The following is a 57,671-nucleotide window of genomic DNA, read 5'->3' on the forward strand; positions in this document are numbered from 1 at the left end:
GTTTTCTTTTTTACAGGCGTGAATAATTATCAACAGCAGGGCGAGCCTAGAAGACGCTGCTCTCCCTGCTGTTGATGAAAGATTCTACTCTATGTATGAAGATGGTTAGAGGTGTTCTCTAAATCTTTGATTTTTATTAGTGGAAAATTATATTTAGATAATACGTTGTTTATCAATATCTGATAATGATGAATCGAATAGGATTGACGATAAAGATTGCCCATTATACCGATGTAGTTCAACATATAGTGGCAATGAATATTGTTGGTACCATTAAAATGAATAGAAGCAAATATCTGTCGTTGATCATTACCACGTAATATGAATCCGACTTCTGTGCAGACTGCTCTTATATATGGATTATCTTTAGTGATGAAATTATCGAATGATAGGATTATCTGTTGATATGTTTTATGGTAATAGTCCCAAGATGGATAGTGATGGTAATTTTGTACCAACTCCATTTCAGGAATAGGATTGGCTGGATTGACATTAAAACCGATAAAAGAATCAATGGTTGTTTTGAGTGGGTCAGCTAAATAAGTATACATTTCATATAGATGATGTCGCTTGTTATTTTGTACGAATTTCAATATAGACATATTAATCATCCTTGTTGGCTAAAGTGTTAAGTTTGGATATTGCATTTGATAATGAATTTTGTAGCTCTTGGATGGGAAGAGATTTATAAAGAGTTAATTTTTGCAACTGTTCGTTGAGATTATAAATTTCGGCAATAAGAATATCACCATCATGAATGACATTTGTTCGGTTTGAGTTAATGCAGTTGATTACATATTTACTTAAATCCATACCGACATCTTTGGCCTTTTGTTTTAAGTTGTTTTTGTAATCATCAGATACCCTAATAGTAATAACACCTTGTTTTTTTTCTCTTGCCATAATATAATCAGTCCTTTCACAAATGTATATACAGATTAAATAGATGTAATATGTGATGTAAAAATAAATAAAAACCATACGCTGATAATGTATGGTTTTTAAGGCAAGATAGACGTTTGTATATACGTTTTATAGATAAGGATGACAAGTTGTTTGAGAGAATGAAATGAATTTGATATGTATTTGATAAATCAATATAAAAGCCTATTGTATATCATAAAATTAACTATACAAACAGCATTTCACCACTTTCACCAGATTTACAAGTACAGTAGTAGCTATAGTAGAAGGCAGGTGGGGCTTTTAAAAAGTGGTGAAAGTGGTGAAAACGGAGAAATGATGCAGGATTTGCTGCTGCTTTGTGGAAATAACAAACAGGAGGTGGTTAACGTGGCTATAAGGGCAGAGTATACGAGAATTTATGATGAGGTAAGTATGGAGTTAGGGGCAAGGAGTTTCACTGGTGAGGAATTATTTTACCACTGCATGGAAACCTGTCGCAAACTATTTGATATAGCTGAATTTAAGCCAGGAAAGCCGGCTGTTAACATACCAGATGAAATAATAGATGATATCGGTGCATTATACGATGAGAAATATGGAGAAATCGATGATAGCTCCTTTCCTTGCGGTAAATATGATTACGCTACTTCGTGGGATAACTTTTCAGATGAAGATAGTATAAGTATGTATGATTTATCAATGATTATTGCAGGGAAACCTAAAGATAAGCGTGTAAGGAAAAAATCATCAGATGGAGATAATAGTGCGATTGATGATTGCTACAATGAGATAAAAAAGATATATAGAAACTTTTTACCTAAATACTTTGGTTACGTTTATAATGACAAGATGAATGATGATGAAAAGTACGAATTAATTCGTCTTACTAAAATACTATATGATTGTAAAATGGAATGTGGGGTTGATTTGGGAGTTTTAAAACGAATATCGTTGTTGCAATTTAGAATGGATATACCGAGCAGCTATCAAAAAGCTATAAACTTTATTAAGGCAAGAATAGTTTTACGCAGGCATGATGCTGATTGTCACTTGTCGTTTCAAAATCTTATTGCTATCGAACGTTATTGTAGTGCGGTAAAAAACTTTATATACTCTATACCGATAATTTCAGTAAATCAAATTATATCTAGAATTGCAACCCCGACATATCAAGTTTATAGATACATTGATAAATGTGTATACTCTGAGCTTATGAATAATATGAATGAATTACCAAGTATCGATTATGATGTGATAATGCCAGCTGAGGGAGTTCAAGTAATTTCGTATTTTGATTTTTTAACTAAAGATATTGAATCTGTTTATGCTAATGATGATGTGGATAAGAATATAGTTGTCTTAACCGATTCAATATATTATGCTGAAGATGGTTGGCGTAATTATTGGATAAAAAATGTAACTTATGTAAATAATATTGAGGAATTTGTAATAGGGCATGTAGAAGCAATAGTTATGATAATTTATTCTAAGGTGGTTGATTATAAAGATAAAAAGCTTATGAGAAAGTATGTTACAAGAATAAAAAAACATATTCCTTACTATATGACAATGATGCGTATTTATAATATCGGTATGAGTGGTAATGAAAATGATTTTTTAACGGTTAGAGAAGTGGCGCTGTTGATTTCTGCTTTTGAAACTATAAATGATGCCAAATTTGGAATTCCTTTGTATAGTGGATATAGTGGGGGACGAAGGAAAAGACAAAAAATAAAAAAACTATTAGATAAAATAGAGCGGACGCTGAATAAAGAAGATTATGATCATCAACTTGAAGCAGAAGAGTTTTTTGTTGCATCATATTGGCTGTTTAATTACATGCATATGGTTATGATGTGTCAAACGGAAGAAACGATTAATTTAATGAACGAAATTCGGAGAAAATTATATGAGTATTTTAAGAAAAATATTCCGCTACTAACGAATGAGGGTTTTCTTCTTCCATTAGATAAAATAGCCAATAAACTACTGCCAGAAAAAACGATGATGAATATTTTAAAAGAGGCTAATGATATAGCTAATATTAGCGGATTGGTTAGCATGGGGAATATTATCTATGAATAATATTTTTATTCCTTAAGATTGAAATGGATTTCGAATCGTAATCTGCCAAATTTCCTTTTTTTCTCCAGAAAATAATTTTCAATCTCATCTGACGTTTTCTTTACTAATGTGAACCGGAAGTTTCTACATTGAAACTTCCGGTTTTTAGTGTGTGCCTAGTATGGGGGGCTCTAATCAGGGAAAGCCCCTAGAAGAGGGGAGGACATAGAGGGAAACATCAAGGGAACATCGTGAGATGAAATTTGACGTTGTCAGCAGGCAAACCTATGGCATGACGAATAGAAACCACATCAGGCTAAGGCAGATCGGGGTCTTACCGGGAATACCTCACGAACATATTCAAAGCCATAGAATATTGGCGGTCATGGTTGAAACAAGATTCATCGTGAAAAGTCAGCCGAGTTCGTAGTTTAAAGCGGGGCTATAGACTGCTTCTGAAGGACTGAACTTTAGGAGAAGTCAACAATTGAATGAAACTAAGCAGGAACTGTCTTTGCGGGCGTCAAGGTCAATGTCGATTGCAATATAGTATTCCGTCTATATGAAAAGAAATTGAAAAGCTTCCTTAATATAATATTTATCTAGCTGGAAGACAGGCATGAATATGCGAAAAATCATGTCATTATTAGCCCCTATATTCATAAACGGATAAGAGTTAGACTAATAACCGTGAAAGGTCGGCCGCCCTTCCAATAACTTAAGAGGGAGCGTGATGAACATGAGTTCATTACCAACGAGCGGTGGAAATCCGTTCTTGAAGGCAGATGTGGTGCCAATAAGCGTCTTAAATGAGACTCCTTACCAAGTGGGAAAGTCATTAAAGACGGTTGTCGAGCACATGCCGATGAGCCAAGGCTTTCGGAAAGCAGCGATGGAGGTGCATGTGGGGGATAATCCTTATGTGACACCGGCGGAATATGCTGCGGCTACAGGGCTGTGGCTAACAGGAGTTCGTCAAGATGGATCTCCGTGGAATGATGGAACGATTAGAGCGACTTCCGCGAAGCACGGAAAAATTCTAGACAAATTCTTGGTGGAGGTGGATGGGATTTATCTGCGTCCCACGAACACCAAGCAAGACGAATATGTCCAGCTCTCCAATTTCGATTTTCGAATTGTTGAGCTTTTGGCTCGACATCGGCGAGGTGGTGCCGTTGTCAAAGAGGTCAGTTATGTGGTGCTGGGCCATGAGGATGAGCCTCAACGCATTACATATTCTGACTATAGCGCCAAGTTGATTGACCGGATTATAGGCACATTCCCGGATTGCTGTATAACCCACTCAAACAATGGCTGGGCTAAGAACCTCCTGCGGGAATATGCTTCAGCTTGTTATGGTGAGGCTCTGCAGAGACTTAAAGAGCGTGAGTTATATGGATATCATGGTTGGGAAGAAGTGGGAGGTAAGATGGTTTACCTTTCGGCCGCAAGAGAAGATTGCGAATGTGACTGCTTCGTTCCCGACACGCCGCAGTCGCAGGAAGCAGAAATTTGGCGGAATGGTCTGAGTATCTTAGACATAGGTCGGCAGGTTATCCGGAAGGATGGAAGTCTGGATGCCTACCAAACCTATAAGGTTTCGTTGCCTTTCTGGCTCTACTTGCATATGGGATATGCTAGTCGTTTGTTTCAGGATGCAGGTTTGAACCTCCAATTTATACTGCTCATCGTAGGGCGGTCTGGAAGCCTTAAGACCAGTACGTGCAAGGCGTTTGCGGAACCATTTCATCCAGGTGGGATGCTTCGGTTAGAATCCACGCCGAGAGCCTTGGAACTCTACCGAGAATCCTGCATTGACCAGACCATGATTGCGGACGATATCTTCGCCCAAAAGGGGGCTGTTCTGGCTAACTTTGAGGATATTATTCGGGCCTTCGGCGACGAGGTAGGTCGTGCGCGGTCATGTGGAGCAAATTATAGCGACATAATGCGTACACAAGTACGTGGGGCTTGTATCGTGACAGCCGAAGAACCGCTGGATTCGCAGCAGTCTAGTGCCTTGCGGTATATTACCTTGCGCTTTGAGGCTGATTCCATAGACCCTAATAAACTTAGGCCGTTCCAGGAAAATCAGCGAATTTCTCAAAGAACGGGAGAAACATCGTTGGTTCAGGCATATTTTGCGGGGTGGATTCACTTCCTTGAACGCAATTATGATAAGCTTGTAGCTTTCATAGAAACCCATCAGCCTCCGAAATTGGAGTTGCGCTTCAAGCGCCATCAGCAAATCTATAGGGCTTTTTCGGCAATAGCATCGATGGTTTTGCAATGGGGGAAAGAAGTAGGTGCCGTTGAGGTTGAGGAAGAGCAGCTCGCTGCTTTATGGCTGGGGATAATTACTTCACTTATGAAGCAGAACGAAGAGATGGCCATAGTCGCTGAGCCATGGCAGCAGTTCTTACTTGTCTTGCAGAATAGCATTGGTACGGGCAGAGTTTTCCTGGCTAATACCAAGGAAGAGTACGAAGGCAATAGTGGAAAATTTCTGGGCTATAAACGTCTTGGAAAAGACGGCGATTGCGAGTATGTTTTTTCGCCAGAGGAAACATATGCACATGTTAAGGCGCAATTGCAAAGTGCAGAAAAGAAGCTTATTGCCAAGCCTTTGAGCATATACCATGAGCTTTGTGAACATGGAATAGCCAAGGGCTATGTAGAACAGGCAAATGGCAGAAAAACGAGAAGTCGGTATCTGAAGCGAATCAAGCTTCACGGGCATCAAGTTGAGATGCTGGTTATATCTGCTGATGGTATGGAAGAGTGTATAACGTCAATTAGGGAGGGTGCAAAATGAAGTATCTGGTTCTAGGTGAATATAATATTGCTTTTTGCGAAGGGATAAGTGAGCTGGCAACAGCTCTGCATTATCGTCAATCGCTAGACTGTAGAGTAGTGGTCAGTGAGGACTGGGATTCTTTGTTAGGGATGGCTCAGGTTGGACAGCAACGTCAGATTGATTGCTGTATAGATAAGTCCCTTGTTCATATGGGGTTACCACCTGTAGTAACAGGACCGGTAGCGTTGGTGAACCCAGCAGGCACGGCACTTCCAACCGTTGCTGCAGAAGGTACTGAAGTCGGCGCGTGGGGGATCAGCGCGTTGAATGGCTTCTGCGTAGCCAAGTCAATAGCTGAACTTTGCCAGCTTATGGCCGGGGAAATGATGGTTTATCCGATTGCACAATGGTTTGGATCTATTGAAGTAGCTGTGGCAGCGGCGCGCAACCATTACACAGGGAGCTTCTATTCAAGATATATGACGCCAGCTGAGATTACTGGGCTGCCTCAGATGTATTTGGAGTATTTTGTTGATCCGTACTTCGATGAAAGAGAAAAACGTCGTGAAGCGCAGATTAAGCAACTTCAGAAGAGACAATTAGAGGCTTGGGAACGAGGTTGGCGATAAATGGCTGGCTGGGGATAAGGCAGTTAGTTTGAAAATTTGTCGTCAAATGGGGATATACCATTAAGATGACAGGCAGAAGCAGTATGTAGCGTGGCCTTATAGTCAGGATGCCGTCCATGCTATGCTAGTTGATGGCGGCGCCGCAACGGCAGCGGCGCAAGATTGGAGGATGTTATGAAAGATACAAAGTCTCAGCAGTTGAGGTTTATTTCGGTGAAGGCTTTGGCGGCAATGGTGCCAGTAAGCCGCTCGCTGATATACGACCGAATAGCAAAGAATAAAATCCCCTGTTTGAGAATTGGCCGCAGAATACTAATCCCTGTTAGTTATGTGCAAAAAATGCTTAACGTAATGTAATTTTTAGTTTAGTGCGGTGTAGATGAATGCTGACCTTGTCTGCACCGCTTTATCTATGAAGTAAGTAGGTGAAAATGGTGGGACGACGAAGTGCTGGCGAAGGCGGGATCTATCAGGATGTTCGCCGAGGCTTATGGATCTATCAAGTGTCCTATAAGGAGGCTCAAGAGGGTAGAAAAAGAAAGAAATTTGCAGCAAAAACAAAGCAGGCTGCGATGGAGAAGGGCAATGCCTTCTTGCTATCTACAGGTGTAAAGATGGACACCAACAGGGCTGAGGAGACTGTTAGCGACTGGGTGGATGAATGGCTGGAAAAATATGCAAAATTACGTTTACGGCCACGCACGGTGGAAAAATATAAAAGCACGTTCAAATGCTATATTTTGCCGCAGTTGGGGCTTACGCGGCTTTGTGATTTGAATATGCAACAAGTTCAGAAACATTTTAATTCGTTGTTGATGGATGGTCGAATGGATGGCAAAGGATTAGCCCCGTCCACTGTAAATGCGGCCAGACGTTATTTTGCGCAAGTAATCGATGATGCGATTAGGGAGGGGATACTTATGAAAAATCCTGTGAGAATGAGCAAGGCCCCACGTATCCAGAGAAAGGAGATTGTTGTGCTGGATAAATTCGAGATAGATAATCTGGTAAAAGCTGCTGGGGAGATTGACCACAGCTTCATGAGCGTTATGATGCCAGAGCTGGTATCCTTTACGGTTCGGACAGGCTTGAGACAAGGGGAGGTGTTTGGGCTGAAGTGGGAAGACGTTGACTTCATTAATGGATGTATCTTCGTGAAGCGGTCGCTGGCGCATGTAGTGGGCAAAGGGGCGGTGTTTCAGGAAACCAAGACTAAAGCAAGTCGTCGGCGCGTTTTGCTTATGCCTGAGGATGTGGAAGCGCTGAAACGGTATCGGGAGTGGCAGAGAAACTATGCTGATGATCTTGGGGATATGTTTGAATGGCATAATCTGGTGTTCACCAGTCCGTTTGGAGCACCTATCAGCCCCACGAACTTTAGCAGGCGATATTTTAAGCCTCTGATTAAGAAGTGCAGAATTGCAGATGGTTTTACCTTCCACTGCCTGCGGCATACCCATGCAACCTTGCTTTTGCAGCAAGGGGTTAATCCCAAAATAGTACAGGAACGACTGGGGCATAGCTCTATAAAGGTGACTATGGACACCTACAGCCACGTACTTCCGGACATGCAGAAGCAGGCTGTGGAGGCATTGGGAAGGGTGTTTGGCTAAGCTCATCGGGTTGAAGGAAAAGAAAAAAATACATGAATAATATATCAATATGCATGTATAAATATACTCTTTACTTAGAGGTTGATTTCCATGTTTTCCGAAGAGGATTTTTGTTAATGCCCCACCTAATGCCCCACTAAACGCGAAAAAGGGTTCCAGCAAAACGCTGAAACCCTTGAATTTACTGGTGCGTCAGGAGGGATTCGAACCCCCGACCCACGGCTTAGAAGGCCGTTGCTCTATCCAACTGAGCTACTGACGCGAAGTTTAAGTGAATGGTCGGGATGACAGGATTCGAACCTGCGACATCCTGCTCCCAAAGCAGGCGCGCTACCAAACTGCGCTACATCCCGCAAATCACTTGTCTATTATAGCGAAAAAGACTATACCTGTCAAATCTTTTTTGGCTGGCATAGTCTTTTTTATGGATAAGGTTTTTTATTTTTCTCCGCGCAATATTTTGAGGATATTCAAGCTGCTTTCTTTCTTTTGGAGATATTTTCTCTTGATACGTTCCTGTTCATCCTTTACACGGCGCTCGGCTTCCAGTTTTTTGGCAGTGATGGTGGCTTCGTGAACCTTGGCCATGCAGGAGCCGCAGTAGAGGCCGGTGGTAATGGCTTTGCCACAACGGCTGCAGGGGTAGCTGATTTTGCCGCCGGCTACGAACTGCCCCTTATTAATCATATTGGTAGCAAATCGCAGTGGTATCTTTGTTTGTCTGACGATATCTTTTACGGTACAGTGTGGATGTGTCTTAACAAATTCATTTATCTGGGTCTCGTAATTCCTCATTTTGTCATAGCATTTCTGGCAGACGCCAATGCCGGTATCGCTGAATAACTTTTCACAGATAGGGCAGTTGCGAAGCACGCCTTTGCGATTGGATGTCAGCATATTCATCATCCCTTCCTCTCCATCAGGGGTATCTTGCTTCCCTGCAAATAGATTACTGCTTATATTATACCATAGATGAAAGAAATAATATATAATTCAGAAAAATATTTTATTAAAGAGAAGCTGCAGGCCGTTAATGAAAAGTCATCAAGCGTGTTAGCAGAAAGGCGCAGACGAAGAAGGACGAATACTTGCAGGATTATTTCTGTAGGTATTCGTCCTTAGAGGTAGATGATTTAATTTTAGCGCATGGGTTGCAATTTGCCACCGCCGGGGAGGTGGATGGTTTTGCCGTTAAGACCGGGATTGCTGTTTTTGTCGTAGTAGATATTGTGCTTGTTGCTGTTGATGTTGCTGAAATCACTGGCTTCATTGGTGATGGAGGTGACATAGGCATCGGCGGTGAGCTGCCAGCTGGCGCCTTTGCTTAAGCTGACCTTGGCACTTTCTGCCTGATTGTCGCTATTGATGGTTCCCTGAAAGCTGCTGTTTTCGCCAAGATTCAAGGCAACTTTGCTGATATTGTTGGCCAGGATTTGTCCTTTGAGCTGCTGATTCTGGGCGTTAAGGGTAAAGTCACCGCCATTTTTCCCCTCGGCTCCCCAGCGGTCACTGGTTACCTTGACGAGAATATCACCGGCTTGCTTGAGCTGGGTGTTTTCGAGCGTGGCTTCGGCGGTGGTGTTGGTGATGTAGAACATGGGACCATCCGAGTTGTTGTTCAGGGTGGAATCCTTGGCTGTGAATTTGGCTATGCCCACATTGGCGTCACCGGAAAAACTCTGATAGAGCATAACGCCGTGTTTTACATGACCGGTCAATGTGGAATGGTTAAGGGTAATGGAGTTCTTGCCTTCCACGACGGCGATTTCGCTGCCGGTTGCAGTGCCTTCGCCATTGGTGAGCTGGATGTTGCCGGTGGAGTAAATGCAGGGGCTGCCTTCACCGGACGTGTGGATTTTGGCCCCGTTTACCAGCACATTTCCTTCGCCTCTGTCTGTAGCCAATGCGCCACAGTGAGCGCCTTCGGTGGTGATGTCCACATCCTCGGCTTTGATGGTGCCGCCGTAAGTGGCGTCAAGGCCGCGGGAGGAGTTGTTCTTGGTATGAATTTTGATATGCTTGGCCGAAATCTGGGCTTTTTCGCCAGTGGCGAAGATGGCGTTGGCCCCGTCTGCGTCAGAGGTCAGCTCCAGATTTTCCAGTGTGGCGGTGGTGTTGTTGGCCAGCAGAATGGCGTTCTGTCCGCTGAAATTGCTGGCATCGGCGCTGGAGCTGTCACCGGTTTTTGTAAGGGATGAGCCGGTGAGGGTGAGGCTGCCGCCGTTGCGCACGAGCAGGACATTTTCGTCGGTCTTGTCATTGGTAAGGTTGTGACCGGTCAGTTGGCTCGTGTGTTCTATAATCTGACTAGCTTTGAGGCTGCTGGCATCACTGCGTTCTTGCTGCATGCCGCCAAATTTGCCATCAGGAGGAGGGCCAGGGGGATTTTGTCCGTCAGGTGGTGCAGGCAGCATGCTGATATCTGCCATAGGAAGGGGCTGGGAGGTACTAGCGGCATAGGTCTGGGCACCGAAGCTGCCGAGGCAGGCCAGGGATAGTCCGGCAATCAACAGATGTTTTTTCTGCAGGTTGTTTATCTTTAACATAGCAATCGCTCCTTATAGTTGATATCCATAACTATAAGGAGCGAAGATTAAAATCCCTTGTGAGGAGGATTAATTTCCAATTAAAATTTTACCAGGGCTGGGGCGTCATGGGGGTAATTACGCCGAAGCTGTAGCCTTTTTCCCGCAGGACGCGGATGATTTCCGGCAGGGCCTTGACGGTTTCTTCATGGCCTGCCGAGCTATGCATCAGGATGATGGCGCTGTTCATCACAGCCTGGCCGGAGATGTTGTCGATGAAATCCTGTGCGACCGGATGGTTGGGGGCAGCGTCGGCAGAGCTTACGTTCCAGTCATGTTCCACATAACCGTTAGCATCCATAATGGCTTCGTAAGCGGCGGTGAAGTTGCCCATGCGGCCGCTGGGGGCACGCGTAATCAGAGGGCGCACGCCCAGCAGTTCATAGATGGCATCATCGGCCTGTTCCATTTCCGCCAGATAGCTGTCGGCAGAGGCATAGAGGCGCTTGTAGTCATGGTCATAGCTGTGGTTGCCCAGGGCATGACCCTCGTTGAAGATACGTTTGGTTATATCCGGATAGGCTTTGACATTTTTGCCCAGCACATAGAAGGTGGCTTTTACACCTTCCTGCTTTAAGATGTCCAGCACCGCAGCGGTGTTCTTTTCATCCGGCCCATCATCAAAGGTGAGGTAGGCCACCTTCTTATCCCGGTAAGGTGTAATCTTGGGCAGGACTGTGGTCAAGCCTTTGGCCCGGCGCTGGGCCAGCGTATAGTGGTCATAAACAGGCGTTTCGGCATTGTCCAGCGTAAGGTTGCTGAAATCATCCGCGGCGGTGATATAAGCCGGAGCTTTTTCTTCCACAGGTGCGGGTTCCTCGGCAGGGGCGGCAGGCTGGCTGGCCTTTTCAGATTGGCCGCAGCCGCTAAGCAGTAAACAGGCAAGGCAGAGGACTGCCCCGCAGGACTTTATGGATGGAACAAACATCAGTGAATCAATCTCCCTTCGATGGTATTGTACATTCTTCTATCAGACGGCAAAAAAATCGGCAGCAGAGAAATGGTTTCGCTGCTGCCGATTGCCTTTATGAAACTTATGCTTCAGCACCTACAACTTCGTTGAGGTTGCTGATGAGTGCATCTATATCGATGCCGTGAGCCATTGCGCCCTGTTCGATGTTTTCGAAGTGAGCGGCAGCGCAGCCCAGGCAGCCCATGCCAGCGTTCACGAATACGTCAACGGTGTCCGGGTACTTCTGTACAACTTCGATGATGCTCATGTCCTTAGTGATAGCCATTATAAAATCCTCCTATGCGAAAACGCGATAAAACTAATTTAACCAACAACCGAATTATAACATAGTTAGCCCATAGGGTACAAGAAACAAATGGTACGGAAAAATAAATTTGTGTGGTTTTTTTGCGGGTTTTGCTGTACAATGACAAGGTATGATTAGAGATGGAGGCGGAGCATGAAGCGGCAAATTTTTAGCTGGCGTTATATTATAATGATAGTTTGCATATTGGCAGCGGTGGGCGCCGTGATTTTTTCTCAGCAGCCCAAGCCATTGCAGGCTACGATGGTGGCGGACAGCGAGAGTGGCACGAAGGTGCTGGTGCTGAATTACCATAAGATTGACCATACCTTTATCTCCTTGGCGGTGCGTCCGGAAGATTTTGACAGTCAGATGAAGTACCTGCGGAATAATGGGTACCATACCATCACGCCGGATGAATTATACGATGCCTTGGCTGGCAGTAGCACGCTGCCGGAAAATCCCGTGTTGATTACCTTTGATGATGGGTATGAGGATAATTACACCAACGCTTATCCCATCCTCAAAAAGTATGGCTTCAAGGCAACCATCTTCGTGGTGACGGGGTTCCTCGACAAGCACAAGAAGGGATATCTTAGCTGGGACCAGGCCCGCGAGATGGATAAGAACGGCATCAATATCGAATCCCATACGGTGAATCACAGGTCCATGACGGATTTGACGGATGATGAACTGCGCTCCGAGCTGGTGGATTCCAAGAAAAAAGCCGAGGCCGAGCTGGGGCATGCGGTTAATTATATAGCTTATCCCACCGGTACTTATAATCTCCATATCGCCCAGATGGTGAAGGAGGCAGGATATAAGGCTGCCTTTACCATCAAGTACGGCAATGTGGATAAGGCCAGCAATATCTATGCTTTGGAGCGTGTGCCTATTTTCCATACGGAGGAAACCAATAAGGACTTTATTGAACGCATACGGTTCCAGCCGATTTTTGAGAGCTTCGGTTGGATGAAAAACTGAGTTCGGTTAACATCGATGAACTAAGACGCCCGGTGGCTGATAATACTTTTCCTTTGCTTATGCAGGCTTGCCTAACGCGACGGAAAAGCATCATCAGCCACCGGGCTGTTTTCGTATAGAGCTTAATTCATGTTCTAAGCCGCCCCTCTCCTCCGCCTTTTAAGTCTAGATGTTAGGATTTTTTTACTTATCCACAGGGAACTATGGATAACCTCTTGATATTGGCCGTGTTTTGCTATAAAATAAAAAGTACCGAAAGTGGGGAATTGTGGTAGAAAGTGGTAGAAAATGTGGTAAAGGTGGTGAGGCAGGATGTTTATGGGGGAATACACCCATTCGATTGACGCCAAAGGGCGTATCATTCTGCCTGCAGATTTCCGTCAGGAATTAGGCGTCACCTTTATCATTACCAAGGGCTTCGACAAGTGCCTTTTCCTTTACGGCCAGCAGGCTTGGGAGGAATTGGCGGCCAAGCTGCGGTCTTTGCCCATTTCCAAGCCCGAAGCGCGGGCGGTAAACCGCTTTTTCTTCTCCGGGGCCCGTACCCTGGAGTGCGACAAGCAGGGACGGTTTCTCATCCCTGCCAATCTGCGCAATCATGCGGAGATTGCCTTGAAGCAGGATGTCATCCTCACCGGTGTGGACAACCGCATTGAGGTGTGGAGCAAAGATAATTGGAATGTTTATAACGGCGAAGTGGAGCCGGATGTTACGACCATTGCCGCGTCACTGGCGGAATTGGGAATTTAAGTTGGGAAGGATTCAGGAAACATGGAGTTTCATCATATCAGCGTAATGCTGGAGGAGACGGTTAAAGGTCTCGTGACAACTAAAGAGGGAACCTATGTGGACTGTACCCTGGGGGGCGGCGGCCATTCCAGCCTGATTGCCTCCATGCTCACGGAAAAGGGCCGGCTTATCGGCATCGACCAGGATGCGGCGGCCATTAGCGCAGCTTCGGAGCGGCTTAGAGGTGCCAAGTGCCGGGTGGATATCGTTCACAACAACTTCCGCAATCTGGAGCAGATTCTTGCGGATGAGAATGCTCCGCTTGTGGATGGCGTGGTCTTTGATTTGGGGGTATCCTCCCATCAGATTGATACGGCAGAGAGAGGGTTTTCCTACATACAGGATGCGCCGCTCGATATGCGCATGAACCCGGAAGCGGATTTTAGCGCCTATGATGTGGTGAACAGCTACGAGGAAAAAGAGCTCAATCGCATCTTCAAGGAATATGGCGAGGAGCGCTGGAGCAAGCGCATTGCCCAGTTTATCGTACAGGAACGGGCTAAGAAGCCCATTGAAACCACCGGGGAGTTGGTGGATATCATCTGCAAGGCCGTACCCAAAGCTGTACGGCAGGCGGCAGGAGGTCATCCTGCCAAGCGGATTTTTCAGGCTGTCCGCATTGAGGTCAATGACGAGCTGGGGATTTTGGAAACGGCTTTCCGCACGGCGGTAGCACATTTGAAGCCCGGCGGCCGCATTGCCATCATCACCTTCCATTCTTTGGAAGACCGTATTGCCAAGAATGTACTCAAGGAACTTTCCCGTGGCTGCATCTGCCCGCCGGAACTGCCGGTGTGCATGTGCAATCACCAGCCGGAAATCAAGATAATCGGCAAGCCCATTCAGGCTACAGCCGATGAACTGGAACATAATTCCCGCTCCAAGAGCGCAAAATTGAGAATAGCCGAGAAGTTACCGATAGCTGAGAAGGGGGGCAGATGACCATGCTGGCCAGACAGGAAGAATATTATGAAGAGGAAGAGCGCGTTCTGACTCCTGCGGAGGAAGAAAAGGAACTGCGCAAGTCTCCGAAGGAACCACTCTTTAAGACGGTTCTGGACACCCGCCTGCGTTCCCATGGACAACTGCTGTTCCTGACGATGACGGTGCTGGCCCTTCTGGTTACGGTGGGCAGCGGCATCAGTGCCAGCCGCGGCTATGAACTCGTGGCCATCCAGCAGCAGGCTGACCAGATGGAGCAGGAGAACGAGCGGCTCAAGATTGAAATTGCCAAGCTCAAGTCTCCGGACCGCATCAAATCCATCGCACAGGATCAGCTGGGAATGAGCGTACCTAAGCAGACTTATTTTAGCAGTGAGAAATAATGACCAGATATCAAAAATTACAGGATTTTCTGCAGAAAAATCCTGTAATTTTTTTGCAATCCGTTATATAATAGGTAACGGTTCGCATTATGAGGCGAGGGAGGATATTATATGAAGACATTAGCGCAACTGGCAGAACTGGTAAATGGTTCTGTAGTTACCGGCGATAAGAATATAGAGATCAAGGGAATTGAGCATGACTCCCGCAAGGCAGCAGAGGGTACACTCTTTGTGTGCATAGAGGGCTTCCATGTGGATGGTCATAAGTTTATTCCGCAGGCTGTGGAGAAAGGGGCAAAGGCCATCCTGACCACCCGCTCTGCTGAGGCGGTGGACGTGCCGGAAGGTGTTGCTGTCCTTCAGGTGCCGGAGCTGAAAGCGGCTTTGGACGTTATCGTGCCGTTCTTCCATGACTATCCTGCGCAGAAGATGCGGGTAATCGGCATTACGGGCACCAATGGCAAGACCACGACCAGCTATCTTATCCGCGCCATCCTGCGCGAAGCTGGTTATAAGGTGGGGCTTATCGGTACCATTCAGATTATGATGGAGGAAGAAGTATTCCCCATTCACAATACGACGCCGGATGTGGTGGAACTGCAGCACACGCTGGCCATCATGCGGGACAAGGGCATGGACTATGTGGTCATGGAGGTTTCCTCCCATGCGCTCGACCAGAACCGCGTGGCTGGTATTGAGTTTGATACGGCGGTGTTCTCCAACCTCACGCAGGACCATCTGGACTATCATAAGACGCTGGAAAATTACAAGCTGGCCAAGGCTAAGCTCTTTGATTTGCTTGGTAAAGAAGGCGTTAAGGAAAACAAGACGGCCGTGGTCAATGCCGACGATGAAGCCGGCAAGACCATGCTCGAGCATGCCAAGTGCCGTCAGCTGACCTATGGTATCGAAAACAAGGCCTCCCTGCAGGCAACTAATGTGGAAGTTTTGGCAAGTGGAGCCAACTTCACTTTGACCGAAGAATTCCTGGGCAAGCTGGATTTACAGCTCCATATCACGGGTATCTTCAATGTCTATAATGTCATGGCCGCTGTGGGCGCTGCCATTGCGGAGAAGATTGACCCCGCAGTGATTAAGAAAGCACTGCTGAATTTCACCAGTGTGCCGGGCCGCTTTGAACTCGTGAAGGCCGGACAGGATTTCTCCATTATCGTGGACTATGCGCATACGCCGGACGGAGTGGAAAACGTGCTCAACACGGCCCGCCGCATTGCGAAGAAGAAGATTATTGCGGTATTTGGCTGCGGCGGTGACCGCGACCGCACGAAGCGTCCGATTATGGGCAGACTGGCCGCAGAGCTTGCCGATGTGGTTATCGCCACTTCCGATAATCCGCGCAGCGAAGACCCTGCTTTTATCCTGAGTGAAGTGGAAGCCGGTGTGAAGGAAACCATCGGCGATAAGCAACATGAGTGCATTATCGACAGACGTGAAGCCATCTTCCGTGCCGTGGAACTTGCCGAAACGGATGATATCGTGATTATTTTGGGCAAGGGCCATGAGGATTATCAGATTCTGAAGGATAAGACGATTCACTTCGACGATAAGGAAGTTGCCCGCGAGGCTGTGGCAGCGAAAAAAGGAGCCTGACGGATGTTTACGCTTAATGAGATTGTAAAGGCCACCAGCGCCAACATATATAAAGAAGAGAAAAAAGAATTCAGCGCCATCGTTACCGATACCCGCAAAATCAGCAAAGGTGTGCTCTTTGTGGCCCTCAAGGGTGAGCGCTTCAATGGTGAGGATTTTGCGGCAGAGGCTTTGGAAAAGGGCGCAGCCGGTGTAGTGGTCAGTGAAGCCTGTGACGAAAAGCAGCTGGCAAAATGTCAGGGCACGGTTCTGCAGGTAAAGGACACCCTGTTGGCTTATCAGCTGATGGCCAAGGCCTGGCGCGAAAAGTTCCCGCAAATCCCCGTGGTGGCCATCACGGGCTCCAACGGCAAGACCACGACCAAAGACCTGACGGCGGCTGTGCTGTCGGCTAAAGGTGCCGTGCTCAAGACGCAGGCCAATTTCAACAACGAAATCGGCCTGCCATTGACCTTGCTGGGACTTAAAGAGGAACATACGGCAGCCGTGGTGGAAATCGGTATGCGCGGCTTTCACCAGATTGAGGCGCTGGCGCCGATTGCTTCCCCGCAGATTGGCATTGTGACCAATGTGGGCGAAACTCATATGGAACTTCTAGGCTCGCTTGAAAATATCGCCAAGGCCAAACAGGAACTGGTGGAAGCTATTCCTGCCGGTGGCACGGTTATCTTGAATGCCGATAACAAATATGTGGCCGGTATGCGTTCTGCCGCAAAAGAGGGTGTAAAGGTCATGACCTTCGGTCTGGAACAGGAGGCCGATGTCAAGGGAGAGGCCATTCATACGGAAGGCAATGTGACGAAGTTCATGGTGACTTATGCCAATGAGCGCCATGAATATGAAGTCAATATGGTAGGCCGTCATAATGTCTACAATACGTTGGCCGCCATTGCCGCAGGTTTTGCCATGGGCTTGACGCCAGTTGAAGTGCGCGAAGGTCTTTCGCATCTCGAAGCCACGAAGATGCGCTTTGAACTGCAGCAGGTCAAGGAATGGAACGTGGTTAATGACGCTTATAACGCCAGCCCCATGTCCATGACGGCGGCCATCAATACGCTGTCGGAACTTACAAAGGGCCGCAAGATTGCGGTGCTCGGTGATATGCTCGAATTGGGCAGCGTATCCGAAGAAGCGCATCTGCATGTCGGCGAGGAAGTGGCCGAACATGGTTTTACGGCACTTGTCACCCGCGGCGAAATGGGCGAATTTATCGCTAAAGGTGCGGAAAACAAAGGCATGACGGCGGTTTACCGCTGTGCAAGCCATGAAGACGCGGCAGAAAAACTCCATGAACTGCTGCAGCCCGGTGATACCCTGCTCTTTAAGGGCTCCCGTGGCATGGCTATGGAAAAGATTATTGATTTACTCTGATTGAAATATAGATAGTGAGGCATAACATTGGATAGCTTTATATTGGCGGCCGTCATCGCCGCAGGTTTCGTTTTGCTGACCGGGCCGTTTTTCATCCCGGAACTGCATAAGTTGAAGTTTGGCCAGAGCATTCGCGAGGAAGGGCCGGCAAGTCATCAGGCTAAGAGCGGTACCCCCACCATGGGCGGCATTATGATTATCCTCGGGATTACCATTGCCACGCTCGTTGCGGCACCGTTTTCCACGGAAATTCTGTTGGCACTCTTTATCATGCTGGGGCATTTTGTGCTGGGCTTCCTCGATGACTATATCAAGGTGGTCAAGAAACGGAACCTGGGTCTTAAAGCGAAGCAGAAGATGCTTGGGCAGATTATCATTGCGGTGGTTACCATGGTTATCGGCACGCGGATGCTGGGCATTGACACGACCATCTGGCTTCCGGTGCTCGACAGCCACATCAATATCGGCGTTGGCTATTATGCTCTGGTGCTGTTCGTGATGGTGGGCACCAGCAATGCGGTAAATCTCACGGACGGTCTGGACGGTTTGGCCTCCGGTACGGTAGCCATTGCCGCCAGCTCCTATGCTGTGGTCTGCACGCTGCTCGGGCACAGCGATTTGGCTATTTTTGCTACGGCTATGGCTGCTGCCTGCGTGGGCTTCCTGCGCTTCAATGCACATCCGGCCAAGGTGTTTATGGGCGATACAGGTTCTTTGGCGTTGGGCGGTGCCATGGCGGCGTTGGGCATCCTCACCCATACGGAAGTGCTGCTGGCGCTTATCGGCCTCGTGTTTGTCTGTGAGGCGCTGTCGGTCATCATTCAGGTGGCTTCCTTCAAGTCTACGGGCAAGCGGGTGTTCCGCATGAGCCCCATTCATCATCATTTTGAACTGGGCGGCTGGTCGGAATGGAAAGTGGTCTTCGTCTTCTGGACGGTGGGCCTGCTGGCAAGTATTACGGCACTGAAACTGTTATAATTTAGGGGGATTTACCATGGACTTAACGGGCAAAAAGGTACTGATTATCGGCGCTGGCATCAGCGGTTTTGCAGCGGCAAAAATCACCCGCCGTTTAGGCGCGCAGGTTACACTGAGTGATGCCAAGAACGAAGCGGATTTGGACGATGATTTTGAAGAACTGCGGGACATGGGCGTAAGCTGCGTGTTCGGCCCACAGGCGGAAGAACTCTTGGACGGGGTGAGCCTCGTGATTGTTTCCCCCGCGGTACCGGCCCGTATTCCCTTGATTCAGGAGGCCTACAAACGGAAAATCCGGGTGGCCAGCGAAGTGGAACTGGCGTATCGGCTCAAGAAAGCGCCTATCTGCGCTGTAACCGGTACCAATGGCAAGACTACCACGGTTACATTGCTCGGTCTGCTGCTCGAAAGCCACTATGATAAAGTCGGCGTAGGCGGCAATATCGGTGTGCCCCTGTCGGAGGTGGCTTTGGAAATTCCTGCGGACGGTTATATTGCCGCTGAGATTTCCAGCTACCAGATGGAAGTCACCGAAGAATTCCATCCCCATGTGGCCACGGTCCTCAATGTGACCCCCGACCATATCGTGCGCCATGGTTCCATCGAAGAATACCAGCGCATGAAGGAGCGTATGTTTGCCCAGCAGAAGGGCAAGGATTTCCTCGTGCTCAACTATGATGACGAGCGCGTAAAGGATATGGCAAATCGCGCCAGTGCCCATGTGGTATTCTTCAGCCGTCAGGTGCATCTCCATGAAGGTGCGTACCTCGAAGGCGATATGCTGACCATTGCCTGGAATGGGGAAGATTATCCACTCTGCACCATCAGCGAATTGGGCATCAAGGGTGCCCATAATGTGGAAAATGCCTTGGCTGCAGCCATGACGGCCTTCCTGGCTGGCTGCACGGCAGAAGAAATGGTGCCGGTGCTCAAATCCTTCCGCGGCGTAGAGCATCGCATTGAATACGTTCGCACGCTGGATGGGGTCGAGTATTACAATGACTCCAAAGCCACCAATACGGATTCGGCCATCAAGGCGTTGGAAACTTTTGACAACGGCATTGTGCTGCTGGCAGGTGGCGATGACAAGATGACGGATTTGACGGATTTCCTGACCCGCGTCAAAGAGCGTGTTACGGATATGGTACTCATTGGCGCTGCCGCTGACCGTTTTGAGCAGGAAGCCTTAAAGAGCGGCTATCCTGCTGAGCATATTCATCGCGCAGGCTTTTCCATGGAAGAAGCGGTCAAAATCGCGCATTCCTTAGCCAAAGCACCGCAGGTGGTACTGCTGTCGCCTGCCTGTGCCAGCTTCGATATGTACAACGGCATGGCAGAACGCGGCCGTAACTTCAAGGATTTAGTAAATAAGTTGTAAGAGGGATGAAGATGAAGATAATTATTTCCGGTGGCGGTACCGGCGGGCATATTTATCCCGCGCTGACCATTATGCGCACCATTGAGGAAAAATATCCGGATACCAGCTTCCTGTACGTCGGTACGCATAAAGGACTGGAAGCCGATATTATCCCGAAGGAAAATATTCCTTTTGCTACAGTGGATATTCAGGGATTTAAGCGCAGCCTGTCACCGGCTAATTTTGTGCGGGCAGGACTGGCGGCTGTGGGCGTGGCTAAAGCTATGAACGTAGTGCGGAAGTTCAAGCCCGATGCGGTTATCGGTACGGGCGGCTATGTTTGCGGCCCAGTGCTTATGGCGGCCAGCATGCTCGGGATTCCGACATTGATTCAGGAACAGAACGTGGTGCCGGGGATTACCAATAAAATCCTCGCCAAGTTCGTCACGCGCATTGCGGCGGGCACGCCGGAAGCGGAGAAACATTTTCCGGCAGGCAAGGTTGTCTGCACCGGCAATCCTATCCGCAAGGCGGTGCTTACGGCAACGCGGGAGGAAGGGGCTAAGGCCTTTGGATTTGACCCGGCGAAAAAGACGGTGCTGATTTCCGGCGGCAGCCGTGGGGCCCGCAGTATCAATAATGCCATGGTGGATGTTCTCGTTGAAGCGGCCAAACAGCGTGAGGTGCAGTACCTGCATGTGACGGGCAAGCTGGACTATGAGGATATTATCGGGAATTTGGCTGAAAAAGGTGTAAATTTAGCCGAAACACCGAACATCAAGGTGGAGCCTTACCTTTACAATATGCCGCAGGCCATGGCTATGGCAGACTTGGTGGTTTACCGGGCAGGAGCGACAGGCCTTGCAGAACTCACCGCACGGGGGATTCCGGCGATTTTGATTCCCTATCCCTATGCGGCCGAGAATCATCAGGAACACAATGCCCGAGCCTTGGAAGCGGCCGGGGCGGCAAAAGTAATCCTGAACCGCGAGCTTAAGAGCGACATCCTGCAAAGTACCCTGCAGGAACTGCTGGCTGATGATGCGAAACTTGCCTCCATGGCAGCGGCCAGCAAATCCTTGGGCAAGCCGCAGGCGGCAGAAGATATTGCGCAAATGGTTATCGATATGACACAGGGGAGAAAGACTAAATGAAACGGCTGAAAGAGCTAAAGGATATTGAAAAAATTCATTTTGTAGGCATTGGCGGTGCCGGCATGAGCCCGCTGGCCAAGATTATGGTGGAGCTGGGCTATGAAGTCACCGGTTCCGACCGGGCAGATTCGGAAGTGATTCAGAACCTCCAGAAATTGGGGGCAAAAATCACGTTGGACGGCCAGAAGGGCGAAAATGTCAAGGGTGCTGATGCCATTGTGGTATCCACGGCCATTCCCTTTGACAACCCGGAAGTGCTCGCGGCCCGTGACCTCGGCATCCGCAAGCTGCACCGCTCCGATATCAATGCGGCGCTCGTCAATGAGTACAAGGGTATTGCGGTAGCCGGTGCCCATGGCAAGACCACGACGACTTCTATGCTTGGCGTGGCGCTGACCAAGGCAGGCGTATCGCCGACAGTTGTTGTGGGCGGCGAAATGCCGGACCTCGGCACCAATGCCATTCTGGGCGAGAGTGAATACCTGACCTCCGAAGCCGATGAAAGCGATGGCTCCTTCCTGAAACTCCATCCGCATATCGCCGTGGTCACCAATGTGGAAGATGACCATATGGACCACTATGGCACGATGGAGAACATCATCAAGGCCTTCACGCAGTTCATTCAGAATGTGGACAAGGAAACGGGCTGGGCGGTACTGTGTTTCGACAACGAGAACCTGCGCAATATTGCCAAGGTCGTTGACCGCAAGTTCTATACCTATGCCATTGACCATGAGGCCGATTACATGGCGAAAAACATCAAGACCAATGGCAAAGGCATTGCCTTTGACGTGGTGCATGGTGAGGAACTGCTGGGCCATGTTTCCCTGAACATCCCGGGGCGTCATAACGTGCTCAACGCTTTGGCCTGCATCGTGACGGGACTTACCATAGGCGTGGAGTTTGAGAAACTGGTGGCAGGTCTTTCTGCATTCCATGGTGCCAAGCGCCGTTTCCAGACCAAGGGCAGAGCGAAAGGCGTCTGGGTGGTTGACGATTATGCGCATCATCCGACGGAAATTGCTGCGACGCTCAAGGCAGCCAAGGAACTGAATCCGCAGCGTCTTGTATGCGTGTTCCAGCCGCACCGTTATTCCCGCACACAGCTCTTGCATGAGGAATTTGGCAAGGCGTTTGTCTCTGCAGACCGGCTGATTCTCACGGATATCTACAGTGCCGGTGAAGCGCCGATTGAGGGCATTAACGGCGAGACGATTCTCAATGAAGTGCGCAAGCAGTCCGGTCAGGATGTCATTTACATTCCGCAGCGGGAAAAACTGGCCGGGTATTTGGAAAGCGAGTCCCAGGACGGCGACTTAATCATCACCATGGGCGCCGGTGACATCTACAAAACTGGCGAAGAATTAGTGGAACTCTTGAATAAGTAAGATTGGAAAGCAGGATTAAGATACAATGAAGCAGGATAAAATCGTAGTAGTTATGGGTGGTACGTCCACCGAAGCCGAAGTTTCCCGCCGTACCGGCAAGGCCATTTTGGATGCTCTCAAGGAAAAAGGCTATAATGCTGAGGGCATGGAACTCAATCCCAAGACCTTTGCTATGGACATTCAGAAAGCCGGCGCTAAGATGGTATTCAATGCTCTGCATGGCAAGTTCGGTGAAGACGGCCTCTTGCAGGGAACGCTCGATATGCTCGGCATTCCCTACACGGGGTCCGGCGTGCTGGCGGCGGCTATCACCATGGACAAGGCTGCTTCTAAGCGAGTCTTTATCAGTGAAGGGATTTCCACACCGAAATGCCATACCTATAACAGCTTTGAGCAGAAGCGTGACCTGGCTGGCGAAATCCTGGCTGAGTTCGGCCTGCCCGTAGTGGTTAAGGCTGCTTCGCAGGGCTCCAGTATCGGTGTGTACATCGTGGAAAAAGAGGAAGAACTGGCACCGGCCATCAAGGAAGCCTTCTCCTTCAATGACGAAATCCTGGTGGAAGAATTCATCAAGGGCCGCGAAATGACCGTTGCTGTCTGGGGTGATGAAGATAAGAAGGAAGCCTTCCCGATTATCGAAATCACGACGACTTCCGGCCGTTATGACTACAACAGCAAGTACACGAAAGGTGCTTCTGCACATATCATTCCGGCGCCGGTCAGCGAAGAAAAGACCCGTGAAATGCAGGAATTGGCAATTAAGACCTACACGGCCTGTGGCTGCAAGGGCGTAGCCCGCGTGGATATGATGTACAGCGAGGATGAAACGCCCTATGTCATCGAAGTGAATTCCGTACCGGGCATGACGGAAACCTCTCTGGTACCGGATGCCGGCCGGGCGATGGGCATTGAATTCCCGGAACTGTGTGAGCGTATTTTGGAAATGGCAGGTTTCTAAAAAAGCCTTCGCGCAATGCGGCGGCTGAAGTTTGCTGGCAGATATGAAAGGAGGCAAAACAATGGACGAAAAAGAAATAGCCGAGGCAGAAGAGCAGGAATTGGGCAACCAGTTTCCGCCGCCGAAAAAGCTTCGCCGCAGTCCCCGGCGCCTGCTAAAGGGGCTGGCCTTTCTCATCATCTGCGGCGGCATTATGTCCATTATCGTCTATTCGCCTCTTTTCACCCTGCAGCGGGTGGTGCTTACGGGGAATACTTATCTGAATGAGGAGGATATCCTGACCAGCGGGCGGCTGCATAAGGGCGAACCGCTGTTTCAGCTGCAGACCAGTGAAGTTACCCAAAATCTCATGAAGGATTTGCGTATTGAAAGTGCCGTAGTGCGGCGGCGCGTGCCAGATACTTTGGAGATTGAGGTCAAGGAGCGGATGCCAGTGGCAACCGTGGCCTGCGAGTATGGCTATCTGGATTTGGACAGGCAGGGAAAGGTCATCGGCAGTTATAAAAAACTGCGGAAGATGCCCATCCCGCTGATTACCGGTACCAAGATGCATGATATGTACATTGGGGATGATAACAAGGACAAGCGGGTGGCCAAAGTGTTGGAATTCCTGTCCCAGTTGGATGAGGAAGCCCTGAATCATCTGTCCGAAGTCAATGTGACCAATCCTGACGCCATTATGGCTTATACCAATCAAGCCGTGCAGATACGATTGGGGAATTTCGAACGCTGGGATGAGAAAGCAAAACTCACCCGGGATTTCCTGCTGAATTTGCCCCATGCCCGCCATCAGATTGAGTATGTGGATTTCAGTTATACCGCGCCTTTTATCCGGCTGAAAGATAAGCTGGTTGACCCGGATGTGAAGGTCAATGAAAAAGCGCAGTGAATTCGCCATCATAGTGATATAAAATGGAGCCGTTTGGCTCCTTTTTTCGTGCATAAATGGGGATTTATGATTTTTGTTAATTTTTTTCGGGAAAGTTATAGCATTATAAGCCAATAAATGGTAGAATTAAGGGGTATATTTGTGTGGACTAGAAATCCCGGTGGACAGTTTACTGTTTGCACGGGATATAGAATACGAACGTCATGGGGGTTAACGCTGTGTTTGAATTGGATGATAATGGCCTCGACCAGTTGGCCAAGATTAAAGTAATTGGTGTAGGCGGCGGCGGCAGCAATGCTGTTAACCGCATGATAAACTTCGGACTGCAGGGGGTCGAGTTTATCGCAGTAAATACCGACGCTCAGGCGCTGTTGAAGTCTTTGGCTCCGAAGCGTATGCAGATTGGCGAGAAGCTCACCCGGGGATTAGGTGCAGGTGCTCGTCCGGAAATCGGGCAGAAAGCGGCCGAGGAAAGCCGCGACGATATTTTGGAAGCTCTGCGCGGGGCTGATATGGTTTTCGTTACCGCTGGTATGGGCGGCGGTACTGGTACTGGTGCTGCACCGGTAGTCGCAGAATGCGCACGGGAAATCGGCGCACTGACGGTTGGCGTTGTGACCAAGCCCTTCGGCTTCGAAGGCAAGAAGCGTGAACGCAATGCAGAATCTGGTATTGCGAACCTCAAGCAGCATGTGGATACCATCATCACGATTCCGAACGACCGCCTGATGCAGGTCGTGGATAAAAAGACGCCGATTACGCAGGCTTTCCAGATTGCGGATGATGTTCTGCGTCAGGGTGTTAAAGGTATCTCCGATTTGATTGCCCTGCCGGGTCTGGTAAACCTGGACTTTGCTGACGTGCAGAGCGTAATGAGCAACGCTGGTTCTGCCCTCATGGGTATCGGCGAGGCTTCCGGTGAAGGTGCTGCCATTGAGGCTGCTAAGGCAGCTATTGCTTCTCCGCTGCTGGAGACGAGCATCGATGGTGCGCGTGGTATCCTCCTCAACGTCACCGGTGCCGAAGAAAACCTCAGCATGTACGAAATTCAGGAGGCTTCCGAAGCCATCCATGATGCTGCTGACAGTCAGGCTAACATCATCTGGGGTGCGTCCATTGACAATACCATGGGCGACAAAGTTCGCGTGACCGTTATCGCTACGGGCTTTGATGCACCGGAAACCATCGGTGTACAGCCGCAGGCAGCTCCTTCCGCTGCTCAGCCGGTAATGCCGAACCTTAATCTGAGTCAGGGTGCACCTGCCGCTGATGGCGATGCACAGCAGACGGTATCTCCGGCTGCAGACTTCATTGATATTCCGGTTTGGATGCAGAAAAAATAATTATATGGAAAAATAATTATTGACAAGCGTTGAGAATATAGATATAATATATCTTGTTCTTAACGCTTGTTGCGTTAATGGGTAGGTGGCCGAGTGGTTAAAGGCAACAGACTGTAAATCTGTCATCTTCGGATTACGATGGTTCGAATCCATCCCTGCCCACCACTTTGGCGGCATAGCTCAGTTGGCTAGAGCATGCGGTTCATACCCGCAGTGTCAGGAGTTCAAATCTCTTTGCCGCCACCAATATGAAGTCTTGAGCACATCGGCGATGATGTGCTTTTTCTTTGCGCGAGTGCAGGGACTAAATTCCCTAATGTATTCTTAATATTTATCATAAATTTTTCAGAAACAGATATTATAATATAATCCGTCGTTTGGTAAGATTGGAATGGTTGGCATGAAACGCAGAGACTTCTTGAAAAACTTGATACTGCTGAGTACTGGTGCAGTACTGCTGCCTCAACTGTGGAAAGCAAAGGCAGCGGAAGCAGCCTGGAACGCTGATGGGGGTGCAGTGAACGCTGAGGGACGTGATTCGCTGCTGGGAATTCCCATTCAAGAAACGAATTTTGAATTCTCTTCTTTGCAGAACCGGGAAACCACGGATGCTATCGTCATTCATCATGTGGGTAATACCAATCGGGATGTATCCGCAGCGGAGATTGACCGCTGGCACAAGAATAACGGCTGGGCCGGCATTGGCTATCACTTCGTCATCCGCAAGGATGGCACCATCGAGCGGGGGCGTCCTATGGATATGCTCGGGGCTCACTGCTATGGAGAAAACTGGCATACGATTGGCGTAAACATTGTGGGCGAATTCGACAATAACGAACCGGAGCCAGCACAGATGCAGTCAGCAGCAAAACTTTTGGCAGCCCTCTGTCGTTACTATGGCATTGCTCCAGACCGCCAGCATATCGTGGGGCATCGGGATTATAATTCCACTGCCTGCCCTGGACAGCTGCTTTATGACAGACTGCCCCGGCTGGTGACCATGACCCGCAAATACTATTAAGGAGCGAGGAAGATGCGTTACCGCTGGTTTGTTGATGAGGAAAAACAGACAGATGAATATGGCGTGCCAGTGAGCCGGGCGGAGTATGATGAAGCATTGCATCCGCAAAAGACTCCTGTATACCAGCCGAAGGAAATGCTGGCCATAGCTGTGGTGGCGTTTATCCTGGTTTATGAATGGTTTGTTGGAGACAGCGCTCATGTCATGTTTATGTGTGTGTCTTTCCTGACATTTGAACTGCGTCCTTTAGCCAGACTTTGTTTGGGGAAAAACGGTCGGGCCGTAAGCAATGCACTGACAGGTTTCAGTATTGCTATGTTCGTGGGGACACTGTTTTGGACATTTTTGTGAATTTGCGTTTATTAATGCAAATTTTCGCACATTTGCCAAAAATAATTATAAAAAATTATTTACATTTTTTTGCAATGGCAGCAGGAGATTGGTGCCGCAGGGCGAATATTAAATAATATGAGATTGATTGTTAGTGGAAAACAATCACCTGTAGTTGCGTTCTGTCTCTACCATGATATGCGTCATAATAGCATGACAAATGTAACAATTTCAATTCTGCTGTAAAAAATAGATAAAAAGCAGGAAAAACTGTATACTAACAGATGAATATCTGTTAAAATATATATAAAAGGTAAACTTTAGTCGAATAAGGGGAGATTATTGTTTACTATGATATCCAAGGGGGATTTTTTATGAGAAAGACAGAATGCTTGGCCATGATCTTGGCCGGTGGTCAGGGCAGCCGCCTCGGCGCGCTAACCAAAAAAATTGCAAAACCGGCTGTACCGTTTGGGGGAAAGTACCGCATTATTGACTTCCCGCTCAGTAACTGCGCGAATTCCGGTATTGACAAGGTTGGTGTTCTTACCCAGTATCGTCCGCTGGAACTGCACAATTACTTAGCTTCCGGCAGTGCCTGGGATTTGGACCAGAAGGATGGCGGTATCTTTATTTTGCCGCCGTATGCTCGTGAAAAAGGTGCTGACTGGTATCAGGGAACGGCAGATGCCATTTACCAGAATCTCAATTTCATCGATTTAGCAGATCCTGAGTATGTTCTCATTCTGTCTGGCGACCACATCTACACGATGGATTATTCCTGGATGCTGGAAGCTCATAAGATGAACAAGGCTGAGGCTACCATCGGCGTTATTGAAGTGCCTTGGGAAGAAGCTCCGCGCTTTGGTATCATGAACACGGACAAGACGGGCCGCATCGAAGAATTCGAAGAAAAGCCGGCTAAACCCAAGAGCAATCTGGCTTCCATGGGTATTTATGTATTCAATAAGAACTTCCTCAAGAAGTATCTGGAAGAAGATGCCAAGGACGAAACCAGCAGCCATGACTTCGGCAAGAACATCATTCCGAAGATGCTGAAGGACAATGCCCGCCTGTACTCCTACGCCTTCGAAGGCTACTGGAAGGATGTGGGCACCATCGAAAGCCTCTGGCAGGCCAACATGGATTTGCTGCAGGATGAACCTCCCTTCGACCTCAAGGGAGAGAAGAAAATCTACTCCTCCAATGCATCCATGCCGCCGCATTACATCGGCCCGGATGCCAAGGTAAAGAACTCTATGATCAGTGAAGGCTCCATGGTTCTCGGTGAAGTGGAAAATTCCGTTATCTTCCCGGGCGTGCGCATCGGCAAGGGCGTAAAGGTAACCAATTCCGTCATCATGCCTTCTACGGTTATCCGTGATGGCGCTGTGGTGGATTACGCTATCCTGGCCCAGAACTGCGAAGTGGCAGCTGGTGCCAAGGTAACCGGTGAGCTGGGTGCTATTACGGTAGTCGCTGAAGGCGAAACCGTCATGGCAGAAGCTAGCGGCAAGCAGGCCGGCTGAGCATTTCCCTATCGATACAGCCTAGATACAGCAAGGAGTGGAAGAAATTGAAAGATGTAATGGGGATTATCAATCTTCAAGAAGATAATAAATTAATTCGTGAACTTACGGATAGGCGAGCAGTGGAATCCATGCCGTTTGCCGGGCGTTACCGGCTGATTGACTTTACGTTGTCCAGCATGGTGAATTCCGGAATTCTGAATGTGGGCGTTATGCTTCCCGATAAGCCGCGTTCTGTGCTTGACCATCTTCGTTCCGGTAAGGATTGGGATTTGGCCCGCCGTCATGACGGCCTGTTCTACTTGCCGTCCCCAAGTGAAGAAGACAGTATCCGCAAGGGCGATTTGAAGAATTTTTATCACAATCTGGATTTCTTCGAACACAGCAGTCAGAAATATGTGCTCTTAACCAGCGGCAGCTTCGTCTACAATGTAGACTTTTCCCAGATGCTGCGCTTCCATCAGAACACCTCGGCGGATATCACGATGGTGTACTACACGGCAAAGGAAGAGCAGCCGGGCCGCAATGTGGTTCTGGAAACAGCAGAAAACGGACTGGTAACGGATTTGGCTGAGAAACCAGCCATTTATGATGACTCCAAGGTAGCGATGAATGTTTATCTCATCGAGAAACGCATTTTTGTTGAATTGGTGCGTTATACCTACGAGCATGGTGGTCAGGATCTCCTGATGGATGGCATCATCCGCCGGGCAAACGAGTATAACATCTATGCCTGCGAGCACGATGGCTACGTAGCCCATGTGGATTCGACTGCTGCGTATTACAAAGCGAATATGGATCTTTTACAGCCGGAGGTTTGGGAAGAGCTCTTTATGGGCAACAATTCCATCTACACCAAGGGCAAGGATGAGGTCCCAGTTCAATATAAGGAGACAGCAAAGGTAAAAAATTCGCTGATTGCCAATGGCTGCGTTATTCGCGGCGAAGTGGAAAACAGCATTTTGTTCCGAGGTGTCACCGTAGGCAAGGGCGTAAAAATCAAGAATTCCATTATCATGCAAAAATGTGATATACAGGATGATTCCTTGGTGGAAAATGTCATCTGCGACAAAAACGTGGTTATCTCGAAGGAGAAATGGCTCAAAGGTGCTAATAATTACCCGCTGATTATCACGAAGAACGTCGTAATCTGATATTAGAGAGGCCGTTGTAACGAGGCAATCTGCCTATAACGGGCATAAGCCAAGTTATGACGGTCTCTTCTTGTGTTGTGTTGAAGCTGAAAAAAGGGAGTGTTTTTTTTGGCAAAGAAAAAAGTTAACGATGCGGAGTTTAAGAAGCTCAAAGAAAAACTAAAGACCCGCTTTATCGCTACCGCCCATATCATGTGGGGCCGTGAGTTGGATGAACTGACGGAAAATGAAATCTATCAGACGGTAGCCGCTACGGCTAAACAGTATATTTCGGAAAACTGGATTAAGACGAACAAGGCTTATATGGAACGTGAAGAGAAACAGATTTACTATTTCTCCATTGAGTTCCTCATGGGCCGTCTGCTGAAGTCCAACCTGATTAATTTGGGGCTGGAAGAAGCTATTCGTGATGTATTAGGCGATTTCAAGCTGGATTTGGATAAGGTCTATGAAGAAGAACCGGATGCAGGTCTGGGCAACGGCGGTTTGGGCAGACTTGCTGCCTGCTTTATCGATTCCATGGCTGCTCATCATCTGCCGGGCCACGGCTGCAGCATCCGCTATCAGTATGGTCTTTTCGAGCAGAAAATCATCAATGGCAACCAGGTTGAGATTCCCGATAACTGGCTCAAGAATGGTTTTGCCTGGGAGTACCGCAAGCCGGATAAGGCCATCGATGTCAAGTTCTACGGCAATGCCTATATGAAGGAAATGCCGGATGGCAGCCTGAAACTCGTGCATGAAGACCCCATGGTGGTTATGGCTGTACCATATGATGTTCCGGTTGTCGGCTATCATAACAGTACGGTAAACAACCTGCGCCTTTGGAATGCGGAAGTTAACCGCGACTTCTCCGACTACGGTTATCTCACGCAGGAACAGATTCGCCAGAAAAACGATTACCGTAATTTCGTTGAGAGTATTACGCGTTATCTCTACCCGGATGACAGTACCTGGGAAGGCCGCAAGATGCGCCTGATTCAGGAATACTTCATGACCTCTGCCGGCGTGCAGAGCATTGTACGCCATTATGTCAAGACGGGCATGAAGATTCATGACCTCAGCCAGAAAATTGCTATTCATATCAACGATACCCATCCGGCAGTGGCTGTGGCAGAACTCATGCGCATCCTGATTGATGAATACGGTTTGGAGTGGAGTGAGGCCTGGGCTATTACCAAGAACACCATCGCTTACACCAACCATACTATCATGCCGGAAGCCCTCGAAACTTGGCCGGTGGATATGTTCAAGGAACTGCTGCCGCGTGTCTACATGATTATCGAGGAAATCAACCGCCGTCATCTCGAAGATGTACGGGAACGCTATCCGGGTAACGATGCCAAGGTTCAGGCCCTGTCCATTCTGGAAAACGGCATGGTGCACATGGCCAGACTGGCTATCGTGGGCGGTCACAGTGTAAACGGCGTAGCCAAGATTCACTCCGACATCCTGAAGGCTTCGACGCTGCATGACTTCTATGAATACAACCCCAAGATGTTCAACAACAAGACCAACGGCATCACGCATCGCCGCTGGCTGATGGGAGCTAATCCGGAACTGGCCGGCCTTATTGATGATACCTTGGGCAGCCGTCGCTGGCACCGCTATCCGGAACAGCTGGATTTGCTCAACGATTATGTAAACGATAAGCCCTTCCTGGCAGAACTGGGGAAAATCAAGCACCTGCGCAAGGAACATCTGGCCAAATATATTCTGGAGCATAACCTCATCAAGGTTAATCCGGACAGTATCTTTGATATCCAGGTGAAGCGAATTCATTCCTACAAGCGTCAGCTGATGAATATCCTCCATATCATGTATCAGTACGACCTGCTGAAAAATGATAAGGGCTATGATATGATTCCGACCACCTATATCTTCGGTGGTAAGGCTGCGCCGGGCTATTATATCGCTAAGGAAACCATCCGCCTGATCAATGCAGTGGCGGAAAAGGTCAACAACGACAGAACCATCAAGGATAAGATGAAGATTGTCTTTATCGAAAACTTCGGTGTATCCATTGGTGAAATCGTCTATCCTGCTGCTGATGTCAGCGAACAGATTTCCACGGCTTCCAAGGAAGCTTCCGGTACTGGCAACATGAAGTTTATGATGAATGGTGCCATTACCCTGGGAACCATGGACGGCGCCAACGTCGAAATCCGCGAGGCAGTCGGTGGCGACCATGGCGGCGATGACCACTGCGTCATCTTCGGTTTGCGGGCAGAGGAGGTACTGTCCTATTACATGACGGGTTCCTATTCTGCCTGGGACGAATACAACAGCAATGAAATGGTGCGCTTCGTGATGAACCAGCTCATTGATGGCACCTATGGCGATTTCCGTTCCCTCTATGACTACCTGATTCACGGCAATGATGAATTCTTCATTTTGAAGGACCTGAGCTCTTACGCCTGGGGTCATGAAGAAATCATGCGCCGCTATAAGAACAAGCTGGGCTGGCTGACTTCTTCGGCAATGAATATCGCCAACTCCGGTCAGTTCTCCTCGGATAGAACCATTGACGAATATGCCAACGAAATCTGGCACGTTAAACCCGTGAGAATTTCGTAAGTTTCAGGGGCTAAGGGGGATTAATATTTGAAGACTTCGGATTTAAGCGAGTTTGACCTGTACTTGTTCCATCAGGGCACAAACTATCATGCGTATGAAATGCTGGGGGCGCATTTTGCAAAGCAGGGCAGCAAGAAAGGCATCCGCTTTGCAGTTTGGGCACCCCATGCCAAGTCCGTCAGTGTAGTGGGGGACTTCAACAACTGGGATACCCGGGTAACACCCATGCACAAGATCGGTGATGGGGAAATCTGGGTGGCCTTTGTGGAAAAATTGAAGGAAGGCGAACTTTATAAGTACGCCATTGAGCCCCAGTGGGGAGGCCCGCATATCATGAAGGCCGACCCGTACGGGTTCTATGCGGAAAAGAAGCCGGATACGGCTTCCCGCACCTTTGACATGAACCACTACAAGTGGGGCGATGATGCCTGGAAGGTTCAGAAGAACCGGGAAGCGTCTTACGACCGTCCCATGCTGACTTATGAGGTGCATTTAGGCTCCTGGCGCAGGGGGGAAGATGGGGAATATCTCTCCTACCGGGAGGCTGCTGACCAGCTCATTGATTACGTCAAAGACATGAACTACACCCATATTGAGTTCATGCCCCTTTGTGAGCATCCCTTTGATGGTTCCTGGGGATATCAGGCTACCGGCTATTATGCAGTGACCAGCCGTTATGGCACCCCGGATGACTTCCGTTATCTCGTGGACCGCGCCCATCAGAATGGCATCGGCATCATCATGGATTGGGTGCCGGGACACTTCTGCAAGGACGAGCAGGGGCTGCGCCACTTTGATGGCCAGAACCTCTACGAGTCTGACAATGAGCAGCGGGCGGAGAACTGGGAGTGGGGAACCACCAACTTCGACTACGGCCGCACAGAAGTGCAGAGCTTCCTCATATCCAACGCGATGTTCTGGTTTGAGGAATTCCATATTGACGGCCTGCGCATTGACGCAGTAGCCAATATGCTCTATCTGGACTATGGCCGCAAGGACGGGGAATGGGTGCCCAACAAGTACGGCGATACAGGGAATCTGGAAGCCATGGATTTCCTGCGCAAGCTCAATGAAGCCATCTTCAAATTCCATCCGCAGGCCCTGATGATTGCCGAGGAATCCACATCCTGGCCGCTTATCTCCAGACCCGTCTATATGGGCGGTATGGGCTTTAACTACAAGTGGAACATGGGCTGGATGAATGACATGCTGAAGTATGTGAGCCTGGATTCCATTTATCGTAAATGGAACCATGACAAGGTGACCTTCTCCTTCATGTATGCCTTCTCCGAGAACTTTGTCCTGCCCCTGTCCCATGATGAGGTCGTACATGGCAAATGTTCCCTCATCAGTAAGATGCCCGGTGATTACTGGCAGAAATTTGCAGGCTTGCGAGGATTCTTCGGGTACTGGATGGCCCATCCCGGCAAGAAGCTCCTCTTTATGGGCGGTGAGTTCGCTCAGTTTGCCGAGTGGAACTTCGATGACAGTCTGGACTGGCATCTGGTACAGGAATTTGATATGCATAGAAAGATGCAGGCCTATTCCAGGACGCTCAATAAATTCTATGTAGATACCCGTGCATTTTGGCAGGTTGATTTTGACTGGAATGGCTTCCAGTGGATTGACCCCAACGACAATAACAACAGCATTGTCTCCTTTATCCGCAAGGCGGAGGATAGCAATGACTTTGTTATCTGCATCAGCAACTTTACGCCGGAAGTCCATCAGGATTACCGCATTGGCGTACCGGCCAAGGGCAGCTATATCGAGGTCTTTAACTCCGATGGGGAAGACTTCGGTGGCAGCGGCGTGAAGAATGCAGGGGAAATCCAGAGCCAGGATGTACCCTGGCACAATCGGGAACAGTCCATTAAGCTGACCATCCCGCCACTTTCCACCATTTATCTGCGTCTCAAGCGGCAGGATGGCTCGAATGCCTCCTTTCCCGAGGTGAATGAACAGGTGGAGGCCAGAGGTTTTGCAGTTGATGGGGAAAAAGATTCCACAGAAGTTGCAGCCAAGGTGAAAAGAGGGACTGCCAAAAAGACGGCAGCGAAAACAACGACGAAAAAGGCAAGTAAGAAAACCACAGCAGTCAAGGCGCCAAAAGCCAAGGCAAACACCAAGGCCAAGGCAGCATCTAAAACTGCGACTCGCAAGAGGGCGGTCAAAACTCCGCTGGAGGAAGCCGCGGTTAATGCTTAGAAACATACGCTTAAAGGTTAGGGAGGAAATCCGAAATGAAAGTTCTTTATGTAGCATCGGAAGCTGTACCTTTTGTCAAGACGGGGGGCTTGGCTGACGTGGCCGGGTCTTTGCCCAAAGCACTTTTGAAAGAAGACGTGGATATTCGGGTAATCATGCCGAAGTATGGTGCGATTGCCAAGGAATTTGTAGACCAGATGGAACATGTTTATGACGGCGAACTCGAAGTTGCCTGGCGCAGCAAGTATGTCGGTCTGGACAAGCTGGTTTACAACAACGTAACCTATTATTTCGTAGATAATCAGGAGTACTATAATCGTGAAGGCTTCTATGGTTATGACGATGATGCCGAGCGTTTCTCCTTCTTCAGCCGTGCGGTACTCAACCTCCTGCCGGCTATGGACTTCTGGCCCGATGTCATTCACAGCAATGACTGGCATGCAGGTCTCGTGAATGTGTTCCTGAAGCTGGAGCACATGGATGATGAACGCTATCAGAAAATCAAGACGCTGTATACGATTCACAATCTCAAATATCAGGGTGTGTTCCCCAAGAATGTCATGGAGGATGTACTCGGACTTGACTGGAAGTATTTCAACAACGGCGATTTGGAATTCTACGATGCGGTGAACTTCATGAAGGGCGGTATCATTTATGCCGACTATGTATCCACCGTCAGCAAGACCTACGCACAGGAAATTCAGTATGAATACTTCGGTGAGCATCTGGACGGCCTGCTGCGCAGCCGCCGGGATGACCTCTTTGGCATCGTCAACGGCATCGACTATGATGTGTACAATCCGATGACGGATAAGAACCTCTTTGAAACCTATGATGTGGACAGCCAGGACCGCAAGATGGACAACAAGGTTGCCCTGCAGAAGATGCTGGGTCTGCCGGAAGGCCGCCGTACGCCGGTTGTCGCTCTGGTTTCCCGTCTGGTAGCCGCCAAGGGCCTTGACCTCATCGTGCGTATGATGGATGAAATCCTCATGCATGAGGATATCCAGTTCATCGTGCTGGGTACCGGCGACAAGGAATATGAAGACTGGTTCAAGGGGCTGGCATGGCGCTTCCCGCACAAGGTGTCCGGCAACATCAAGTTCTCCAATGAACTGGCACAGCGCATCTATGCCGGTGCGGATATCTTCCTGATGCCTTCCAATTACGAACCCTGCGGTATCGGCCAGATTGTAGCAATGCGCTACGGTACGATTCCTGTAGTACGTGAGACGGGCGGCCTCAAGGATACGGTGCAGCAGTATGACAAGTACACCCAGACAGGTAATGGCTTCGTCTTCAGCGACTACAACGCGCATGAGATGATGTATGCGCTGAAGCGTGCCCTGAGTTCCTATGAAAACTACGAAGAATGGAACCATATCGTTCACAACGCTATGGCAACGGACTTCAGCTGGGATAATTCGGCTAAGGAATATAAGAAGCTCTATGAGCAGCTGGCAAATAAATAAGGATTAGGTTGTACGGGGCGGCAAGCATTTGCCGCCCTTAACCGCAAAAAAAGGAGGGGTTAGGTTGCTTGTACGCAATGAAGTTGAACATAACTCCCATAACGTGTACTATCGCAGTCCGATAGGGGCTGCTGAGGCAGGGAGCAAGGTGAGACTGGGGCTGCAGATTAAGTCAAAGCAGCAGATTAATCAGGTATTGCTGCGACTTTGGCAGGACCAACAAGGGGAAAAACTTTTGCCATTGACCACCAAAGACCCTCAGGAAGCAGAGGTCCGTTACTATTCTCTGGAAGTGGAGATGCCGGCAAAGGGCTGTCTGCTCTGGTATTATTTCATTATTTCCTGCAGTGATGGTACCTGTTATTATGGCAACAATATGGAGCATTTGGGGGGCAGCGGTGGTGTTTATCCCAATGTGCCGCCATCCTATCAGATTACCGTCTACAACAAGGGCGCAAAGACTCCGGACTGGTTCAAGCATGCGGTGATGTACCAGATTTTCCCCGACCGGTTTTATCGTCAGGGAGATAAGCTCATCGAAAAAGAAGGTGCTGTTTACCATGCCAGCTGGACAGATGACCCTTGCTACTACAAGGACCCGGACACCAAGGAAATCGTATCTTATGACTTCTATGGCGGCAATATTGCCGGCATCATGGCCAAGCTTGACTATTTGAAGGAACTGGGCATCAGCGTTATTTACCTCAATCCGGTGTTTGAATCCGAGAGCAATCATCATTATGATACCGGGGATTACCATAAGATTGACCCCATCTTGGGCACGAATGAGGAGTTCCGGGATTTTGTGGAAGTGGCGAAAAAGAAGGGCATCCGCATCATTCTCGATGGTGTGTTCAGCCATACAGGCAGCAACAGCCGGTACTTCAACCGCAAGGGGAAGTATGAAGGTGTAGGTGCTTTTCAGTCAGAAAAATCGCCCTATTATGAATGGTATAATTTCCGCAATTTCCCCTATGAGTACGATTGCTGGTGGAACTTTGACACTTTGCCCAATGTAACGGAAACCAACCCGTCCTATATGGATTTCATTTACCGTGCCCCGGACAGTGTGCTTCATCACTGGCTGAGCGAAGGGATTGCGGGCTGGCGTCTGGATGTTATCGATGAATTGCCGGAACCATTCTCGCAGGGATTCTATGCAGAGCTCAAAAAGACAGATAAGGATGCCGTGATGATAGGCGAGGTTTGGGAGGATGCTTCCAACAAAATCGCCTATGGCACGCCTAGAAAATATCTTTGCGGTCAGGAAATGGATTCGGCCATGAATTATCCCTTCCGCAAGATTTTGCTGGATTATCTGCTCGGATATGTGACAGCTCATAATACCATGCTGCAGCTGAACAGTCTGCGGGAAAATTATCCGCGGGAAAATTTCTACGCCATGATGAATCTGATTGGCAGTCATGATGTGCAGCGAGCTATTACCCTCTTAGGGGAAACGCCCTATTACGACGGCATGCCGGCCGTTGAACAATGCCGGGCAAAACTCACGCCGGAAATGTACAAGATAGGCAAGGCACGTCTCAAGATGGCGGCGCTATTCCAGATGGCTTATCCCGGTGTCCCCTGCATCTATTATGGGGATGAAATCGGCATGGAAGGGTTCAAGGACCCCACGAACCGCCGGCCTTACAAATGGCAGGGCGGCGATGAGGAACTGCGGGAATATTACCGCACCATCATCAAGGCCCGCAATGAACACGATGCCCTCCAGACCGGTGAATTGTTGTCCCTGACGGCAGAAGGAGATGTTCTGGCCTTTGCCCGGGTGGTGCGCAGTGGTCATGATGTATTCGGTGCTGATGCGGACAGCGGCGCCTTTATCGCTGTCTTTAATCGCAGCCGCAGTGAGTCCCATACCGTCACGCTGGATATCAGCGACTTTGCCGATGGGCAGTTTGCGGATATGGTGGCGGTGGAAGGTGTGAAGGTCGAAAAACTTGTTTCCGTACGGGGCAAGCTGACGGTGAAAATGCCGCCGCTGACGGCAAGACTGCTCGAATATGAGCCACTGCCCCGGAAATACGAGCGGGGGGCTGGCATCCTGCTGCATCCCACCTGCCTGCCATCTAAGTACGGTATTGGGGATATGGGCAAAGAAGCCTATAAGTTTGTAGACTTTTTGGCAGAAGCCGGACAGAAAGTTTGGCAGATTCTACCCTTGGGGCCGGTGGGCTTTGGGTACTCACCCTATCAGTCACCCTCGGCCTTTGCGGGAAATCCGCTGCTCATTGATGTGGATGAATTGTTAGAGCAGGGCTGGCTGACACCGGCCGAAGTAAAGATGCCTTATGCCAGCAAATCCTCCTTTATCGACTTTGAGCGGGTTATCTCCTTCAAGCAAAAATGCTTCAAGAAGGCATGGCTGGCTTTCCAGAAGAGCAAAGATGTGGAGATAAAAGGTCAGTTCCAGGCCTTTACCGAGGAAGCTGCCAGCTGGCTGGATGATTATGCTCTCTTTGATGCGGCCAAGAAGGACTTTAAGTATAAGGCTTGGTATGAATGGCCGGAACCCATCAAGAGCCGCGATAAAAAAGCCTTGGCGAAACTGGCTGAGCGGCTGGAGGAGAATGTGGGCTATGCCAAGTTCGTGCAGTTTATCTTCCATAAACAATGGAGCAAGCTTCACGAATATGCAGCCAGCAAGGGCATTAAAATCATGGGAGATATGCCTATCTTCATTTCCCATGACAGTGCGGATGTCTGGGCCAACCAGAAACTCTTTGACTTGAACGAAGATGGCACGGCCAAGACCGTGGCGGGCGTTCCCCCCGATTACTTCAGTGCGAACGGTCAGCTTTGGGGGAATCCCCAGTATGACTGGAAGGCCATGGAGAAGGAAAATTATGCCTGGTGGAAGAAGCGCTTTGAAAATCTGCATCGGCTGGTGGACATCGTGCGTATCGACCATTTCCGGGGCTTCGAGTCCTATTGGGAAGTGGATGGCAAAGCGGAAACGGCCATTAACGGCCATTGGCGTAAGGGCCCGGGCAAGGCATTCTTTGACATCATCCGCAAGGAAGTTCCGGGACTCGAAATCGTGGCGGAGGATTTGGGCATTATCACCGACGAAGTGGAAGCCCTGCGGGAGGACTGCGGCTTCCCGGGCATGAAAGTTCTGCACTTTACCCTGCACTTCAACGAACAGGGGCGGTTAGGCTTTGTGGCTCCGGAAAACAGCATTGTCTATACCGGCACCCACGACAACAATACCACCGTGGGCTGGTACAAGCAGGACATCGATGAAGCCACCCGGGCTGCGGTGGCCGCCCTGCTGAACAAGCCGATGGACAGACCCAAGGAGATTGCCAAAGGGCTGCTGAAATTTGCCTATGCGAGCGAGGCCAGATTGGCCATTGCGCCCATGCAGGATTTGCTCGGACTTGACGAGCGCGGCCGCATGAATACGCCAGGCACTGTAGGACTCAACTGGAAGTGGTGTCTGAAGCCGGATTATTTGCTGGAACTCGAACCGGCAGAACTGAAAGCCATGTGTAAAAAGTATGAACGTTGCTAAGCACGTTTCGCTATTTTGATTGGGACTACCACCAAAGTAGTAGAATGACTCATATTATATACTTTGGTGGTATTGTCCTTGGTAATATTCAATCGTATAATAGCAATTGTCACTTGGGGAAGTGATGACACACATGCCTTTCTTTGTGAAATAAAGTGGGGAAGCTTTACAGGTAAAGGAATTATTATGATAAAAGCCGCAGGTTATCGTGCCTGCGGCTTTTCCTTTTTGAGTTTTATATAAAAAAATCCTGCCATGGGGAATGGCAGGTAAAAGTTGGGAATGCTTCACCCGGTTAGGATAAAAGCTCTATATAAAATCAGTACGCTCGCTGTGAGAATAAAAATATTACCGATTAAGGAAACATCCCTATGTCACAACGGTGCTATTATAGCAAGTTCCCAACGTCCAGGCAAGCGAAGAAAATGGGAGGATTAAGGAGAAAGATGGTCATATAGGCAGATATTCAGCTGTATACAGGAATAAAACAATTTTTTTAGTTCTTTGTTGAAAATATGCTGACCGCTTTTAATTCGTGTGTCCTTATGATATAATCGTTAAAAAGCTTTATGGACATATAGAAAACAGGAGGAAGATATTTTGAGCAAGCCGGCAAATGAAATGATTTTGGTGTTGGATTTCGGCGGGCAGTACAATCAGCTGATTGCCCGGCGGGTGCGGGAAAACCATGTGTATTGCGAAGTACATCCGCATACATTGTCTTTGGATGCGATTCGGGAAATGGCACCCAAGGGCATTATCCTCACTGGCGGCCCCAACAGCGTGTATAAGGAAGATTCGGCTACTTGCAGCGAAGAACTCTTTAAGCTGGGCATTCCGGTGCTGGGCATCTGCTATGGTTCCCAGCTGATGGCCCATAAGCTGGGCGGCAAGGTGGATACGGCACCTACCAGCGAATACGGCAAGACGGAAGTCACCATCAAAGAGCAGGCTTCGAAGCTCTTTGCGGGTGTGGAGGCCAAGACCATCTGCTGGATGAGCCATACGGATTATATCGCCAGTGCCCCGGCTTCTTTCAAGGTTACGGCAGATACTCCTGTTTGTCCGGTGGCCGCCATGGAAAATGCGGCGGAAAACCTCTATGCCGTGCAGTTCCATCCGGAAGTTATGCATACGGTGCAGGGGCAGACCATGCTCAAGAACTTCGTCTACAATGTTTGCGGCTGTGCCGGTGACTGGAAGATGGATTCCTTCGTGGAAAAGACCATTGCGGAACTCAAGGCAAAAATCGGTGGTGGCAAGGCGCTCTGCGCTCTGTCCGGCGGCGTGGATTCGTCTGTGGCAGCTGTCCTCATGTCCAAGGCCATCGGCAAGCAGCTGACCTGTGTGTTCGTTGACCATGGCCTCTTGCGCAAAGATGAAGGTGACCAGGTAGAGGCAGTGTTTGGTGAAAACGGTCCCTATGATGTGAACTTTATCCGCGTAAATGCTAAGGACCGTTTCTATGCTAAGCTCAAAGGCGTAACGGAGCCGGAAGCCAAGCGCAAGATTATCGGCGAGGAATTTATCCGTGTGTTTGAGGAAGAAGCCAAGAAGATTGGTGCAGTGGACTTCCTCGTGCAGGGCACGATTTATCCGGATGTTATCGAAAGCGGTCTGGGTAAATCGGCTGTGATTAAATCCCATCACAACGTGGGCGGCCTGCCGGATTTTGTGGACTTCAAGGAAATCGTGGAGCCTCTGCGCCTGCTCTTTAAGGATGAAGTGCGCAACGCCGGCCGTGAACTGGGCATTCCCGAATATCTCGTGAGCCGTCAGCCGTTCCCAGGGCCGGGGCTTGGCATCCGCATCATCGGTGAGGTTACGGAAGAAAAGGTCAAAATCGTGCAGGAAGCGGATGCCATCTACCGTGAAGAAGTGGCTAAAGCCGGTGCTGACAAGAATCTGGGCCAGTATTTTGCCGCGCTTACCAATATGCGCTCCGTTGGCGTTATGGGTGACGGTCGTACCTATGATTACGCCATTGCCCTGCGGGCGGTTATGACTTCTGACTTTATGACGGCGGAAAGCGCACAGCTTCCCTGGGAAGTTCTGCAGACGGTTACCACGCGTATCGTCAACGAAGTCAAGGGCGTCAACCGCGTCATGTACGACTGCACGGGCAAGCCGCCTGCAACCATTGAGTTTGAATAAGAATTTTTCTTCGTGCACAACAAATTAAATTTTCATTAAAATTTGTGATTAGCTATTAATTAATCCTGCATTTATACGATAGTATAGATGCAGGATTTTTTCTGACGTTTGTGGAAAGGAGGATACGCATGAGTATTAATACGATTGCGTCAACCAGCAGCCTCAATTACTGGCAGCAGGAAGCCAAAGCCAGAACCGATTACAATCTGCATTCGGCGGCGGGAACTTTTGGCCAGATTCTGGCTAAGCTGACATCGAGCGAGGCTGCAGCGGATTCCGAAGTGGAAAGTGGTGTGGGGGCAGTGACCCTGACCAAACTGCTGGCGGATGGTTCGCTGGTCATTCTGAAGGTGGAAGGAAACCGTGTGATTTCCGAAGCCAAACTGGATGGCACGAGCGTACTGGAACAGCAGCATCTGCTGGGGAATACGGTTTCAGCCAGTACGACGGCTTGATGCCAAAGGCTGATGAAGGGATTAAAATGCTAGACTCGCTGTGAGGAGATGGCGGGAAAGGGAATTATGGATAAGGGAATAGCCAAAAGGTTCTGACCGGTCAGTTGATTGGTCAGAACCTTTTTTTATGTGGTCTTTGTGTCATAGGCATAACAAAAGGCCACGGAGTGGGATTGACTCCGTGGCCCTCTAGGGAAGGGATGATAAAAAATTTGAGAAATGGGAAGCAAGAAGGGTGGGATATTCCTTCTTGTCTAGGGAATCAATAAGAACACCAGCCTGGGGGATTAACCAAGCAGTTCTTATCGACATCCTTATAATAGCAAAGTTTTATGAAAAGAATATGTAACTTGAGTTACAAAAAAAGAAAAAATGTATTTTTTTTGCGAGATTTATGATATTGAAAATCTTTATCGATTATATTATAATGGATTTGTAAGATTCATTTGTTGAAGATAAGGAGGATATCCATGAAGGATTATTTGCAAATCATGCAGGTTATTGGCCGGGAGATTATTGATTCCCGGGGCAATCCTACGGTGGAAGCTGAAGTGGTACTGGCGGATGGTTCCCGGGGAAGGGCGGCAGCGCCTAGCGGGGCATCCACCGGTGAGTTCGAGGCTTTGGAACTGCGGGATGGCGATAAAGATAAATTTGGCGGCAAGGGCGTTTCCAAGGCCGTGGCCAATATCAACGAGAAGATTGCGCCTGCACTTATTGGTGTGGATGCAGCCGATGGTTATGCTGTGGATGGCATTATGCTGGAGCTGGACGGTACAGAGGACAAATCCAATCTGGGTGCCAATGCCATTCTGGCCGTGTCTCTGGCAGCCGCCAAAGCGGCAGCTGCGGCGCAGGACATTTCCCTCTATCGCTACTTCGGCGGTCTGAATGGCAATCAGCTGCCGGTGCCGATGATGAACATCTTAAATGGCGGCGCACATGCCACCAATTCTGTGGACACGCAGGAGTTTATGATTATGCCGGCGGGCGCGCCCACTTTCCGCGAAGCACTGCGCTGGTCCACAGAGGTATTCCATGCGCTGCAGAAACTCTTGAAGAAGGAAGGCAATACCACGTCTGTTGGGGATGAAGGCGGCTTTGCACCGGATTTGAAATCCGATGAAGATGCCATTGAACACATCTTGCAGGCTATTCGGGATGCCGGTTATGAGCCGGGCAAGGATTTTGTGCTGGCTATGGATGCGGCATCTTCTGAATGGAAGAGTGAGAAGGGCAAGGGCCATTACAAGCAGCCGAAGTCCGGCCGGGAGTATACTTCTGATGAACTGATTGCCCACTGGAAGTCCCTGATTGAAAAATATCCCATCTACTCCATCGAAGATGGTCTGGATGAAGAAGACTGGGAAGGCTGGCAGAAGATGACCAAAGAGCTTGGGGACAAGGTTCAGCTGGTCGGTGATGACCTCTTTGTCACCAATACGAAGCGCCTGAAAAAAGGTATCGACATGGGTTGCGGCAATTCCATTCTCATTAAGCTCAATCAGATTGGCACGCTGTCGGAAACATTGGAAGCCATCAAGATGGCCCATAAGGCCGGTTACACCGCTGTGGTTTCTCATCGTTCCGGCGAGACGGAGGACACCACCATTGCCGACTTGGCAGTGGCCCTCAATACCTGCCAGATTAAGACCGGTGCTCCGTCTCGTTCCGAGCGCGTAGCGAAATACAATCAGTTGCTGCGCATTGAGGAAGAACTGGGCAAGAGTGCCGTTTATCCAGGCAAGGCAGCCTTTAACCATACGAAATAAGCCAATTCTTTTCTGAATAAAATCACCTCATATCCGAAGTGTTTTCAGCTATTTCTAATCAATTTGTGGTAGAATAAAGCAAATGCTTATGGATATGAGGTGATTTTTTTGTGGAAGAATAGCAAATGGCATAAAAAATTGACGGCTCTTATCGTGATGGGGGCCTTGGGAATAAGTGTGGCGGCGCCGCTGCCCAAAGCGGAGGCGGTGGATGCCTGGGGGGCAGCAGCGCAGGCCTTGGGCGTTTATGCGGCCTATAAGTCCAGTCTGGCAGGCATTCTGGCGCTGGGCAATGATGTCAATGCCCAGGTGCAGAGTCGGATTCAGGATGTGCAGAAGAATGGCCTTGATGGCAATGACAACGATGTGCAGGTGGTGAATTCCGTCATGGCACAGCTGCTGGCGAAGGGGAACTATGTGCTCAAGGTCAATTCCCTGCCCTTTGTCTGGGCCGTGAACGACAGCAAGGATTTCAATGCCGCCTGCTATCCTACCAATTACATCAGCATCAACCGGGCCTTGGTGCGGGGTCTTAATATGGAACCGGATGAGCTGGCGTCGGTATTCGCCCATGAAATGACGCATGGCCTCGAACAGCACAGTGCCAAGAATTATGCCCAGGCGGTGGCGCAGTACATGGGCATGAGCATGATTAATATGGATACCAACTCCATGGACTGGAATAAGCTCAACGGTTTGGTGAACTATTCCATTGCCAAGAACATCACGTTGCCCACAGAGTACGAGGCCGACGAGGGCGGCTTTTACCTGATGGCCAGTGCCGGTTTCAATCCCGGCGGCGGAGCTGCGGCCATGGCCCGCATGGCCTACTACCTGACCTATGAAACGCAGAATTTCCTGGAATATCAAGACCCGGACACCAAGCGGCAGGAGCGGGAAAGCTACAGCGACCATCCCGAGACGAAACTGCGGGAAGACAAGCTGGCGCAGATGATGTCCGATTATGGCTGCGCACATGTGACGGTAAAGGATAGGAAGGACATCTATGTGGATGGGGAAAAGCTGCTTTCGGCAGAGTCCACTTCCGAGGATTACGACAATACAGCGGAAACGGCTTATCTGGTGGCTGGTGCGCTGGCCAAGGCCTTCCATGATTACGACAGCATCACGGGCTGGAATTTCCGTCAGGATGGGCAGGGGAATCTGACCTGTCTTTCGAATGACAGGGTGAATGCGCTGCTGCAGAAGTTTCTAGTAAAGGCGCAGGCCGGAGCAAAACTCCAGTCCCTGGTGGAAAGAGCCTATGCCGGGGAAGCGGCCAGCGGTGCCCGTAACAAGATGCTGGCTGAAGAAAGTAAGCGGAACCAGAAGCTGGCCGAACGACGAGAAGAAGTGTTAAACGCTGACGGCAAGGCGGTCAAGAAGCTGCGGGAGAATGCGGACGCCTACAGTGATTACGGTCAGGGCGACAAGGCGTTGGCGCAGATGCAGCGGGTCTTGGCCAGCCGCAATATGGACAATCTGGCGGAAAGTCAGGCCATCAACGCCCGGGCTAAGGCGGTAAGCGGTGACTTTGCCGGAGCGCTCAGCGAAGCGGATAAGGCGGTAGCTGCGGACAATAAGAACATCTACACCTATTTGAACCGGGCCGACATCTATCATATGCTGGGCGAGCTGGACAAGGCGCTGGCAGATATCGCCCAAGCGAAGGAAATTGACAAAAAGAACGCAGTTTCCTATTATTTGGCGGCGGTCATTGAAGATGAACAGGGCAACACGGAGCAGGCCAAGGCTGATTTTGCCGAGCTTTACCGTCTGCAGCCCAAGGCCGTGAGCCGTATTCCGGACGAATACCTGCAGGCCATTTCGCAGAAGGAATACGAGAAGCGCCAGAAGGATAAGGCGGAAGCGCGGAAAAAATATGCCGAAGAATGGAAAAAGGCGCATAAGGACAAGGACAAATAAAGCATAAAAGAACGGACAACAGCAATGCCACCTTTGATAATATGATGTATATCAGGGGGAAGATAGATATTATCGTTGCAAAAAGTTAGTTTTGACAAGTCAAAAACATTATGTTAAAGTGTGTTTATAAAGTTACTTTATAAACACACTTTTTTGAGGTTTGAAGCATGGATAAAAAAGATATACGCAGGGCCAATATGCAGATTCTGCAGCAGGCACTGATGGACTTGGGTCAGGCAACCAAACCGCAGTTAGCTGAGGCTTCGGGATTCAGTGTGGTGACCGTCAACGCTTTGTTGAAAGAATTGGTGGAAGCAGGTGTGGCCGAAACAGTGGAGGCGGCAGTTCCTGGAGAGGCGGGCGGCAGACCAGCCCAGAAGTTTGCTTACTGCCGCAACCGGAAGCTGGTGCTATTGCTCTATATGTTTGAGGAGCAGGGCCGGGATAAGCTGGTGCTGGCCGTGGAAAACCTGCTGGGGGAAATTATCTGGCAGAAGGATGTGTTTCCTGTTGAGATTACGGAAGCGGTTTTGCTGGCGGAACTGCAAGAAGCCAGCAAGGAATTTCCTGAAGTCTGCCAGATACTGCTGGGGATGCCCGGTGTGGAAGTGGCAGGCAAAATGCTGGTTATTGACTATCCTGAGCTGCGGGATTTGACTTTGACATTTGACTTGTCAAAAAAGCTGGGCTTACCGGTCCATTTTTGCAATGATATCAATGCGGCGGTGAGCGGGTACGGCAGGGCTTGCCCAAACGCTGATGAGGAAACCATTGTCGGCCTTTACTGGCCCCACGGCTATCCGCCAGGAGCGGGGATTTTGCTGGGTGGCAGACTTTATACAGGCCGGGATGGTATTGCCGGGGAAGTGGGCTGCCGTTTTTCGTCTGGTGAGTCCTATCAGGAAGGCGATTTTTCCCGGATGGCGGCCACGGAAATCATCCGGCTGGTGCGGTATTGGAATCCCCATCGGTTAGCGATTTACCGGGAAGGACTGACGGAAGGCGAGTTGGCTGGAATCCTGACGGAATGTCAACAGGAACTGCCCCGCGAATTGCTGCCGCAGGTAGAGCTTAGCGTCTCTTTTGCACAGGATTATGTGGCGGGGCTACAGCAGATAGGAAGAGAATTGATTTGCGCTGAGGGAGGCTGTTAAGATGCTGGCAGATTATCATGTGCATACGGAATTCAGTGATGATTCCCAGGAATTGATGGAGGAACAGGTCAAAAAGGCCATCGATCTGGGGCTGGACGAGCTTTGCATCACCGACCATGTGGACTATGGTGTCAAAAAGGATTGGACGGAGGGCGATATCGTGTATCGGCCCGGTGACGGCATCGGGCTGGCCATAGAGGAGCAGCAGCCCTTGGCTAATGTGGATTATCCGGCGTATTTTGCCAAGTTCCGCCGCTTGCGCGATGAATTCAGCCGGGAGATTAACCTGCGCTGCGGCTTGGAATTTGGCGTGCAGACGGGGACGATTCACCGCTATGAGGAACTCTTTGCCCGGTATGAACAGGAGCTGGATTTCGTTTTGCTCTCCATCCATCAGGTGGAGAACAAGGAATTTTGGAATCAGGAGTTTCAGCAGGGGCGGACGCAGAAAGAATACAATGAGCGATATTATCAGGAAATGTACAACGTGATTAAGGCTTTCAAGCATTATTCTGTGCTGGCCCATGTGAATCTGATCAGCCGCTATGACAAGCAGGGCAAATATCCCTTTGCCGCGGTTCGGGATATGGTGGCGGAAATATTAAAGCTGGCCATCGCAGACGGCAAGGGGATTGAACTTAATACATCGTCCTGGCATTACGGCCTTGATGATACCATGCCTTCCCGTGATATTTTGCGCTTGTATAAGGATTTGGGCGGTAAGATTATCACCATTGGCTCCGATGCCCATTCCACGAAATATCTGGCGGATCATATGCGCGACGCCTGGGAAATCCTGGTCAATGAAATCGGCTTCGCCAAAATCTATACCTTTGCACATGGCGAGCCTATAGCCCACGATTTTTAATTCGACGAGAGGATTTTATGGAAATGACACAATCACTCCGGGAAGCGGAGTTTAATCCGGCAGATGTTTGGACACAGCATGCCACGAGGGCCGTGTTTTTTATCGGCGGTTTTGGTGCGGCCTCCTGGGCACCGCTGGTGCCGTTATTACGCCAGAGATTGGCGATTGGGGAGGATATTTTGGGACTGTTGCTGCTCTGTATCGGCATCGGCTCCCTGCTGACCATGCCCCTGTCCGGCGCGGCAGCCGTAAGGCTGGGCTGTAGAAAGGTGCTGACCTTTTCCAGCATTGCCTTTGCCCTGCTGCTGTTCCTGCTGAGCCAGGTCAGTGATATCCTGCTGGCTATACCCGTATTGTTGCTCTTTGGCGCCATTATGGGTTGTATTGATGTGGTGGCCAATGTGCAGGCTGTTATCGTGGAAAAAGCTGCGGGCAAACGGCTGATGTCCGGCATGCACGGCCTTTGGAGCGTAGGCGGTTTTGCAGGGGCGGGGCTGTTTGGCGTCTGGGTAGGCGGACTGGGATTTACCCCCACGGTTTCTACTTTGATTGCCACAGGCATTATGGTGACGGTGATTCTGTTCTTTGCCCGCTTTTTACTGCCCTATGGCGGGGAAGCTGGTGGCAAGATGCTGGCTGTACCCAAAGGCATCGTGGCATTTGTGGGTGTTATCGCCTGCATTGCCTTTCTGGTGGAAGGCGCCATCATGGACTGGAGTGGTGTGTTCCTGACTACGGTGCGAGGCTTTGACATGTCAATGGCGGGCACGGGCTTTACGGTCTTTTCCGCCGCCATGCTGACGATGCGTCTGGTGGGGGATAAGCTGGTACAGAAAATGGGGCAGAAAATCATTATCTTAGGCGGCAGTGTGCTGGCCTTTGCGGGATTCCTCGCCGTGATTTTTGCGCCCCAGGCTTGGCTGCTGTACGCAGGCTTCTTCGCTATCGGTGTGGGCAGTGCCAATGTCGTGCCGGTGTTCTTCTCCCTGTTGGGTAAGCAGAAGGATATGCCCATCGGCCTGGCGGTGCCTGCGGTGAGCACGCTGGGGTATCTGGGCATCCTCATGGGCCCTGCAGCCATCGGCGCCTTGGCTCATGCCACCAGCCTTTACGCAGCCTTCGGCCTGCTGGCCGGGCTCGTGGCTCTGCAGCTTGTGATTGCCCGCTATGTTTATCGGAAGGTCTTATAGGCATGAAGACTGCATCCTGCATTTCGGCGTAGATAAACAACAATTAATTCCCTTTGGCGGTTGGACTGTGTCTTTTTCAGCAGTTCAGCCGCTTTTTTTATAAGCTGGCCTTAATTGACTTATGTACCTGTCTTTGTTAATATTGTAAGGTAGGTTTATTTTTAATGTTAGGAGTGATTTTGTTTGCTGGGATTTCTCAAAAGATTCTTAGGCGACAATAACGATAAAGAGATTGCCCGTTATCGCGAGGTTGTCGAAAAAATCAATGCCCTGGAGCCACAGATGGCAAATCTGACGGACGACAAGCTGACGGGTTATACAGGAAAATTCAAGGAGCGTCTGGCAAATGGCGAGACTTTGGATGACTTGCTGCCGGAGGCCTTTGCGGTAGTCCGCGAAGCATCCCGCCGTACGCTCGGTATGCGCCACTTTGATGTACAGATGATTGGCGGCATGTGCCTGCATGAAGGCCGTATCGCAGAAATGCGTACCGGTGAAGGTAAGACGCTGGTGGCAACACTGCCGGTATACCTCAATGCGCTGACGGGCAAGGGCGTCCATGTCATTACGGTAAATGACTATCTGGCCCGCCGCGACAGCGAGGAAATGGGTAAGCTCTACCGCTTCCTGGGCCTCACTGTTGGCCTCGTGGTGCACGATATGGACTTCCCGGAACGCAAGTATGCTTATAGCTGCGATGTGACCTTCGGTACCAACAATGAATTCGGTTTTGACTATCTGCGCGACAACATGGTTATCCATCAGGACCAGATGGTACAGCGTGAGCTCAACTATGCCATCGTCGATGAAGTGGACTCCATCCTCATCGATGAAGCGCGTACGCCGCTGATTATTTCCGGCCCCGGTGCCAAGTCTACGGATATGTATGCCACCATGGCCCGGGCAGTAGCCACCCTCAAAGAGGGCGAGGACTACACCGTTGATGAGAAGCAGAAGACGGTAGCGCCGGCCGATAATGCCATTCCCAAGATTGAAAAAATGCTGGGCATTACGAATCTGTATGCCCCGGAAAATATCGAACAGTCCCACTGCTTTACGGCAGCGCTCAGAGCTAAGGCGCTCATGAAGCGTGACCGCGATTATGTGGTGCGCAATGATGAAGTCATCATTGTCGATGAATTCACGGGCCGTCTCATGGAAGGCCGCCGTTATTCCGATGGCCTGCATCAGGCTATTGAAGCGAAAGAGGGCGTAAAGATTCAGCGCGAATCCCAGACGCTCGCGACGATTACCTTCCAGAACTACTTCCGTATGTATAACAAGCTCTCCGGTATGACCGGTACGGCTAAGACGGAAGAAGACGAGTTCTTGAAGATTTACAATCTGCCCGTTATCGTGGTGCCCACCAACAAGCCAGTGCAGCGTATTGACCATCCGGATGTTATTTACAAGAATAAGGCGGCCAAGTACCGTGCGGTAGGTAAGTTCGTCAAGGAACTGCACGAAAAGGGACAGCCGGTGCTTATCGGTACGACTTCCATCACGCAGTCGGAAGAACTTAGCAGCGTACTCAAGAAAAACGGCATTCCGCATAGCGTGCTGAACGCCAAGTTCCATGAGAAGGAAGCGGAAATCATCGCCGATGCCGGTCAGCGCGGTGCGGTTACCATTGCCACCAACATGGCAGGCCGTGGTACGGATATCAAGCTCGGTGAAGGTGTGCCGGAACTCGGCGGCCTCTTCATCGTGGGTACGGAACGCCATGAATCCCGCCGTATCGACAATCAGCTGCGCGGCCGTTCCGGCCGTCAGGGTGACCCTGGTGCTTCCCGTTTCTTCCTGTCCCTGGAAGATGACCTGCTGCGTCTCTTCGCATCTGACCGTATTGCGGGCATGATGGACAAGCTGGGCATGGAAGAGGACGAACCCATCGAGCATCGCATCATCACCAACTCCATCGAGCACGCCCAGAAGAAGGTGGAAGCCCGTAACTTCGACATCCGTAAGCACGTGCTCGAATATGATGATGTTATGAATCAGCAGCGTGAAGTCATGTACGGCGAGCGCCGCAAGATTCTGCTCGGCGAAAACCTGCGCGAAAACATCATGGGCATGGTCAACCACATCATCAAGGCAGAGATGAACCAGTATGCCAACGAACAGCTCTATCCGGAAGAATGGCAGCTTGACGGCCTGATTGAGGACGCCGAAAAGATTTACGCTCCGGCTGGTGCCCTCAAGAAGGAAGAACTGGTAGAACTTTCCCGTGATGAACTCAAGGAAAAACTGGAAAGCACGGCAGAAACGGGCTATCATCAGCGCGAACTCCTCTTTGGCGAAGAAAATATGCGCGAGCTCGAAAAGGTCGTTATGCTTCGCGTGGTGGACAGCAAGTGGATGGAACACTTAGACCACATGGATATGCTGCGTGACGGCATCAACCTGCGGGCTTATGGCCAGCGCAATCCGCTCGTGGAATACAAGATTGAAGCACTTGATATGTTCGAGGAGATGGAATCGGCCATCATGGACCAGATTGCTTCCCTGATGTATCATGTGAGCATTATAACGCCGCAGCAGCAGGAAGCAGAAATGAAAGGCCAGCCTGCAGAGGCCAGCGTCACCCAGAAACAGAAGATGGAAGAAACCATCAGGGCACAGCGCTCGCAGCTCTCCGACCACTTGAGCAGTGCACGGGCCAGCCACGGTGACGAAGTCAGCACCGCTACGGCAAAAAAGGCAGCAGCTGAAAAAATTGGCCGCAATGACCCCTGTCCCTGCGGCAGCGGCAAGAAGTATAAGAACTGCTGTGGGCGGCGTTAAGCTGATTAGCAGTCTATATATGATGGCTAGTATGATGGATTAAGTATTCATAATGAAGGAACGGTAAAGCCGCGGGAGTCCGGTGGACTCCCCGGACAAGCCGTTACTTGGACTGCCAAATGAGGTGTGAAAGGAAAACATGTTAGAAGATTTGAAACCCCGCTTAGGCGAACTCAAAGAAAAACTCGACCATATGGGCGAGTCTTTGGAAATTCCCCGCAAGGAAGAAAAAATCGCCGAGCTCGAATATAAGATGGGCGAACCCACTTTTTGGGATGATGCGGAAGCTGCCCAGAAAATCAATCAGGAACTGGCGGACTTAAAATCCAGCGTGGATAAGTATAAGTCCCTGGTGTCCAAGCATGAGGATGCAGAAACCCTGCTGGAAATGGGCCTCGAAGAAGATGACCCCAGCATGGAAGATGATGTAAAAGCCGAACTGGACGCTGTAGCGGAAGGCCTCGAAGCCCTGCAGCTCGAAGTCCTGCTCTCCGGCCCCTATGATGGCAACAACGCCATTTTGACGCTGCATGCCGGTGCGGGCGGAACGGAAGCTCAGGACTGGACGCAGATGCTTTTGCGCATGTACGGCCGCTGGGCGGAACGCCATGGCTTCACCGTGGAAACGGCCGATTTACTGCCCGGTGATGAAGCCGGTGTAAAATCCGCGACGCTCTTTATTAAGGGCCATAACGCCTACGGTTTCCTGAAATCGGAAAAGGGTGTACACCGCCTCGTGCGCATCTCGCCCTTTGATGCCAATGCCCGCCGTCATACGTCTTTCTCGGCTTGCGATATCATGCCGGAAATCGACGATGCGGTGGAAGTGGATATCAACATGGCTGATGTGCGTGTGGATACCTACCGCGCCTCCGGTGCCGGTGGTCAGCACATCAACAAGACGTCTTCGGCTGTACGTATGACCCATGAGCCTACGGGCATCGTGGTGCAGTGCCAGAACGAGCGTTCCCAGCTCCAGAACCGCGAGCAGTGCCTCAAAATGCTCCGCGCCAAGCTCTTTGAACTGGAAATGGAGAAGAAGGAAGCAGAGCTGGCTAAATTGGAAGGCGACCAGCAGAACATCGAATGGGGCAGCCAGATTCGCTCCTATGTGTTCCAGCCTTATACCATGGTTAAGGACCACCGCACGAGCCAGGAAACCGGTAACGTGCAGGCGGTTATGGACGGGGATATCGACCCCTTCATCCGGGCATTCCTCGCCGCCAAGGCCAATCATGAAATTTAAGTAATGAGCCTTCCCCAGTGGGGGAAGGCTTGTATCATTCAAGGGGGGCACTGATTTTGCGAAAGGGCTTGACTATTGCAGGTGCTTTATTCATAATAATAATCGTGTTTAGTGAGACATTGCTTCCCTGGCTGGCGCGGGAAACCCTGCAGACCCGCATGAATCAGCGGATGGTAACCAGTGATGCCCAGGTGTCGGTGGACAGCCGTCCGGGAATCTTGCTGGCCCTCGGTGAGATTCAGCATCTTCATGCTGTGGCTCATCAGGCCAAGGTGGGGCAGGTCTATTTCCGGGAACTCAGCCTTTCCGGGGAAAACGTGCGCCTGAACATAGGGGATTTGCTCAAGGCGGGAAAAGTAGCCTTGAAATCCGCAGACAAACTGGAATTAAAGGGTGTCGTGGATGAGGAAAACCTTGAGGAAGTCCTGACCCGCAAGCTGGACAAGGTGGAAAATGTGCAGGTCAGCATCTCGCCAACAGGCGTGCTGGCCACAGCAAATACCAAACTCTTTGGGCGGCTCGTGGATATTGAATTAGAGGGAAATGTAATTGAAGAAAGCGGCTCGCTCTATTTTCAGATGACGCATCTGGCCTTTAAGAACAGCCGGTTGGGCACAGCCAAGTTAGGCGAGATGTTCGGCAATATTCAGCTGGCTCCGCCGGGGAGATTGCCCATGGGGATGCAAATCAGCGATGTGCAGCAGACAAATGGTGCCATCGTGATTACGGCTAAACGTGAGAATGTGGAATAAGGTGGAAAGAGGATAATGAAGGATTTCAAATACAACCGGGGCTTGGTGCTGATTATAATGGTTGGCTTAATCGCTTCTCTTATGATTAGTTTTGCCCGACATGGCGTGGAGGAAAACAACCGCCAGATAGATTTGGCAACCAATTATGAGGATTTGCTGGAACTGGCCGACAGGGAAGGCCTGCCAGCAGAGGAAGTGATGGCTAAGGCCAAGGAAGCCGGCATCACCTCTTTGGCGGTTTACGATACCACCTTTAAGAAACTCAATGCCAACGGCAAGGCTACGGCCATTGCCGGCAGTGAGCTTTTGGGCAGTTATCATAGCGGCACGCTGACAGACCCCTTGTGGCGTCAGCTCGTGGCCGAGGGGAAGATTCAGGGCAACGAAGTCTACATCGTAGGCCATGATGCCCGCACCTGGCAGGAACTCAAAGAAGATGTGCCCCGCCGCTTAGGCAAGGACAGAGTGCAGCTGCTGAAAGTCGGGGACGAAGAAGTCATGGCCGCCAAGGCCCATTTCGAGTCCTTCGTGAAGATGGATATCGGCATGCCTACGGACGAAATGGAAGCGGTGAACAAGGCCGGTTTCCACGTTATCGCCCGCCCCAGCAACTTCAACAAGTGCACGGAAGATGATGTGAAGGCTGTGTTCAAGCGGCTGGACGGCATGGATATCTCCGAAGTGGTATTCTCCGGTTCTCAGGTACTCGGGGCCAATAAGTCCCTGCAGACCACCATTGATGAAATGAAGGCCCGCAATCTCAACATGGGTCTTATTGAAGGCGTGACCCAGCTGCAGTTCTACAAGCAGGACGGCATGGAGGAAATCGCCAAGGGCATTGGTTACGACAAGATTGTCCGCCTCTACGCCATTCCCAAGGACGAGCAGCCCAAGCTGAAAATCTCCACCGCAGTGGAACGCTGGGCTAACACCGACGAAGAACGCAATATCCGCATCGACCTCTTGCGGATTTACGATAAGCCCTCGCCGAATATGAGCCTGATGGAAACCAATATGCAGTATTTCAAGGATACGCATGATATTCTGGTGGCTCATGGCTATACGGTGGGGCCTGCCGGTACCTTTGCTTCCTTCTATCCCAGCAAGTACCTGCGGGCGCTGGTGATGGCCGGTGTAGCAGCGGCAGCTGTGCTCTATCTGAGCCTCGTTATTCCGGCGCTCAATACCGCAGTGAAAAAGCAGTGGCTTTTGTTCGTTATCTTTGCCCTCTGTGCAATGGTACCGATTCTTATGGGCACTGGTGCCAAAATTCGTGTGCTGGCAGCTTTGGCCAGCGCGAACCTGTTCCCGGCACTGGCGGTTATCTTCCAGTTGGACCGAATCCGTCATCTGCGGGATAAAATTACGCTGGGCTTTGGCAAGATGCTCATCACGGGCATTATCGCTCTATTGGTAACGGGCACCCTGTCTTATATCGGTGCGGCTTACCTGTCTGCATCGCTGGCGGATACGGAATATCTGCTTGAATTCCAGATTTTCCGTGGCATCAAGCTGACCTTTGTCCTGCCGCTGATTCTGGTGGGCATTGCCTTCCTGCAGCGCTTTGATATCTTTGACGGCCGTATGGATGATACAGACGGCGTTCTGAATCAGCTCAAAAAAATCATGGATATGCCTGTGAAGGTCAAGACGCTGTTCGTGCTGTTCCTGGTACTCGTTGCCGGGGTGGTCTTTGTGGCCCGCAGCGGTCATACCTCCGGTATGCCGGTATCGGCAGCCGAACTCAAGTTCCGCGCCTTTTTGGAACAGGCCCTTTATGCCCGCCCCCGTACCAAGGAACTGATGATTGGCCATCCGGCTTTCCTCATGGCGGTTATGGCTTTCTGGCGCAAGTGGCCCACCATGATTTTCTTCGGCCTGGTGCTCATTGCCACCATCGGCCAGGGCTCCATGGTAGAAACCTTCGCCCATATGCGGACGCCTGTATTCATGTCCTTTATGCGGGGCATTGGCGGCATTGTCTTAGGTGCCGGTATCGGCGCCGTCGCCATGATGTTGGTACAGCTGTGGCAGACTGTTATTTCACGAGCAAAGGAGCGTAAGTCAGCGTAATGAGCAGAATCGTCGTGTCGGGTTACTACGGCTCGAAAAATGCCGGGGATGAGGCAATGCTTTCCGCAATGCTGGAAGTCCTCAGTGACCTGGACCCAAAACTTCATATTACGGTGATTTCTGCCGACCCCGAGGATACCCGCAAGCGTCATGGAGTGGATGCTATCTCCTGGCTGGGTTTCCCCGCCATCATCAAGGAACTGCGGCAGGCGGATCTCCTGATTAGCGGTGGCGGCAGTCTCCTGCAAAACGTCACCAGCCGCCGCAGCCTCTATTACTATATGTTCATCATCATGCTCGCGCATTTCCTGGGCACCAAGGTCATGCTTTATGCGCAGGGCATCGGCCCGATTATCGGCCGTGTGGCGGAAATGGCCATGCGCTTTTTGGGCAATCATGTGGACTTAATCACCGTCCGGGATGAAGGTTCTCTGAAGGAACTGGCCCGGCTGGGAATTCATAAAACCATTATCGAATGTACCGCTGACCCGGTGCTGGCCATCCATCCTGTAGGCAAGGAAGCCGGCCGGGCCATCTTCAAGGCCTACCATGCGGATGGGGCCAAGCCTGTATTGGGCATTTCCGTGCGGGAATGGCAGGGCTGGCGCCATTATAAGGAAGTGCTGGCGGAAGTTTCCGATATGGTGGTGCGGGAATTGGGCGCAAGGGTGGTATTCATCCCCATGCAGTTCCCGGATGATGTGAAGGCGGCTCAGGCTATCGCCTCTCTTACCAAAGAGGAATGCACGGTGCTCAAAGATGAGTACACCACCAGCGAGTTCCTGTCCTTGGTAGGGAATATGGATTTGATGCTGGGCATTCGCCTGCATGCTTTGATTTTTGCCGGTGTTATGGGGGTTCCCATGCTGGGCATCTCCTATGACCCCAAGATTGACCGCTTCCTGGCCTCCATTGGGGAAGAGCCTGTGGGCAATCTCAAGGATGTTACCGCCGAAGAACTGATGGTGGAAATCCGCCGCAAGTGGAATGACAAACAGACTTTCCGGCAGAAGAATGGCGAGCTTCTCGCCCAACTGCGGGATATGGCCGCTCATAATGCAGAGCTGGCAGTGAACTTAGCACATAAATGATAATAGCCTTCCCGGAGGGGAAGGCTTTTTTATAAGGGGGATTTTTATGCCCAAAAAGAATAAATACATGAGCTACGAGCACCTGCGGGATTTGCGGCAGAATCATGCCGCCTGGCGGCTGCTGCGGGCCGATTATGCGCCTTTGGCGGCGGCGTTTTTCTATCAGACGTTTATTGGCCCTAAGCGCCGCGGCATTGAAGCGCAGGAACTGTTGGAAGCACTGGATATGTTCCTCTACGACTGCACCCGGCAGGAAGGAGAATTTGCCCGCTCGCCCAAGGATTATCTGGAAATGTGGGCAGACAGCAGTTATGGCTGGCTCAGAAAATACGAATACCATGGGGACTGGTACTACGATTTGACTGCACCGGCCCAGAAGG

At 49.9% G+C, this 57,671-nt stretch carries 44 protein-coding genes and 4 tRNA genes (1 of these 48 cut by a window edge); 41 read left to right on the forward strand and 7 right to left on the reverse strand.

The features are described 5' to 3' along the window. Positions 1–603: 603 nt before the first annotated feature. Positions 604–903, reverse strand: coding sequence for a plasmid mobilization protein (locus P157_RS0104575; RefSeq protein ID WP_026759968.1), 300 nt, complete (start codon positions 901–903; stop codon positions 604–606). A 294-nt stretch (positions 904–1,197) separates the two neighbouring features. Between P157_RS0104575 and P157_RS0104580 the strand changes: the two genes are divergently transcribed. The 5 genes from P157_RS0104580 to P157_RS0104605 all read left to right on the forward strand — a co-directional run bounded on the left by P157_RS0104580 (position 1,198) and on the right by P157_RS0104605 (position 8,009). Further along, positions 1,198–2,991, forward strand: a complete 1,794-nt coding sequence (locus P157_RS0104580) for a hypothetical protein (RefSeq protein ID WP_155266700.1) — start codon at positions 1,198–1,200, stop codon at positions 2,989–2,991. Between the two features lie 712 nt (positions 2,992–3,703). After that, positions 3,704–5,785, forward strand: coding sequence for a hypothetical protein (locus P157_RS0104590; protein ID WP_026759970.1), 2,082 nt, complete (start codon positions 3,704–3,706; stop codon positions 5,783–5,785). Further along, the gene (locus tag P157_RS0104595) at positions 5,782–6,396 is read left to right on the forward strand and encodes a hypothetical protein (RefSeq protein ID WP_026759971.1); all 615 of its coding nucleotides are present in this window, start codon (positions 5,782–5,784) and stop codon (positions 6,394–6,396) included. Before P157_RS0104590 ends, P157_RS0104595 begins: the two co-directional genes overlap by 4 nt. Before the next feature lie 174 nt (positions 6,397–6,570). Beyond that, a complete protein-coding gene (locus P157_RS15845; RefSeq protein WP_026759972.1) occupies positions 6,571–6,753 on the forward strand; it encodes a helix-turn-helix domain-containing protein in 183 nt (60 codons plus the stop codon). A 74-nt stretch (positions 6,754–6,827) separates the two neighbouring features. Further along, a complete protein-coding gene (locus tag P157_RS0104605) occupies positions 6,828–8,009 on the forward strand; it encodes a tyrosine-type recombinase/integrase (RefSeq protein WP_230578494.1) in 1,182 nt (393 codons plus the stop codon). Positions 8,010–8,194: 185 nt separating this feature from the next. Here P157_RS0104605 and P157_RS0104610 read toward each other — a convergent pair. From P157_RS0104610 to P157_RS0104635, 6 genes are all read right to left on the reverse strand, one after another. Further along, a tRNA-Arg gene (locus P157_RS0104610) sits at positions 8,195–8,271 on the reverse strand. Between the two features lie 14 nt (positions 8,272–8,285). Beyond that, a tRNA-Pro gene (locus P157_RS0104615) sits at positions 8,286–8,362 on the reverse strand. Positions 8,363–8,447: 85 nt separating this feature from the next. Beyond that, entirely contained in the window at positions 8,448–8,915 is a 468-nt protein-coding gene (locus P157_RS13870; RefSeq protein ID WP_051598493.1) for a hypothetical protein, read from the reverse strand. A 233-nt stretch (positions 8,916–9,148) separates the two neighbouring features. Then, entirely contained in the window at positions 9,149–10,555 is a 1,407-nt protein-coding gene (locus tag P157_RS13875; protein WP_051598494.1) for a hypothetical protein, read from the reverse strand. An 88-nt stretch (positions 10,556–10,643) separates the two neighbouring features. Then, positions 10,644–11,522 carry a polysaccharide deacetylase family protein gene (locus P157_RS13880; protein WP_037353002.1) on the reverse strand — a complete coding sequence of 293 codons (879 nt, stop codon included), beginning with the start codon at positions 11,520–11,522 and terminating at the stop codon, positions 10,644–10,646. Positions 11,523–11,628: 106 nt separating this feature from the next. Further along, positions 11,629–11,832 carry a DUF1858 domain-containing protein gene (locus P157_RS0104635; RefSeq protein ID WP_014423547.1) on the reverse strand — a complete coding sequence of 68 codons (204 nt, stop codon included), beginning with the start codon at positions 11,830–11,832 and terminating at the stop codon, positions 11,629–11,631. Positions 11,833–12,006: 174 nt separating this feature from the next. Between P157_RS0104635 and P157_RS0104640 the strand changes: the two genes are divergently transcribed. From P157_RS0104640 to P157_RS0104815, 36 genes are all read left to right on the forward strand, one after another. After that, the gene (locus tag P157_RS0104640) at positions 12,007–12,834 is read left to right on the forward strand and encodes a polysaccharide deacetylase family protein (protein WP_026759974.1); all 828 of its coding nucleotides are present in this window, start codon (positions 12,007–12,009) and stop codon (positions 12,832–12,834) included. 312 nt (positions 12,835–13,146) lie between these two features. Then, positions 13,147–13,584 (forward strand): division/cell wall cluster transcriptional repressor MraZ, encoded by a 438-nt coding sequence (gene mraZ, locus P157_RS0104645; protein ID WP_026759975.1) that lies wholly within the window; start codon positions 13,147–13,149, stop codon positions 13,582–13,584. A 21-nt stretch (positions 13,585–13,605) separates the two neighbouring features. Further along, entirely contained in the window at positions 13,606–14,565 is a 960-nt protein-coding gene (gene rsmH, locus P157_RS0104650) for a 16S rRNA (cytosine(1402)-N(4))-methyltransferase RsmH (protein ID WP_026759976.1), read from the forward strand. Then, on the forward strand, positions 14,562–14,948 hold the full coding sequence (ftsL, locus tag P157_RS0104655; RefSeq protein WP_329811655.1) for a cell division protein FtsL: 387 nt from the start codon (positions 14,562–14,564) through the stop codon (positions 14,946–14,948). Before rsmH ends, ftsL begins: the two co-directional genes overlap by 4 nt. Positions 14,949–15,059: 111 nt before the next feature. Next, positions 15,060–16,559, forward strand: coding sequence for a UDP-N-acetylmuramoyl-L-alanyl-D-glutamate--2,6-diaminopimelate ligase (locus tag P157_RS0104660; RefSeq protein WP_026759978.1), 1,500 nt, complete (start codon positions 15,060–15,062; stop codon positions 16,557–16,559). Positions 16,560–16,562: 3 nt separating this feature from the next. Beyond that, the gene (locus P157_RS0104665) at positions 16,563–17,930 is read left to right on the forward strand and encodes a UDP-N-acetylmuramoyl-tripeptide--D-alanyl-D-alanine ligase (protein WP_026759979.1); all 1,368 of its coding nucleotides are present in this window, start codon (positions 16,563–16,565) and stop codon (positions 17,928–17,930) included. A 27-nt stretch (positions 17,931–17,957) separates the two neighbouring features. Further along, a complete protein-coding gene (gene mraY, locus P157_RS0104670; protein ID WP_026759980.1) occupies positions 17,958–18,908 on the forward strand; it encodes a phospho-N-acetylmuramoyl-pentapeptide-transferase in 951 nt (316 codons plus the stop codon). A 16-nt stretch (positions 18,909–18,924) separates the two neighbouring features. Then, entirely contained in the window at positions 18,925–20,286 is a 1,362-nt protein-coding gene (murD, locus tag P157_RS0104675) for a UDP-N-acetylmuramoyl-L-alanine--D-glutamate ligase (RefSeq protein ID WP_026759981.1), read from the forward strand. A gap of 11 nt (positions 20,287–20,297) precedes the next feature. Continuing rightward, entirely contained in the window at positions 20,298–21,419 is a 1,122-nt protein-coding gene (gene murG / locus P157_RS0104680; protein WP_026759982.1) for an undecaprenyldiphospho-muramoylpentapeptide beta-N-acetylglucosaminyltransferase, read from the forward strand. Then, on the forward strand, positions 21,416–22,807 hold the full coding sequence (gene murC, locus P157_RS0104685; RefSeq protein WP_026759983.1) for a UDP-N-acetylmuramate--L-alanine ligase: 1,392 nt from the start codon (positions 21,416–21,418) through the stop codon (positions 22,805–22,807). Before murG ends, murC begins: the two co-directional genes overlap by 4 nt. A 25-nt stretch (positions 22,808–22,832) precedes the next feature. Further along, complete coding sequence (locus P157_RS0104690) at positions 22,833–23,765, forward strand: D-alanine--D-alanine ligase family protein (RefSeq protein ID WP_026759984.1); 933 nt, start codon at positions 22,833–22,835, stop codon at positions 23,763–23,765. A 61-nt stretch (positions 23,766–23,826) separates the two neighbouring features. Beyond that, complete coding sequence (locus P157_RS0104695) at positions 23,827–24,654, forward strand: cell division protein FtsQ/DivIB (RefSeq protein ID WP_026759985.1); 828 nt, start codon at positions 23,827–23,829, stop codon at positions 24,652–24,654. 218 nt (positions 24,655–24,872) lie between these two features. After that, entirely contained in the window at positions 24,873–25,997 is a 1,125-nt protein-coding gene (ftsZ, locus tag P157_RS0104700; protein WP_026759986.1) for a cell division protein FtsZ, read from the forward strand. A 79-nt stretch (positions 25,998–26,076) separates the two neighbouring features. Continuing rightward, positions 26,077–26,162: transfer RNA gene (locus P157_RS0104705), tRNA-Tyr, on the forward strand. Between the two features lie 4 nt (positions 26,163–26,166). Further along, positions 26,167–26,243, forward strand: a tRNA-Met gene (locus P157_RS0104710). A gap of 154 nt (positions 26,244–26,397) precedes the next feature. Continuing rightward, positions 26,398–27,018, forward strand: a complete 621-nt coding sequence (locus tag P157_RS13885) for a peptidoglycan recognition family protein (protein ID WP_037353011.1) — start codon at positions 26,398–26,400, stop codon at positions 27,016–27,018. Between the two features lie 12 nt (positions 27,019–27,030). Next, positions 27,031–27,369 (forward strand): hypothetical protein, encoded by a 339-nt coding sequence (locus P157_RS0104720; RefSeq protein WP_026759987.1) that lies wholly within the window; start codon positions 27,031–27,033, stop codon positions 27,367–27,369. Positions 27,370–27,722: 353 nt separating this feature from the next. Next, positions 27,723–28,877, forward strand: coding sequence for a glucose-1-phosphate adenylyltransferase (locus P157_RS0104725; protein WP_026759988.1), 1,155 nt, complete (start codon positions 27,723–27,725; stop codon positions 28,875–28,877). Positions 28,878–28,924: 47 nt separating this feature from the next. Beyond that, a complete protein-coding gene (gene glgD / locus P157_RS0104730; RefSeq protein WP_026759989.1) occupies positions 28,925–30,031 on the forward strand; it encodes a glucose-1-phosphate adenylyltransferase subunit GlgD in 1,107 nt (368 codons plus the stop codon). A gap of 99 nt (positions 30,032–30,130) precedes the next feature. Next, a complete protein-coding gene (locus P157_RS0104735) occupies positions 30,131–32,608 on the forward strand; it encodes a glycogen/starch/alpha-glucan phosphorylase (protein ID WP_051598496.1) in 2,478 nt (825 codons plus the stop codon). Between the two features lie 27 nt (positions 32,609–32,635). Next, positions 32,636–34,816 (forward strand): 1,4-alpha-glucan branching protein GlgB, encoded by a 2,181-nt coding sequence (gene glgB / locus P157_RS13890; RefSeq protein WP_037368120.1) that lies wholly within the window; start codon positions 32,636–32,638, stop codon positions 34,814–34,816. 35 nt (positions 34,817–34,851) lie between these two features. Beyond that, positions 34,852–36,288: a glycogen synthase GlgA gene (gene glgA, locus P157_RS0104745; RefSeq protein WP_026759991.1), complete on the forward strand. Its 1,437-nt coding sequence runs from the start codon at positions 34,852–34,854 to the stop codon at positions 36,286–36,288. Between the two features lie 64 nt (positions 36,289–36,352). After that, positions 36,353–39,826 carry a 4-alpha-glucanotransferase gene (gene malQ / locus P157_RS0104750; RefSeq protein ID WP_026759992.1) on the forward strand — a complete coding sequence of 1,158 codons (3,474 nt, stop codon included), beginning with the start codon at positions 36,353–36,355 and terminating at the stop codon, positions 39,824–39,826. Between the two features lie 621 nt (positions 39,827–40,447). Further along, positions 40,448–41,980 carry a glutamine-hydrolyzing GMP synthase gene (guaA, locus tag P157_RS0104755; RefSeq protein ID WP_080695467.1) on the forward strand — a complete coding sequence of 511 codons (1,533 nt, stop codon included), beginning with the start codon at positions 40,448–40,450 and terminating at the stop codon, positions 41,978–41,980. 128 nt (positions 41,981–42,108) lie between these two features. Then, positions 42,109–42,435, forward strand: a complete 327-nt coding sequence (locus P157_RS0104760) for a hypothetical protein (protein ID WP_026759994.1) — start codon at positions 42,109–42,111, stop codon at positions 42,433–42,435. A 470-nt stretch (positions 42,436–42,905) separates the two neighbouring features. Beyond that, complete coding sequence (eno, locus tag P157_RS0104765) at positions 42,906–44,207, forward strand: phosphopyruvate hydratase (RefSeq protein ID WP_026759995.1); 1,302 nt, start codon at positions 42,906–42,908, stop codon at positions 44,205–44,207. 99 nt (positions 44,208–44,306) lie between these two features. Next, a complete protein-coding gene (locus P157_RS0104770) occupies positions 44,307–46,133 on the forward strand; it encodes a M48 family metalloprotease (RefSeq protein ID WP_329811656.1) in 1,827 nt (608 codons plus the stop codon). A 167-nt stretch (positions 46,134–46,300) separates the two neighbouring features. Beyond that, complete coding sequence (locus P157_RS13895; protein ID WP_051598497.1) at positions 46,301–47,287, forward strand: ROK family protein; 987 nt, start codon at positions 46,301–46,303, stop codon at positions 47,285–47,287. Between the two features lies 1 nt (position 47,288). After that, positions 47,289–48,155 (forward strand): histidinol-phosphatase HisJ family protein, encoded by an 867-nt coding sequence (locus tag P157_RS0104780; protein WP_026759997.1) that lies wholly within the window; start codon positions 47,289–47,291, stop codon positions 48,153–48,155. A 23-nt stretch (positions 48,156–48,178) separates the two neighbouring features. Then, the gene (locus tag P157_RS0104785) at positions 48,179–49,345 is read left to right on the forward strand and encodes an MFS transporter (protein ID WP_051598658.1); all 1,167 of its coding nucleotides are present in this window, start codon (positions 48,179–48,181) and stop codon (positions 49,343–49,345) included. Between the two features lie 183 nt (positions 49,346–49,528). Next, complete coding sequence (gene secA / locus P157_RS0104790; RefSeq protein ID WP_026759999.1) at positions 49,529–52,129, forward strand: preprotein translocase subunit SecA; 2,601 nt, start codon at positions 49,529–49,531, stop codon at positions 52,127–52,129. Between the two features lie 139 nt (positions 52,130–52,268). Next, a complete protein-coding gene (prfB, locus tag P157_RS0104795) occupies positions 52,269–53,375 on the forward strand; it encodes a peptide chain release factor 2 (protein ID WP_026760000.1) in 1,107 nt (368 codons plus the stop codon). Positions 53,376–53,431: 56 nt separating this feature from the next. After that, complete coding sequence (locus tag P157_RS0104800; protein WP_051598498.1) at positions 53,432–54,127, forward strand: DUF2993 domain-containing protein; 696 nt, start codon at positions 53,432–53,434, stop codon at positions 54,125–54,127. A gap of 15 nt (positions 54,128–54,142) precedes the next feature. Then, positions 54,143–56,200 (forward strand): DUF5693 family protein, encoded by a 2,058-nt coding sequence (locus P157_RS0104805; protein WP_026760002.1) that lies wholly within the window; start codon positions 54,143–54,145, stop codon positions 56,198–56,200. Continuing rightward, positions 56,200–57,291: a polysaccharide pyruvyl transferase CsaB gene (csaB, locus tag P157_RS0104810; RefSeq protein ID WP_026760003.1), complete on the forward strand. Its 1,092-nt coding sequence runs from the start codon at positions 56,200–56,202 to the stop codon at positions 57,289–57,291. Before P157_RS0104805 ends, csaB begins: the two co-directional genes overlap by 1 nt. A 46-nt stretch (positions 57,292–57,337) precedes the next feature. Continuing rightward, positions 57,338–57,671 carry the start of a DUF3375 domain-containing protein gene (locus P157_RS0104815; protein ID WP_051598499.1) on the forward strand. 1,127 nt of this gene lie beyond the right edge of the window, so the window shows 334 of its 1,461 coding nt (coding positions 1–334); its start codon is at positions 57,338–57,340; the stop codon falls past the right edge of the window.

Source organism: Selenomonas ruminantium AC2024 (genome assembly GCF_000687995.1).
In the GTDB taxonomy this organism is placed as follows: Bacteria; Bacillota; Negativicutes; order Selenomonadales; family Selenomonadaceae; genus Selenomonas_A; species Selenomonas_A ruminantium_B.

Excerpts from the sequence above, each read along its gene's own strand:
- P157_RS0104575 (WP_026759968.1), bottom strand. The coding sequence starts at position 903 with ATGGCAAGAGAAAAAAAACAAGGTGTTATTACTATTAGGGTATCTGAT.
- P157_RS0104590 (WP_026759970.1), top strand. The coding sequence starts at position 3,704 with ATGAACATGAGTTCATTACCAACGAGCGGTGGAAATCCGTTCTTGAAG.
- P157_RS0104595 (WP_026759971.1), top strand. The coding sequence starts at position 5,782 with ATGAAGTATCTGGTTCTAGGTGAATATAATATTGCTTTTTGCGAAGGG.
- P157_RS15845 (WP_026759972.1), top strand. The coding sequence starts at position 6,571 with ATGAAAGATACAAAGTCTCAGCAGTTGAGGTTTATTTCGGTGAAGGCT.
- P157_RS0104605 (WP_230578494.1), top strand. The coding sequence starts at position 6,828 with ATGGTGGGACGACGAAGTGCTGGCGAAGGCGGGATCTATCAGGATGTT.
- P157_RS13870 (WP_051598493.1), bottom strand. The coding sequence starts at position 8,915 with ATGATGAATATGCTGACATCCAATCGCAAAGGCGTGCTTCGCAACTGC.
- P157_RS13875 (WP_051598494.1), bottom strand. The coding sequence starts at position 10,555 with ATGTTAAAGATAAACAACCTGCAGAAAAAACATCTGTTGATTGCCGGA.
- P157_RS13880 (WP_037353002.1), bottom strand. The coding sequence starts at position 11,522 with ATGTTTGTTCCATCCATAAAGTCCTGCGGGGCAGTCCTCTGCCTTGCC.
- P157_RS0104635 (WP_014423547.1), bottom strand. The coding sequence starts at position 11,832 with ATGGCTATCACTAAGGACATGAGCATCATCGAAGTTGTACAGAAGTAC.
- P157_RS0104640 (WP_026759974.1), top strand. The coding sequence starts at position 12,007 with ATGAAGCGGCAAATTTTTAGCTGGCGTTATATTATAATGATAGTTTGC.
- mraZ (WP_026759975.1), top strand. The coding sequence starts at position 13,147 with ATGTTTATGGGGGAATACACCCATTCGATTGACGCCAAAGGGCGTATC.
- rsmH (WP_026759976.1), top strand. The coding sequence starts at position 13,606 with ATGGAGTTTCATCATATCAGCGTAATGCTGGAGGAGACGGTTAAAGGT.
- ftsL (WP_329811655.1), top strand. The coding sequence starts at position 14,562 with ATGACCATGCTGGCCAGACAGGAAGAATATTATGAAGAGGAAGAGCGC.
- P157_RS0104660 (WP_026759978.1), top strand. The coding sequence starts at position 15,060 with ATGAAGACATTAGCGCAACTGGCAGAACTGGTAAATGGTTCTGTAGTT.
- P157_RS0104665 (WP_026759979.1), top strand. The coding sequence starts at position 16,563 with ATGTTTACGCTTAATGAGATTGTAAAGGCCACCAGCGCCAACATATAT.
- murD (WP_026759981.1), top strand. The coding sequence starts at position 18,925 with ATGGACTTAACGGGCAAAAAGGTACTGATTATCGGCGCTGGCATCAGC.
- murG (WP_026759982.1), top strand. The coding sequence starts at position 20,298 with ATGAAGATAATTATTTCCGGTGGCGGTACCGGCGGGCATATTTATCCC.
- murC (WP_026759983.1), top strand. The coding sequence starts at position 21,416 with ATGAAACGGCTGAAAGAGCTAAAGGATATTGAAAAAATTCATTTTGTA.
- P157_RS0104690 (WP_026759984.1), top strand. The coding sequence starts at position 22,833 with ATGAAGCAGGATAAAATCGTAGTAGTTATGGGTGGTACGTCCACCGAA.
- P157_RS0104695 (WP_026759985.1), top strand. The coding sequence starts at position 23,827 with ATGGACGAAAAAGAAATAGCCGAGGCAGAAGAGCAGGAATTGGGCAAC.
- P157_RS13885 (WP_037353011.1), top strand. The coding sequence starts at position 26,398 with ATGAAACGCAGAGACTTCTTGAAAAACTTGATACTGCTGAGTACTGGT.
- P157_RS0104720 (WP_026759987.1), top strand. The coding sequence starts at position 27,031 with ATGCGTTACCGCTGGTTTGTTGATGAGGAAAAACAGACAGATGAATAT.
- P157_RS0104725 (WP_026759988.1), top strand. The coding sequence starts at position 27,723 with ATGAGAAAGACAGAATGCTTGGCCATGATCTTGGCCGGTGGTCAGGGC.
- glgA (WP_026759991.1), top strand. The coding sequence starts at position 34,852 with ATGAAAGTTCTTTATGTAGCATCGGAAGCTGTACCTTTTGTCAAGACG.
- guaA (WP_080695467.1), top strand. The coding sequence starts at position 40,448 with ATGATTTTGGTGTTGGATTTCGGCGGGCAGTACAATCAGCTGATTGCC.
- P157_RS0104760 (WP_026759994.1), top strand. The coding sequence starts at position 42,109 with ATGAGTATTAATACGATTGCGTCAACCAGCAGCCTCAATTACTGGCAG.
- eno (WP_026759995.1), top strand. The coding sequence starts at position 42,906 with ATGAAGGATTATTTGCAAATCATGCAGGTTATTGGCCGGGAGATTATT.
- P157_RS13895 (WP_051598497.1), top strand. The coding sequence starts at position 46,301 with ATGGATAAAAAAGATATACGCAGGGCCAATATGCAGATTCTGCAGCAG.
- P157_RS0104780 (WP_026759997.1), top strand. The coding sequence starts at position 47,289 with ATGCTGGCAGATTATCATGTGCATACGGAATTCAGTGATGATTCCCAG.
- P157_RS0104785 (WP_051598658.1), top strand. The coding sequence starts at position 48,179 with ATGACACAATCACTCCGGGAAGCGGAGTTTAATCCGGCAGATGTTTGG.
- prfB (WP_026760000.1), top strand. The coding sequence starts at position 52,269 with ATGTTAGAAGATTTGAAACCCCGCTTAGGCGAACTCAAAGAAAAACTC.
- P157_RS0104805 (WP_026760002.1), top strand. The coding sequence starts at position 54,143 with ATGAAGGATTTCAAATACAACCGGGGCTTGGTGCTGATTATAATGGTT.
- csaB (WP_026760003.1), top strand. The coding sequence starts at position 56,200 with ATGAGCAGAATCGTCGTGTCGGGTTACTACGGCTCGAAAAATGCCGGG.